This is a genomic window from Roseburia sp. CLA-AA-H209, assembly GCF_020687575.1.
In the GTDB taxonomy this organism is placed as follows: Bacteria; Bacillota; Clostridia; order Lachnospirales; family Lachnospiraceae; genus Roseburia_C; species Roseburia_C amylophila.
Genome location: NZ_JAJEQU010000008.1, coordinates 1 through 57,671, shown reverse-complemented (window position 1 = coordinate 57,671; position 57,671 = coordinate 1). Strand labels below are relative to the sequence as shown.

The 57,671-nt window shown below is 40.4% G+C and carries 44 protein-coding genes and 5 tRNA genes (1 of these 49 running past the window's edge); 5 read left to right on the top strand and 44 right to left on the bottom strand.

What is annotated here, in order from left to right:
- The 26 genes from LKD41_RS09160 to LKD41_RS09035 all read right to left on the bottom strand — a co-directional run.
- Positions 1–271: the 5' end (the start) of a hypothetical protein gene (locus LKD41_RS09160; protein ID WP_227700997.1), read on the bottom strand. It extends 1,940 nt beyond the left edge of the window; the window shows 271 of its 2,211 coding nt (coding positions 1–271); its start codon is at positions 269–271; its stop codon lies off the left edge, out of view.
- Positions 272–292: 21 nt separating this feature from the next.
- Complete coding sequence (locus tag LKD41_RS09155) at positions 293–2,377, bottom strand: efflux RND transporter permease subunit (protein ID WP_227700996.1); 2,085 nt, start codon at positions 2,375–2,377, stop codon at positions 293–295.
- A gap of 155 nt (positions 2,378–2,532) precedes the next feature.
- A complete protein-coding gene (locus LKD41_RS09150) occupies positions 2,533–3,099 on the bottom strand; it encodes a TetR/AcrR family transcriptional regulator C-terminal domain-containing protein (protein ID WP_227700995.1) in 567 nt (188 codons plus the stop codon).
- Positions 3,100–3,131: 32 nt separating this feature from the next.
- Complete coding sequence (locus LKD41_RS09145; RefSeq protein ID WP_227700994.1) at positions 3,132–4,184, bottom strand: HD-GYP domain-containing protein; 1,053 nt, start codon at positions 4,182–4,184, stop codon at positions 3,132–3,134.
- Positions 4,185–4,258: 74 nt separating this feature from the next.
- Positions 4,259–4,489: a hypothetical protein gene (locus tag LKD41_RS09140; RefSeq protein ID WP_022242978.1), complete on the bottom strand. Its 231-nt coding sequence runs from the start codon at positions 4,487–4,489 to the stop codon at positions 4,259–4,261.
- A gap of 31 nt (positions 4,490–4,520) precedes the next feature.
- Positions 4,521–5,117 carry an HdeD family acid-resistance protein gene (locus LKD41_RS09135; protein WP_227700993.1) on the bottom strand — a complete coding sequence of 199 codons (597 nt, stop codon included), beginning with the start codon at positions 5,115–5,117 and terminating at the stop codon, positions 4,521–4,523.
- Between the two features lie 46 nt (positions 5,118–5,163).
- Positions 5,164–5,643 (bottom strand): Cys-tRNA(Pro) deacylase, encoded by a 480-nt coding sequence (gene ybaK / locus LKD41_RS09130; protein WP_022242976.1) that lies wholly within the window; start codon positions 5,641–5,643, stop codon positions 5,164–5,166.
- Positions 5,644–5,713: 70 nt separating this feature from the next.
- Positions 5,714–6,874, bottom strand: coding sequence for an ATP-binding protein (locus LKD41_RS09125; protein ID WP_022242975.1), 1,161 nt, complete (start codon positions 6,872–6,874; stop codon positions 5,714–5,716).
- 38 nt (positions 6,875–6,912) lie between these two features.
- Positions 6,913–8,238 (bottom strand): MATE family efflux transporter, encoded by a 1,326-nt coding sequence (locus LKD41_RS09120; protein ID WP_227700992.1) that lies wholly within the window; start codon positions 8,236–8,238, stop codon positions 6,913–6,915.
- 439 nt (positions 8,239–8,677) lie between these two features.
- Positions 8,678–9,874, bottom strand: coding sequence for a cation:proton antiporter (locus tag LKD41_RS09115; protein WP_227700991.1), 1,197 nt, complete (start codon positions 9,872–9,874; stop codon positions 8,678–8,680).
- A gap of 415 nt (positions 9,875–10,289) precedes the next feature.
- Positions 10,290–11,066, bottom strand: a complete 777-nt coding sequence (gene murI, locus LKD41_RS09110; protein WP_227700990.1) for a glutamate racemase — start codon at positions 11,064–11,066, stop codon at positions 10,290–10,292.
- Between the two features lie 414 nt (positions 11,067–11,480).
- Positions 11,481–12,302 (bottom strand): rhamnulose-1-phosphate aldolase, encoded by an 822-nt coding sequence (gene rhaD / locus LKD41_RS09105; RefSeq protein ID WP_022242970.1) that lies wholly within the window; start codon positions 12,300–12,302, stop codon positions 11,481–11,483.
- 68 nt (positions 12,303–12,370) lie between these two features.
- The gene (locus LKD41_RS09100; protein WP_227700989.1) at positions 12,371–13,621 is read right to left on the bottom strand and encodes an L-rhamnose isomerase; all 1,251 of its coding nucleotides are present in this window, start codon (positions 13,619–13,621) and stop codon (positions 12,371–12,373) included.
- A gap of 18 nt (positions 13,622–13,639) precedes the next feature.
- Complete coding sequence (gene rhaB, locus LKD41_RS09095) at positions 13,640–15,043, bottom strand: rhamnulokinase (RefSeq protein ID WP_227700988.1); 1,404 nt, start codon at positions 15,041–15,043, stop codon at positions 13,640–13,642.
- A gap of 102 nt (positions 15,044–15,145) precedes the next feature.
- The gene (locus LKD41_RS09090; RefSeq protein WP_117841630.1) at positions 15,146–16,129 is read right to left on the bottom strand and encodes an AraC family transcriptional regulator; all 984 of its coding nucleotides are present in this window, start codon (positions 16,127–16,129) and stop codon (positions 15,146–15,148) included.
- A complete protein-coding gene (locus LKD41_RS09085) occupies positions 16,071–17,774 on the bottom strand; it encodes a class C sortase (RefSeq protein ID WP_227700987.1) in 1,704 nt (567 codons plus the stop codon). Before LKD41_RS09085 ends, LKD41_RS09090 begins: the two co-directional genes overlap by 59 nt.
- A 20-nt stretch (positions 17,775–17,794) precedes the next feature.
- A complete protein-coding gene (locus tag LKD41_RS09080) occupies positions 17,795–19,453 on the bottom strand; it encodes an isopeptide-forming domain-containing fimbrial protein (RefSeq protein WP_022242965.1) in 1,659 nt (552 codons plus the stop codon).
- 149 nt (positions 19,454–19,602) lie between these two features.
- Positions 19,603–22,422 carry a prealbumin-like fold domain-containing protein gene (locus LKD41_RS09075; protein WP_022242964.1) on the bottom strand — a complete coding sequence of 940 codons (2,820 nt, stop codon included), beginning with the start codon at positions 22,420–22,422 and terminating at the stop codon, positions 19,603–19,605.
- 35 nt (positions 22,423–22,457) lie between these two features.
- The gene (locus LKD41_RS09070; protein WP_022242963.1) at positions 22,458–24,197 is read right to left on the bottom strand and encodes a methyl-accepting chemotaxis protein; all 1,740 of its coding nucleotides are present in this window, start codon (positions 24,195–24,197) and stop codon (positions 22,458–22,460) included.
- A 13-nt stretch (positions 24,198–24,210) separates the two neighbouring features.
- Positions 24,211–26,751 (bottom strand): alpha-L-rhamnosidase, encoded by a 2,541-nt coding sequence (locus tag LKD41_RS09065; protein ID WP_022242962.1) that lies wholly within the window; start codon positions 26,749–26,751, stop codon positions 24,211–24,213.
- A gap of 33 nt (positions 26,752–26,784) precedes the next feature.
- Positions 26,785–28,467, bottom strand: a complete 1,683-nt coding sequence (locus LKD41_RS09060; protein ID WP_022242961.1) for a glycoside hydrolase family 3 protein — start codon at positions 28,465–28,467, stop codon at positions 26,785–26,787.
- A 54-nt stretch (positions 28,468–28,521) separates the two neighbouring features.
- The gene (gene pgmB, locus LKD41_RS09055; RefSeq protein WP_022242960.1) at positions 28,522–29,157 is read right to left on the bottom strand and encodes a beta-phosphoglucomutase; all 636 of its coding nucleotides are present in this window, start codon (positions 29,155–29,157) and stop codon (positions 28,522–28,524) included.
- Entirely contained in the window at positions 29,158–30,165 is a 1,008-nt protein-coding gene (locus LKD41_RS09050; protein WP_022242959.1) for an ABC transporter permease, read from the bottom strand.
- Between the two features lie 78 nt (positions 30,166–30,243).
- Positions 30,244–31,497: a sugar ABC transporter substrate-binding protein gene (locus LKD41_RS09045; protein ID WP_227700986.1), complete on the bottom strand. Its 1,254-nt coding sequence runs from the start codon at positions 31,495–31,497 to the stop codon at positions 30,244–30,246.
- Between the two features lie 65 nt (positions 31,498–31,562).
- Entirely contained in the window at positions 31,563–32,522 is a 960-nt protein-coding gene (locus LKD41_RS09040) for an ABC transporter permease (RefSeq protein ID WP_022242957.1), read from the bottom strand.
- 12 nt (positions 32,523–32,534) lie between these two features.
- Positions 32,535–34,052: a sugar ABC transporter ATP-binding protein gene (locus LKD41_RS09035; protein WP_022242956.1), complete on the bottom strand. Its 1,518-nt coding sequence runs from the start codon at positions 34,050–34,052 to the stop codon at positions 32,535–32,537.
- A gap of 193 nt (positions 34,053–34,245) precedes the next feature.
- Here LKD41_RS09035 and LKD41_RS09030 point away from each other — a divergent pair, with 193 nt between their 5' ends.
- Together LKD41_RS09030 and LKD41_RS09025 are read left to right on the top strand one after the other, a co-directional pair.
- Positions 34,246–35,295 (top strand): AraC family transcriptional regulator, encoded by a 1,050-nt coding sequence (locus tag LKD41_RS09030; protein ID WP_022242955.1) that lies wholly within the window; start codon positions 34,246–34,248, stop codon positions 35,293–35,295.
- Positions 35,296–35,362: 67 nt separating this feature from the next.
- The gene (locus LKD41_RS09025) at positions 35,363–35,647 is read left to right on the top strand and encodes a hypothetical protein (RefSeq protein WP_022242954.1); all 285 of its coding nucleotides are present in this window, start codon (positions 35,363–35,365) and stop codon (positions 35,645–35,647) included.
- A gap of 3 nt (positions 35,648–35,650) precedes the next feature.
- Here LKD41_RS09025 and LKD41_RS09020 read toward each other — a convergent pair whose 3' ends face one another.
- Both LKD41_RS09020 and LKD41_RS09015 read right to left on the bottom strand, forming a co-directional pair.
- Positions 35,651–35,833 carry a DUF6472 family protein gene (locus LKD41_RS09020; protein ID WP_022242953.1) on the bottom strand — a complete coding sequence of 61 codons (183 nt, stop codon included), beginning with the start codon at positions 35,831–35,833 and terminating at the stop codon, positions 35,651–35,653.
- Between the two features lie 13 nt (positions 35,834–35,846).
- On the bottom strand, positions 35,847–36,350 hold the full coding sequence (locus LKD41_RS09015; RefSeq protein WP_022242952.1) for a hypothetical protein: 504 nt from the start codon (positions 36,348–36,350) through the stop codon (positions 35,847–35,849).
- A 715-nt stretch (positions 36,351–37,065) separates the two neighbouring features.
- Between LKD41_RS09015 and LKD41_RS09010 the strand changes: the two genes are divergently transcribed.
- Positions 37,066–39,066, top strand: a complete 2,001-nt coding sequence (locus tag LKD41_RS09010; protein WP_227700985.1) for an amylo-alpha-1,6-glucosidase — start codon at positions 37,066–37,068, stop codon at positions 39,064–39,066.
- Positions 39,067–39,172: 106 nt separating this feature from the next.
- On the opposite strand, the gene LKD41_RS09005 is transcribed toward LKD41_RS09010, so the two are convergent.
- Positions 39,173–40,960, bottom strand: coding sequence for an aminopeptidase P family protein (locus tag LKD41_RS09005; protein WP_334302633.1), 1,788 nt, complete (start codon positions 40,958–40,960; stop codon positions 39,173–39,175).
- An 80-nt stretch (positions 40,961–41,040) separates the two neighbouring features.
- Here LKD41_RS09005 and LKD41_RS09000 point away from each other — a divergent pair, with 80 nt between their 5' ends.
- A complete protein-coding gene (locus tag LKD41_RS09000) occupies positions 41,041–41,574 on the top strand; it encodes a restriction endonuclease (protein WP_227700984.1) in 534 nt (177 codons plus the stop codon).
- A gap of 44 nt (positions 41,575–41,618) precedes the next feature.
- Here the strand turns inward: LKD41_RS09000 and LKD41_RS08995 are convergent, their stop codons facing one another.
- The 9 genes from LKD41_RS08995 to malQ all read right to left on the bottom strand — a co-directional run bounded on the left by LKD41_RS08995 (position 41,619) and on the right by malQ (position 51,008).
- On the bottom strand, positions 41,619–42,851 hold the full coding sequence (locus tag LKD41_RS08995) for a DUF4317 domain-containing protein (RefSeq protein ID WP_227700983.1): 1,233 nt from the start codon (positions 42,849–42,851) through the stop codon (positions 41,619–41,621).
- Between the two features lie 228 nt (positions 42,852–43,079).
- Positions 43,080–43,152: transfer RNA gene (locus tag LKD41_RS08990), tRNA-Gly, on the bottom strand.
- Between the two features lie 21 nt (positions 43,153–43,173).
- Positions 43,174–43,244: transfer RNA gene (locus LKD41_RS08985), tRNA-Gly, on the bottom strand.
- Positions 43,245–43,264: 20 nt separating this feature from the next.
- Positions 43,265–43,337, bottom strand: a tRNA-Phe gene (locus LKD41_RS08980).
- Positions 43,338–43,478: 141 nt separating this feature from the next.
- On the bottom strand, positions 43,479–45,191 hold the full coding sequence (locus tag LKD41_RS08975; protein WP_227700982.1) for an alpha-amylase family glycosyl hydrolase: 1,713 nt from the start codon (positions 45,189–45,191) through the stop codon (positions 43,479–43,481).
- A 603-nt stretch (positions 45,192–45,794) separates the two neighbouring features.
- Entirely contained in the window at positions 45,795–46,673 is an 879-nt protein-coding gene (locus LKD41_RS08970) for a sugar ABC transporter permease (protein ID WP_227700981.1), read from the bottom strand.
- Complete coding sequence (locus tag LKD41_RS08965; RefSeq protein WP_022242230.1) at positions 46,673–48,055, bottom strand: carbohydrate ABC transporter permease; 1,383 nt, start codon at positions 48,053–48,055, stop codon at positions 46,673–46,675. Before LKD41_RS08965 ends, LKD41_RS08970 begins: the two co-directional genes overlap by 1 nt.
- 130 nt (positions 48,056–48,185) lie before the next feature.
- Entirely contained in the window at positions 48,186–49,481 is a 1,296-nt protein-coding gene (locus LKD41_RS08960; RefSeq protein ID WP_227700980.1) for an extracellular solute-binding protein, read from the bottom strand.
- A 75-nt stretch (positions 49,482–49,556) separates the two neighbouring features.
- Positions 49,557–51,008, bottom strand: a complete 1,452-nt coding sequence (gene malQ, locus LKD41_RS08955; protein WP_022242232.1) for a 4-alpha-glucanotransferase — start codon at positions 51,006–51,008, stop codon at positions 49,557–49,559.
- A 337-nt stretch (positions 51,009–51,345) separates the two neighbouring features.
- On the opposite strand from malQ, the gene LKD41_RS08950 reads away from it, so the two are divergent.
- The gene (locus LKD41_RS08950; RefSeq protein WP_022242233.1) at positions 51,346–52,365 is read left to right on the top strand and encodes a LacI family DNA-binding transcriptional regulator; all 1,020 of its coding nucleotides are present in this window, start codon (positions 51,346–51,348) and stop codon (positions 52,363–52,365) included.
- Positions 52,366–52,409: 44 nt separating this feature from the next.
- Here LKD41_RS08950 and LKD41_RS08945 read toward each other — a convergent pair.
- From LKD41_RS08945 to LKD41_RS08920, 6 genes are all read right to left on the bottom strand, one after another.
- Positions 52,410–52,493 (bottom strand) — tRNA-Leu (locus tag LKD41_RS08945).
- 55 nt (positions 52,494–52,548) lie between these two features.
- Positions 52,549–52,630, bottom strand: a tRNA-Tyr gene (locus LKD41_RS08940).
- Positions 52,631–52,735: 105 nt separating this feature from the next.
- Entirely contained in the window at positions 52,736–54,847 is a 2,112-nt protein-coding gene (locus tag LKD41_RS08935; RefSeq protein ID WP_227701044.1) for a glycoside hydrolase family 13 protein, read from the bottom strand.
- Between the two features lie 140 nt (positions 54,848–54,987).
- Positions 54,988–55,317 carry an LptM family lipoprotein gene (locus tag LKD41_RS08930; protein ID WP_022242235.1) on the bottom strand — a complete coding sequence of 110 codons (330 nt, stop codon included), beginning with the start codon at positions 55,315–55,317 and terminating at the stop codon, positions 54,988–54,990.
- A gap of 85 nt (positions 55,318–55,402) precedes the next feature.
- Positions 55,403–56,713, bottom strand: a complete 1,311-nt coding sequence (locus LKD41_RS08925) for a sensor histidine kinase (protein ID WP_227700978.1) — start codon at positions 56,711–56,713, stop codon at positions 55,403–55,405.
- A complete protein-coding gene (locus LKD41_RS08920) occupies positions 56,710–57,444 on the bottom strand; it encodes a LytR/AlgR family response regulator transcription factor (RefSeq protein WP_227700977.1) in 735 nt (244 codons plus the stop codon). Before LKD41_RS08920 ends, LKD41_RS08925 begins: the two co-directional genes overlap by 4 nt.
- Positions 57,445–57,671: the final 227 nt, after the last annotated feature.

Sequence of the window (57,671 nt, the reverse complement as noted above, 5' to 3'; positions counted from 1 at the left end):
CTTCTGTTTCCTTATCGGAATTCAGAAGATTTCCCAGCTGGTCTTTTAATTCAGACTTGGTTTCTTCTGCGTCTGCATCTTCTGTGTCTGTTTCCTCTGTAGAAGTTTCTTTTTCCGTAGCCTCTTCTGATACACTTTCGGTAGATGGCTTTGCTGCATTTACCTGCCATACGCCATAACTGGTTCCAAGCATTGCCACCATCAGCACGCCTGCGATTACACGAATCGCATATTTATTTTTGAATTTATTCTTTAATTCTGAAAATTTCATTGTTATGTCCTCCTTCTTAATCTATACCGTTTTGTTCTTGTTGCGGAAACCAGCACTGGTTACGCAGATTACTTTATCAAATATCATAAACAATGAAGGTAGTACAAAGATTACAACCAACATACTAATCAGTGCACCTCTTGCCATCAATGTACATAAGGAACTAATCATATCGATATCAGAATAAAGTCCTACACCAAAGGTTGCTGCGAAGAAACTCAATGCGGATACGATAATGGACTGGATGGAGCTCTGCAGGGCACTTGTAATTGCTTCCTTCTTCTCGGCTCCCTTATATCTTGCTTTCTTATATTTATTGGTCATCAGGATTGCATAGTCAACCGTTGCACCCAGCTGAATGGTTCCGATTACAATGGATGCGATAAACGGAAGCTGTGTACCGGTGTATGCCGGAATACCCATGTTGATAAAGATTGCAAAGTAAATTGCAGCTACCAGGATAATCGGCAGTGATATAGATTTAAATACAACTGCGATGATTACGAAAATTGCTCCGATAGATACTGCACTTACGACTTTGAAGTCATGGTCTGTTGTGGTAATCAGATCCTGCGTACATGGTGCTTCACCAATTAACATGCCATTTTCATCATAGTTCTTAATAATACCGCTGATGGCATCACACTGTGCATTTACTTCATCTGATGCTACTTTATACTCAGAAGTAATCAGCAGCAGTTCATAATTTTCATTTTCCAGCTCGCCACGGATAGAATCCGGGATGACATCTCTTGGAATTGCCGGTCCGACGATTGCATCCAGACCAAGTGTTGCCTTTACACCATCCACATCATCGATTTCATCAATCATCTTCGATATGGTCTTTGGCTCTAAGCTGCTGTCTACTAAAACAATGTGGGTAGCACCCATATCAAAATTTTCTTCCAGCTTGTTATTTGCTGCAATACTTTCCAGTGAATCCGGCAATGTACCGGCCAGATCATAATATACGTTCGTATTGTTATAACCCCAGATTGCAGGTCCTAAGATTACCAGGAATAAAATAATGAATATGTAATAATGGCTGGTAATCCAGTTTGCAATATTTCCAAGGTCCGGCAGAATAACACGGTGTTTGGTTTTCTCAATTGCCTTGTCAAACACCAGAATCAGGGATGGAAGGATGGTTACGCAGGCGATTACACCGAAGATAACACCCTTAGCCATTACCACACCAAGGTCAAGTCCCAAGGTAAAGCTCATGAAGCATAATGCAATAAATCCGGCTACTGTAGTAATGGAACTTCCGACTACAGAAGTAATGGTATTTGAAATTGCATGTGCCATGGCACGATTCTTATCTCCCGGAAACCGTTCCTGATTCTCCTGATAACTGTGCCACAGAAAAATGGAGTAGTCCATGGTAACACCAAGCTGTAAGACTGCCGCCAACGCCTGCGTTACATAGGAAATTTCCCCTTTTATTACGTTACTTCCCAAATTATATACAATTGCCATACCGATACTTAATAAGAAGAACAGTGGAATAATTGCGGAATCCATGGTCAGAGAAAGTACCAGAACAGATAACAGTACTGCAATCAATACATAAAACGGAACCTCTTTGTTGGTCAGATCCTTAATGTCTGTTACAACTGCTGACATACCACTTAAGTAACACTGTTTTGTTGTAATTCCCCGAATCTCTTCAATGGCATCCATTGTCTCATCTGCTGACATGGAAGTATCAAACAAAATCGCCATCAGCGTACTGTCCGATTCGTCATTGTTGAATATGTCATAAATCTCATCCGGCAACACATCCATTGGTACGGATAAGTCTGCCAGTGAATCATACCAGATAACAGATTTAACATGGTCTACATCTGCAATCTGTTCCCGAAGGGTGGAGATATCTTTATCTTCCATACCTTCAATGACACATAGGGAAAATGCTCCAGTACCGAACTCATCTACCAGAATATCCTGTCCTTTCATGGACTCTAATTCATCTGGCAGATAGGAAAGGATATCATAGTTAACCCTTGTGTTAAAGTAACCAAATGCTGCTGGAATCAGTAAAGCAAAACTGATAATGAGTATCAGGACTCTGTGCTTTACGACGCCCTTTCCAAATTTAATCATCTCTTTACCATCTCTTTCTTTTTCATGTTTTTCTAGGTAAGAGTATAAAAAAAAAGACTGCATTCGAACATATGCAATCTTTTTTGGCTGTATCAATCCAATATACAAATTGTAGAATCTGTAACAGTTGCTATACATATCTGCCAATTTGTATATTAATTATCGCCTATAATATCTGCGATAGAATTGCGAATCATATAATTATAAATATCCGACATCTCTTTTGCAGGCATAGACATTCCACTTTTTATCCAGGTAATTACCAGAAAACATAAGGACTGGGCATGATACCGGGCAATCCGCTCTTTTGTAAGCCATGGCGATGGAATCTTCTTATCCAGATCCTTCTCTTCCAATACTTCTATCAGTGTTCCCGTAATGCATTCCTTTACAATATCTTCAAAAGAGTTCTGTCCCTCTAAGCGGCTTGCTTTGGTATAGAAATCTTTTTCTTTTTCAATACCCGCAAATATAATAATCAACGCCTGATTAATCATTCCATTCTGAATCAACGGCTTTACCGGTTCTAATAATTCAGTCCGGATAATCCACTCTAACAGTTCATACTTATCCTGAAAATGATTGTAAAAGGTCGGGCGGATAACTCCCGCTTTATCGGTTATCTCTTTGATTGTAATCTTTTCTATAGGTTGCTTGATTGTCAGCTCTTTTAGGCTCTCCGCAAGCAGTGTATCGATTGCATTCCTTCCCTGATTTGTCATAACTTCCTCTCATCTTCTTATCAAACAGCCGTCTAAACGACCAGTCGCACTATGGTGATACTTCTTGCTTCCTTATTATTCTTAAGGTCTATGATTTCTCCTGTATCACAGACTTTTACAATCGGGCGAAGCACAAATCCCTGATAATTATGCTTTACTACTGCCATTCTGCCATCAGAAAATTCCACTTCACAGCCCGCCGGATAGACAGCCACCCAGCGTAAAAATACTTCCACCAGCTTCGGATCAAACTCCGAACCGTTCATTGCCATTATATATTCAATGACATCTGCCGGCGGCATCGGATCACGGTATGGTCGTTTTGAAATCATGGCATCATACACATCTGCCAGCTTGATAATTCTTCCATAAATACTGATTTCATCACCGGATTTTCGCATCGGATAACCTTCGCCATTATAGCATTCATGATGTTCTAATACACCAAGATATACTTCCGGTGCGAAATCAAAATTATCCCTCAGGAACTCATATCCTAACTTCGGATGCTGTAATACGATTCTTCTTTCTTCCTCGGTCAGTGTACGACGTGCATTTAATATATCTATCTCTAAAAATTTCTTTCCGATATCATGAAGTAATGCAGCCGTAGTAAGAATGCGGAGTTCATACTCATCCATTCCATAATGTGCTCCGATTACTGCGGATAAAATTCCCACATTTACAGAATGAAAATAAGTATAATCATCATAATTCTTAAGACTCATCATGTTATACATTACTTCTTCATTTTCCAGAAGACTGTCCACCACCTGCATGACAGCTTCCCGAATCTGCCATTCCTGTTCGCTGACATCTTCCTCTTCCATACGGTCAATAAACAGATGATGTACTATTTCCAGGATCTTTGAGTGAATAGACGGCTTAATTACTTCGGCAATCTCTATTTCTTCAGAAAACTTATCATCAATATAAAGACCCGGATAACCCATCTTATCCAGATTCTCTATCTGCTCCTGATTTAAAATCTGATGTCTGCCTAAAAGCATGACTCCCTGACCGTCTAATATGTCCTGAGCCAGTACCATTCCGGCCTCCACCTTTTTTATTGGTAGATAACGCATCTAAATTGCTCCTCTTTGTCTTTTGTTACCCCACACGCCTATTCTATAACATTTTATCTGCGATTACAACTTTTTTACTCATCAAATTCTACCGTCACAAAAAAGCCCTTCGGTGTTTCCTTTACATCCACTACCGTCCCTTCGGTAGACTTCAGGCGTTCCCGGAAGGTATAATTTGCTGACATTGCAAATGCATTTCCAAGTGTATAGTAATAGGAAGTCGGCAGCTTACTCTCTGTCACCGGTAACACATCTCCTACTTCCAGTAACCCGGTTCTCTCCATTTTAAACTCCATCTGCCGCATTGATAATACGCCTCCTGATTATGCTTCTAAATTATTCATTTTCTTCTGAATCTTCTTCTACTACTTCTACATCAATGGCTTCTGCCGCCTGTTTTGCCGCTTTGACAGCACCTGCCACACGATATACTACAAACAAATCACTCAGTCCGTCATAAATCAGTGCAATTCCTACGATTACCATAGCAATCTGTACCATCTCGATGGCTTTCCAGATTAATAATATTCCGAATGCAAAATTAAGAATTGTAATCAAAAGCAGGATTCCCCATGCTGTGTCACCATTCTGCTTTGCTTCGATGGTCATCCGTAAGTCTTCCAGACCATGCATCAGCAATACGACTCCGATTACTACCGGGAATATCTTTGCAAAGTTCAATGGCTGTACCAGAATCCATACCCCCAAAATAACCAGTGCAATTCCGGTTGCCAGTCCCAGCCTGCTTTCCAGTTTATTTCTCATATAAGAAATAACATGTCCGATTCCCATCACGCATAAAATAGCTGCTAAAATATAGCAAAGTACCTTTGTTACCTGCGTAGGCCATATCATAAGAATAACTCCCAGTGCCACACAAAGAATAGCGGATAATATAACATCTGCTTTGATTCTCTTTAATGTTTCCTTCATAATAAATACACTCCTTCCACTTGTTTTTTTATTTAATTTCTTTCCTTTATTTTGCAGTAATATCTGCATAGGCTGCTCCGGTTACTGCTGCTAAGTCTGCCGGAGATAACGCCATGGATGTGCCGATTCTTCCGCCACTGATATAGATTTTATCAAACTGTTCCATACTTTTATCTAAAATGGTCGGAAACTGTTTCTTCATTCCAAGGGGACTGCAGCCACCTCTTACATAACCGGTAATCTTTGTAATATCTTTTACATGAATCATTTCTACGGATTTCTCACCGGCCGCCCTTGCTGCCGCCTTTAGATCCACCTCTTCTGCAATCTGTACCACAAAGACATAATATGCCTTGCTTTTTCCCTGCATGACCAGTGTCTTATAAGTCTGTTCCACCGGTGCTCCGGTCAGTTCTGCCGTATGCAGTCCGTCAATAAATTCATCACATTCGTAATTTAAGATTTCATATGCCACTTTATGCCGGTCTAAAATCCGCATGGCATTGGTCTTTACTTCTTTCCCCATGGTTTTATGCTCCTTTTGGGTTCTTTACTTTTTTTGAAAGTCTCTGTTTTAACCTGAGCTGATTTGCATGTTACTCATCCGCTCCATTCACATAGGTTTCTAAAAAAGAATGTTTTACCCCATCTTTCTTATAAGCAATAATGGTACTTAAATTTACATTTTCCACACTACGGAAGATATTATTTTCCACATATGGATTTACTTCCTTTAATCTGGCAATCAGCTGTTTGATTTCCATCCGCTTTGACACGGTACGTCCATCCGGGTCACAGGTGGTACAGGTATCGGTAAAATGGCAGGCACACTGGATAAAATGCAAATCATTATAATCTCTCCAGTGCTTGATATCATCCTCCCGGATTAAATACATCGGTCGAATCAGTTCCATTCCTTCAAAATTCGTGCTGTGTAGCTTCGGCATCATGGTCTGTACCTGTGCACCATAGAGCATTCCCATTAAAATAGTCTCAATGACATCATCATAATGATGTCCCAGCGCAATCTTGTTACAGCCTAATTCCTTTGCCTTGCTATATAAATAACCGCGGCGCATTCTTGCACACAGATAGCACGGAGAATTCTCAATCTCATATACCGCATCAAAAATCTGTGTTTCAAATACCGTAATCGGAATCTGCATCAGTTCTGCATTCCGTTCAATCACTTTACGGTTCATCTCACTGTATCCCGGATCCATCACTAAGAATACCAGTTCAAACTGGAATTTATTATGCCGCTGCAATTCCTGAAAGAGTTTTGCCATCAGCATGGAGTCCTTACCACCGGAAATACATACTGCCACTTTGTCTCCCGGTTGCAACAGCTCATATTCATTGATTGCTTTCGCAAATTTACTAAAGATTGCTTTATGAAATTTCTTGCGGATGCTCTTCTCGATTTCCTGACAGCGTTCCTCTTTCTCTGATGTTTTCTTCTGGAAACTATCCATCAGATATGCGCCATAACCGCCCTCTAAGCTGACTGCATCAAAACCTTCTTCCCTTAGTCTTTCCGCTACTCCGATACTGTTGATTCCTTTGGCACAAAATAGTATCAGACGCTTGGCCGCCGATAGTTCCTCTTTTCTCAAAAAAATCTCCTGCTCCGGCAGATTGACTGCTCCCTTGATACTTCCATAGCGGAAGGCATCCTCATTTCTGATATCGATTAACTGGTATTCCCCAGCCTTATATTCTTTTAATTGTGCCAGATTAATCTCAGTATCTGCCATGCTTCCGCTCCTTACTTTCAATTTTCTCTTATTTTATACTAGGCGTTTTCTTTTATCAATATCTTCTGTTTCCATTTTCCGCTCCGCCACCGTAAAATCATTCCCACTGCCCGGACACATTCATCCATTGCCATACCGATATATGCTCCACAAACCAGCAATCCTAGATGAATTCCGAAGAAATAAGATCCCCCCACCGCACACAGGTACATGAATATCGCAGCAATCACTGTAGTAAATACCGCATCACCGCTGGTCTTTAAAGCATTTCCGTATACCAGATTAGTCACCCGTCCAATTTCAAGGACAATATCAATTGCCAGAAGCTTTCCAACCAGAGATACCATCTGTGGATCATCCGTAAACATCCGTATCAGCCAATGGGACGATAAAGCAAAAATGCTCTCCAGTATCGTCGCAACAATTACACCCACAACTGCTGCTTTTCTGGTTCCTTTATCACAGGCTTCATAATCCTGTGCACCTATCCGCCAGCCGACCATAATTGCATTTGCCTGGGCTAACGCTGCACCTACGCAGTAAGAAAAATTTGTAATCTGTATGGCATAGGAACGGGCTGTTACGTTCATTCCATTGGCATCCATCTGATTTAAGAAACGGATAATCAAAGTCATTGCCACATTATATAGTGCTGTTTCCATGGCAGAAGGCAGTCCGATCTTGACAATCTGTCCGAATACCACACGGTTCTTAAGCCTCTCCTCCTTCTCCTTCGCATGAATATAATAATGTCCGAAGCAGATTACCAGGCCAAGATTCAATACCCTTGAAATTACTGTTGCTGCAGCAACTCCTGCTACTCCATAGTGGAACCCAAAAAGGAATACTGCATTTAAGATAAAATTTAAAATGTTGGCAGATACCGTTGCCACAAGAGGCTGTCTGGTATATCCAAACGCTCTTAAGTAGCTGGAGAAAATCGGAATCAGTGCGTTTAAAATGCATCCGCCTCCCACAATCCTAAGATATGTTTTTGCATACTCCATCAGAGAATCTGCCACACCAACCGCTGATAATATCATTCCTGACTGGAAGAACAAAAATACCGCAAGAATTGCTCCTACAATAGCGTTAAATAACATGCCAAGCTGTCTTGCCTGATATGCAATCCCCTCTTTTCCGGCACCGATATACTGCGTCATAACCGCAATCATTCCGGCTGAAATAACAGAAAACATAATGATAAAAATACCTATATAGGTATTGGCTGTTCCAACAGCACCGACTGCTGCATCTCCCACAGATGAAAGCATCAGTGTATCCACCATGCCGGAAAGCATATAACATAATGTTTCCAGGCAGATTGGTACAAACAATTGTCCAAGGGTTTTCTTTTGTTCCACGTTTTGTCCTCTTTCTTTTCTTTCGATAGTTCTTTACATTTTATAATTTATCTTTTTGAATGGCGTCTGTGTAGTCTGCCAAGACGGGATGCGGTATCAGGGTGTAAGTAGTATCTGGAATTTGTTTTTTCGTTGTCTCTGTTCCGGCAACCGGTGCAAAGTCACATCCCTGTTCCTATGCACCTCGCTGGTACATCCCTGTACCAGCGTTGCCAGATAAAGAACAAATTCCAGATACTACTAACAGCCCCGATAAGCATCCCTGCTTTGGCAGACTACACAAACGTTTATCTAAATAGCAAATACTAAATAGCAAGCTGCAAATAATAATAAAATCAATAGCTATGCGCAATTACAAGAAAATCCTGCGGACGCAAATGTAACAAACTTACATTTATTTTTGGTCTGCAGGATTTTATTTTACTGCGCTATCTGACTTTTATGCTGCCGGCTGTTCAGACTGTTTATCATGCATTACCAGCTTCAGCAGAATCGGGGTAATCAATGTTGTCACGATTACTACCAGTACGATTGGTGCGAAGAATCTATCATCTAACATGCCGCACTGATATCCCTTCTGGGCAACAATTAACGCAACCTCACCACGGGAAATCATTCCGACACCAATCTGTAATGCTTCTTTATTTGTATAGCGGCAGAACTTTGCGCCCAGTCCGCATCCAATCACCTTGGTCAGTAAAGCAATCACTAAAAGGATAATGGTAAATCCTACCATAGAACCTGTCATTCCGTCTAAGGATGTCTTAATACCGATACTTGCGAAGAATACCGGTGAGAAGAATAAGTAAGACGGGAAGTTGATTCTGTCTTTTACATATTCACCGTTCTTCATGCTGCAAAGCATCAGTCCTGCGAAATATGCACCTGTAATATCTGCAATGCCGAAGAATTTTTCTGATATATAGGATAATAAGAAGCAGAATGCCAGTGCAAATACAGTAACACGTCTTTTCTGACCTTCGCTTTCAATTAATGGTTTGCATTTTGATACCAGGAAGAATAAGATTCCGATTACAATAAAGTAAAGAACGATCTTAACCATAACAGTAACCGGATTTACGCTGGTATCCTTTAAGCTCGTTACAATGGTAAGTACAATAATTCCAAGAATATCGTCAATAACAGCTGCGCCAAGAATGGTTGTTCCGACTCTTCCCTTTAAACGTCCCAGTTCACGCAATGTTTCTACTGTAATACTCACAGATGTTGCTGTCAGCACAACTCCGATAAAGACAGATTTCAATACCTCCTGATAATCTGTAAAATCTGTATGGAAATATAATGCATACCCTAAAAATCCACCAATCAGAGGAACAATAACTCCGATTAAAGCAACGATAAAGGATGCCAATGCATTTGCCTTGATTTCTTTCAGATCAGTCTCCAGTCCTGCGGAGAACATCAGGAAAATAACTCCGATTTCAGCTGTGATTTCAAGGTATACTCCGTTGGTTCCATCCAGTGTGATAAGTTTTAATACAGATGGTCCTAAAACAATACCGGCTGCCAGTGCTCCTACTACTGCCGGCATATGCACTTTTCGTGAGAAAAGTCCTAATACTTTTGTTGAAATTAAAATAATTGCTAAAAAAAGCAGAAATTCATAAGATTCCATAATATGACCTCTTTCCTTCCTTCTCTTGTTTTTTCTTTTTACATTCTCCTAAACCCGGAACTATGTTAACTCTTTTTGCTGGTAATAGCAATACATTTTTTCTTTTTTTGTTACTTAATATTTATATATTTTCCAGGATTTTTTGTTACTTTTTCACAATTAAAAATCAGCCACTCTTTTTAGCATGAAAAAACAGCCCTTCCGGACTGTTTTTTCGAGGAGTTTAGTTATGAAAATGTTTCATCTATTAAAAGGAAATTATTGCCACTTTTTCAAACGAAAGGAAATCTGTTTTTTATTTTTGTGTCCCTTCATTTGATAAATTCATTATATCCATGAAATGTGTCTAAAGTGTGTCAGCTTTCGAAAAGGATTCTAAAAAATTCTAAAAAAATATTCCCATTTAATTTATATTTTATTTAGAATTAAGTAATATTTCGCACAAACGCAGCTTTTCTAGTGTTGCCGCACTGTTTTCAAATATTACCCTGCCTTTTCTGTCTCCGGTATACAATAATTCCTTTTCCATAAGCCGCCGTCTGGTCTCCCGTGCCACACCGGCTCCTCCATCAAAAAATTCCACCGTATTTCCAATCACTTCTGCTATTGCATCCTTTACAAAAGGATAATGGGTGCATCCCAAAACGATTGCATCCACCCTTCCCTCACAATATGGTTTCAACAGCCTGTATAAAAATGCCTTTAATCCGGCACTGTTTAATTCTCCACGCTCAACAAATTCCACAATTCCGGGACATGCCAGTGGGTAAATCTCTGCATTTTTTTCATACCGTGCCATAAGCCGTTGAAATTTTTCTTCCCGGATTGTCATTGGCGTTGCCATAACAAGTACCCGTGGATGCTCCATAAACTGTACTGCAGGCTTTAATGCAGGTTCAATTCCAACCACCGGTACATCCGGATATTCTTTTCTCAAAATCGAGACATCTGCACTGGTTGCTGTATTACAGGCAATCACTACTGCTTTTGCTCCTTCTGATAACAGGTGTCTCACATGACATTCCGTCAGTTTCCGCACCTCTTCTAAGCTCTTTCCACCATACGGTGCATTTTTAGAATCTCCAAAAAATATATAATTTTCATTTGGCATCAGGCGTACCAGTTCACGTAATACACTTATTCCACCTACACCTGAATCAAATACTGCAATTGGTCTTTCGGTCTGTTTCATGATAGCCCCCTGTTTTCGCATACAAATAGGTTCTCTTCTTTCGTAAAAAACTGCTGAAAACAGATTTTCCGTTTTCAGCAGCAATTCTTAGTTTTCCCTCGGGCATCTACGCACTCTCTTAATATTGCAGTCCTTTTAAAAAGCAGAACGCCTGCCGGCTCTCCTTCTTAGCCGTGTCTTCTTCCCGCGGACACCTAGACACATGCTTTACATTGCAATCCTGAATCTGTCCCGAACTGCAGTCCACAAGCCCTTTCAGGTAACAGAATTTGTTTTCCATTTTTCCCCTATCTACTCCTCATCACCCCAACATTATGTTTCTAATGTCATCTTTATTCTATCATCTTGGGATGGAATGTGCAAGCCATAACAGACCTGTGTTTTGAATACTTTTCCAGCAAAAACGATTACTTTCTATTTTTCATATAAAAATTTTTCCGGCAGTGTTACTTTAAAATCTTTTGCCAGCTGCCGGAATTCATCTGGCTGGATTGTCTGATGTTTCTGACTCTGCATAGATAACATCTTCACCAGTATCTCTGCTGATTTTTCAGCTGTATGCATAAGTCCAAATGTCAAATCAAAATCCTCTCCTGCCGCAAATGTACCATGATGTGCCCAGATTGCTAGATCATATTTTTCCATCAATTTGCTGGTAGCAACAGCTATTTCTCTGCCACCTGGCACCATCCACGGAACAACACCAATTCCATCCGGGAATACAACCGGACATTCTGTTGCCATTTCCCAAAGTTCTCTTGTAAATACTTTATCTTCCAGCGGCAGAACAAAGGTCAGGGCAATAATATTGGTGGTATGTGCATGATATGCAACTCGGTAATTTGGATTTTTCTTCTTTTTTACTTCCAGATTCATCAAATGACTCGGTAATTCAGAAGTTGGTCTTCCTCCATTTACCAGTCCCCAGACAATACGGTAATTCTCTCCTTTTTCGTCCAGTTCTATCATACAGATAGAATCTTCCGGTTTCAAAATCACATTGCGAAAATACTTACCACTTCCAGTTACCAGAAAATATTCTCCTGCAAGATATGGCACCGATGTTCCGATTGGCTGCCATTCTTTACTATTAAAATTTTCTTTTACCATTTCTACTTCTTCCGGTTTTACACGATAAGATAAATTACCGCCATTTCTTTCATGCCATCCCTGTTCCCATCCATCATTTGCCATACGGATAAATCCCTGTACGAATTCTGCATCTAAAAACTTCATTCTCTCTTTTCCTCTTATTATATCTTTCTGATATTTTTCTTTCTTAACTATTATTGTTTGTATATTCTCTAGTTACGGTTTACCAATACTTCTTTTTCATATTTTTCAATTGCATCATAGAAATGTGCATCATCTGTAACACCTTCCCGTCTGCAATATTCTTCCCAGACTTCTCCAATCGGAAGCATCTTTACTGCCTCCTGCATTACCATTAATTTACCCAGCTGATTGGTATCCTGTAATTCTTTCAATTGTTCATTCGGTGTACATAAAGCCATAAGCAGAGCCTTCTGCCAGCTTCGGAATCCTGTTGCAAGTGCAGAAACACGATTGATACTTGCATCAAAATAATCCAATGCCATATACACCCGGTCCAGTGCCTGATTTCTTACAATCTCTTTTGCCATTTCCTTTGTTTCATCGTCCAGCAAAAGAACATGGTCGGAATCCCAGCGTACTCCTCTTGTAATATGTAATGCAAATTCCGGATAGAAACACAACATTGCAGGAATTTTATCCGAAACATATTCCTGTGGATGATAATGTCCATTATCCATAAGCGGCATACAGCCATCATGCATTGCAGCAAAGCTTAACGTAAATTCTGCAGAACCTACCGTATAAGATTCTACTCCGATACCAAAAACTTTCGATTCCACGCATGGTTTTACGAGATTTTTATCATATGGTTCTGATAATATCTGTTCTATGGAATCCTTATATCTCAGACGTGGTCCCATTCTGTCTGCCGGTACATCCTTAAATCCATCCCCGGTCCATATATTCATAACGCAAGGCATTCCCGTCTCTCTTGCAAAATACTCCGAAATGCGGATGCATGCTTTTCCATGTTCAATCCAGAACTTTCTTGTTTCCTCATCCGGGCTGGATAAGGTTAATCCGTTCTTTACTTTCTCATGAGAAAAGAAGGTCGGGTTAAAATCAATTCCCATATGATGTTTCTTTGCAAATGCCACCCATTTTGCAAAATGCTTCGGCTCTAAAGCATCTCTGTCTGCAAATTCGCCTTCTTCAAAAATAGCATAAGACGCATGAATATTTAATTTTGCTGTACCCGGCATAAGTTTCATTGCTTCTTCCATATCTGCCATAAGCTGTTCTGGTGTCTTCGCTCTTCCCGGATAATTTCCTGTTGTCTGGATTCCACCGGTCAATGCACCATCATTATCAAATCCCATTACATCATCGAGCTGCCAGCAATGGAGGGAAACCGGAACCTTTTTTAACTGCTCCATTGCCTTTTCCGTATCTACTCCCCATGCGGCATATTTTTCTTTTGCCATTTCGTAACTTGTCATACTTTCTAATCTCCTTCTCTATGCTTTATATAATTTAATTTCAAAGGAATGATAAATACACTCCCTCGCTTCTTTCAAATCAGCGAATTCTCCTGCTGTAATCATCTGTACGGAAATATTCCCCAATGCCGTTGCCTCTGTCGGTCCAGCCAGAACTGTTTTTCCGGTATATTTTGCTGTCAGTTTGTTCAGAAAATCTGCATTTGCACCACCTCCAACAATATGGAGTTCCTGATATTTCTGTCCGGTAATTGTTTCTATCTCTTTTGCTGCCATGGCATAACAGTTTGCCAGACTGTTATAAATAACAGCCGCTATTTCTCCGATTGTCTTTGGAACCTGCTGCAGCGTCTCCCAACAAGCACTTCTTACTTCCTCTACCATACTTTCCGGTGCTAAAAATCTTTCATCATTTACATCTACCAGCGAGGTTATTTCTTCTTTCTCTGCCAGTTCACAGATTTCCGCAAAACTCATATCCGGAACAAGTTCTTTTTGAACCGACTGTATCATCCACAATCCCATGATATTTTTTAAGAAACGATAACGATATCCATAACCGCCTTCGTTGGTAAAATTGTAAAGCATACTTTCTTTGCTGCAATCTGCCTGCAGCCGTTCTGTTCCCATCAAAGACCATGTACCAGAACTGATATATAAGGTCTCTTCTTTCCGGGACGGCACTGCTACAACTGCTGATGCTGTATCATGTGTCGGCGGCAGAATCACCTTGCAGTTAAATCCCACCTGTTTTTGAATCTCCTGTTCAAGTTCTCCGACTTCACATCCTGCCATTTTTATCTCTTGAAAGATATTCCGCTTTATTCCAAGCTTTTCAATCAGTTCATCATCCCAGTCTTCCGTTGCCGGATTTACCAGCTGTGTTGTAGTTGCATTCGTATACTCCTGCACTTTCCTGCCTGTTAACAGGAAATTAAAATAATCCGGAACCATCAAAAAAGTTTCTGCACGTTCTAACTGGCCTGGTTCTTTTTTCTTTAATGCCATCAGCTGGTAAATTGTATTAAAAATCTGTTTTTGGATTCCTGTTCTCAAATATAACTGTTCTTCCGTTATTAATTTGTATACCTCTTCATCCATTCCATAGGTCCGCTTATCCCGGTAAGCAACTGTTTCACCAATTCTTCTGTCATTTTCATCTAAAAGCACATAATCCACTGCCCAGGTATCAATTCCCATGCTATATGGAATTTTTCCAAGTTCCGCACACTTTTTCATTCCTGAAAGAATTTCCTGAAACAGTCTTCTGACATTCCACACTTTATAACCTTTCCGATCAATCATTTCATTAGAAAAGCGGTAGATTTCTTCTAAAACTATTTTTCCATCCTCTAAGTGTGCCAGCATGTGTCTGCCACTGGATGCGCCAATGTCCACTGCAAGATAATATTTTGTATTCATTTTCACACTCCTTCTTCCTGTTCGTTAATCTAAATCTAACAAAAATAAGGACAGTTTTTTAGCCTCTCATTAGACCAAAAAACTGTCCTTATTTTCCTTGTTTTAAATTCTTATATGCACGTCTTTCTTATGTAAATCACGATATTTTTTTGGTGTCATTCCATAGCGTTTCTGAAACTGCCGATAGAAATAGCTCTGGTTTTCATAACCAACTTCCAGTGCAATGTCCTCCACCGTAAGTTCAGTCTCTACTAACAGATATACTGCCTTTTGAAACCGTTTTCTCTGCAATAGTTCCTGAAATGTATATCCTGTTTTCTGCTTCATCAATTTACTCAATACTGTCATCGACTGATGGGTATCTTCCGCAATCTTAGTCAGATTTGCATTCTGGCAATCACTGTTAATATATTCCATCACCGCCTGTACAACAGTTTCCTTATAATCAAGGGATGAGTTATGGCTCAAATTTTCCAGATGATTCAACAGATATAAAAATACAAGCCCCATGGTATACTGATTGGCAATATCTTCATTACAATGTGTATGCAGCATGGATTCTATCATATTTTCCATCAGATTCTCCACCTGTAAATCTTCTTTTAAACGAAATAGCAGATAATGGGAAACCGGATTCTTCTGCCGCATTGCACCAATTACAAAATCAGCCAGTACATTTTTCTCATGCAGCATCGTAAGTGGAACTTCAAAAAATTCCGGTAATGCAATAAAATTAATTCCAATATCTTCATACTCAGCCCTTTTTATTGCATGTGACACATGCTGGTTCAGCATCAGCACATCTCCTTTACGCAATACCAGTTCTTTTCCTTCTATATAATGTGTAATACTGCCCTGTACCACATACATCATTTCCACATAATTGTGCCTATGCTCCGGGAAATCCACAAACCGGCTGTGTGGACGTACCGTAATCAGCTTTCCACGCTGCAGTAATCTTTTTCTGTCAATCTCTGTCAGGTTATCTTTCGCATACAGACTTTGTTCCACCGTACTTTGTCCTGATTTATATTTCTTTTCTTCCTCCGATATTATCATCAATTCGTCCAGAAGTTCTTTTCTCATCCCGTTTTCTCCTCAATGAAACTTTTCCTAAAAACAACAATACAGCCAATATGCTTCCAGAAGCTGCCAGTAATACAAAAGTCTGCTGCCATTCCGTCTCATCGCCTGTCTTAATCTCCTCTGTTTCCAGTGGAGTCACAGGTTCCTCCCTTTCTTCCTGCGGTTCCTGAGGTCTTGAAACTGCCTTCCTTGCCAGCTTTAAATCCACTACCGCATCCTTCATCCAGACATACTTTCCATCACCTGTTTTTTCGATATTCTCCATAAAACCAGGCAGTGTAATCAGATACGGATCTGCCTGATAGATTTCATCGGATAAATAAAGCGGTTTCATACAAACTAAATATACTCCGGCTTCCATTCCATCCTTGTTTCCTGTATTATCTGTCAGTTCAATCTCTGCATCCGGTTCTGTCTTTGCACTCTCATCCCATTCGGTAACCCCAAGAGATGCCGCCACATCTTCTGCTTTTTTCTTATATTCACGGGCGGATGATTCCACGGATAACTCCTGTATATTTAACCCGGAATATTTTTCTAAATCACGGTATTCCCCTGTCTCTGTAATATCTGCAATGCGATATAGCCTAAGCTCCAGCTTCTGCTCTTTTAAAGCTGCACGGTATGCATTTGGAATTTCAAAAGTAATAGAACATGGTTCCGATACCGGAATATTCTCCTCTGCCCGTACACTCTCTGGCTGCAGACCAGCAAAACATATCATTATGAATAGTATTTTACAAACTATTTTATTCCTGTGCTTTCTCCCTTTTGTTCCATGGCTGCTTTTTTTCTTTATCATCCAGATGATACTTCTGCATATTACAATGGAGCCTATAGCAGCTATTATTCCAATAAAAATCCATGCCAGATAATTCGTATGAATGCTTTTCTTTGCCTGTCTTTCCTGCTCCTTCTCCTGTTCCTCTACATAAGGCACTCTATGTCCACGCACCAATAAACGCTGCGTATTTACACCATATGGCGTACAGGTAACCAACGTTACATAATCCTTCCCTTCTTCTACATTTAAAATCTCTGTATCTTCCGGCATCACAGTTTCTATCTGATCCACTTCGTATGCCAGAATCTCATCTAATATATATAAGTAGAACTGGTCTCCTTCTTCCAGTAAATCGAGGTCTGTAAACAGGGACATTCCTGGAATTCCCCTATGTGCTGCTATAGATGCATGTGTTGACGTTCCACCGATGGGCAGCGATGAACCCTGGATATGTCCTGCTCCTTTTTGTAATACCTCTTCTCTGGAAGTATGATATACAGGTATAATTTCGCCAATCTTCGGAATAGACAGATAACCCATCATACCATCCCCATTCTGATTCAGGCAGGACATATATTCACTATCCTGCTGTGTTACTTCCTCCTGTTCTGCCTGAATGAAACTATCAGGAATTACAATTGGCTGCAACCGCTCGTTATATGCCGCTGCTTTCTCCCACTCCTCTTCTAAACTGGTATCCTCCGCTTTTTCTGCATTTTCATGCTGATATTCTTCAAACTTTAATTTGCTATTATACTCGTTCCACATATTAGAAAACATTGGATAAAGCAGCAGGGCAAAGCCTGTCAAAAAGCCAACTGCCATGAGAAACATTAATGTTTTACGTACAGATTCTTTCATTCTACTTTGCCCTCTCTTAATTATTTTACCTGTTTTCTTTTTCTCAATGAAACAAACATTGTTCCAAATCCTGCCATTAAGACAACTGCTGCAACAGTCAGTGCAATCATTCCTGCTCCACCTGTCTCCGGTAAGGTAATAAGTGGTGTATTATTAATTCCAAACGTATCTGCATTTGCAGCATTGTCTGTTGTATTTATTGTTCCATTATCCAGCTTTTCATGTGTAAAAGTAATAGAATTTCCAGTTGCGCCATTTACTCTTACCGTATAATTCTTTAATTCTCCTGTCAGTTCATTATAAGTCGGTGTGATTACAATCGTATAAGTAGTCTTATCCAATGCATATCCCAATGGTGCCTTGGACTCTTTTAAAGTATATGTACCTGCATCCAGACCGGTTGCTGTCAGCTGACCATTGTTTTTTGATACAATATAATCATATGTTCCACTTGTCTCGGTAGTATATTCACCATCACTGGTAAAATATAACTGCTTTCCATTTGCATCAAATAACTTGAACTGTGCACCGTCCAGTGCTACTTTATTATCAAGTTCTGTCGTTGTCTTTACACCATATTTGGTAATCTCTGTAGTTTTCTCAGAACCAGTTCCATTTACCAGAGTATCAAATCCAAATGTATAATGATGTGTGATATCCTGCATCGGATCACTCATATCAGTACCGGATGCTACCGTAGAATACTTTAAAGTTGCTTTATTCTCATCTGAATCAAAGTTTACTTTTGCTTTCTCATTTACTTTTGCCTGATAAGTAATTGCAATCGTATTTCCTGCATACTGATAAACATCCTCACCATATAAATCTAATGTAAAACCACTTGTGGAGGTTGTAATATTGGTTGAAGTACATTTCTTATTTGTTACAAATAAATCATTGATGGATGTTCCTTCTAATTTAATAGAACTTACATCCAGAGTCAGTCCATCTGTGAGTGAATCCTTAATATTATAATGTAACTTATCAGATAACCAGGATCCCTGATAATCCGGAATTGTCATCGTAATCTTAAATTCTACTGTGTCTCCAATATTCGCATCCCCATATTTATATGCATTTCCATTTTCAATTACTTCCTTCTTCATGGTTGGATCGCTGGATTTCTTCGCTGCTACATGAATCACTCCGTTTTCATCTGCAATAGATGCTATTCCAGTACCGCTGTACTGATAATTTACCGCAACCACATTACCACTATAAGAATATTCTTTGACCTGTTTATTTGCAGCGATTACATATAAACCGGGTTTTACATTTGATACACTATAGGAACCATCTACAGCATTATACTGCATGTGTAATACAGTCTTATCTACAACAGCATCTCCTTCTCCATCATGTAAATCCCAGTCATCAGCTCCCATTGTTGAATTCAGATTCATATAAAAATAAACCAGATCATCTGTATCCACTTTGCCATCTTTTACTCTCGACTCAACATTTCCCTCCGGATTGTATTTCCAGTAATGATTTCCATTTGCATCTACTGCATCAATTGCAACTGCATATGCATAAACATTACATCCTTCCTCGATTCCGGTTACCTGAATCGTAGTGACAGAATCTGCCGCCCTAACCGTTTTCGCCGGCAGAATTATACTAAGTACCAGCATTACTGCCATCATCATTGCCTTCCATCTTCTTACTCTCTGTTTCATATTCTCTCTCCTTTACTTGTTCAGACAATTATCAAAGCGGTGCTCAAAGCCGCCTTGCAATCGTCCAGTTTATATCAACACTGTCAATCATTCTTACATTTTTAGGGAATTTAAAAAAAACTAAGTTATACTACTGATTGGGGAAGAACCTATACTTTTTGCTGGCGTTGGGAAATCACCAGCATTAGTACGGCAAAAAAACTCATGAAAAGTGTACCGATAACCGCAAGCGGATAGAGCCCTCCACTTTTTGTTTCTGGCATACGATATACTGCTTTATCTATAATTGAAAGTGTTAATACCTTATTTACCGCATCATATGATGCCTCTCCATAACCTGCCCCACCCTGCGTTACTTCTATTTGTGAAGCATCCTCATTTATACTTAAGATAATATCTTCCATTATTTCATATCCCACAGGTGCATGTGTTTCCCGCAGAATATAGGTTGTATTACATGCAAGCTGCAGTGGTTCTCCATTTGTATCTGTAAATTCTAATTCTCCGATTTCATGTCCATCTGTTCCATCCGAACTTGTAAGCGATATAATTTCCGTTTCGCCGGATGATTCCACCTGATATAACGTAAATTCTGCACCAGACAAAGCCAATGCATCAATTACTTTTGTTCCATATTTTCTTGCCTGTAAAGTCCATGTCGGTGGTTTTTCCTCATCATAAACAGAAAATACTATGGCATCTTCCTGCCTTGTCACACGCCAGTCCCCATATTCTGTTGTGCCACCTGCATCTGCCCCGGAAAGTGTATTTCCATCTTCCAATAAAACGTCATTGATAAATACCTGATTTTCTTCTTTTATCCTGATATCTATCTCATCTGACATCAGATAAAAGTTTTCCGGTGCTTCTGCTTCTTTTAATTTATAATGGGCTCCTTTTGAACAGGTAAATTCTGAGCCATTTAAATCCAGCAGTTTTACCGTACCATTTGTATCTGTTGTTCCGTTTGCCACCAGTGTAACCGGTTCTTCTGCTGTATATAATTCAAAATGCGCTCCTGAGAGTCTCTGCTGGTATTCTGTGTCACGGTACTTATCCACCTGAATGGTATAATCTATATTTTCTTCTAACAGTTCCGTAGAATTCTTCAAAGTAAACACAATTTCTTTATTCACCAGCATTCCTTTGTCGCCATATGTAGAATTCACTACCTGTTCAGACGTTCCAAGCACTTTGTTATTGGCAACCACTTCTACAACTGATACTGTCTTTCCGGTACTTTCATCCAGCTTATGTTTAATTTCAATAACAGCTAATTCACCTCTTGCCACATACCCATCCGGCGCAGTATCCTCTGTCAAAACATAAGTTCCATCATCTACCATTAACTTTCCCATTTTCTCAGCATCCAGATAAATATAAGTTTCACCGGCCGCCACGCCATCTTCTTCCATACCGGTTGTTCCACTTATTCCGATATCTTCATAACGCACTGTTCCGTCTTCCGCTATATTCTTTTTCTTAAGTGAAAATACAGCCCCATTTAATCTGTCATCCGTTCCAATATCCCGTTTTGATATTTTGATACTATAGTACACAGCATAATCTTCCTCTAATTTATCCCGTTCTGTATAAATCAGATAATTATAATTCTGCATCTGTCTTTTGTCTCCTGGTGAATCAGAAGCCTGAATCAGCATGGTCTGTCCCTTTACATCTTTATAGGTATACTTCCTGCTGTACAAATCTGCCTGATAAGACGGCCAGTTGGACGGATATTCCTTTCCAGCCATTTCATTCTTCGTCGGGTCAAATCCCGCCGAAATCATCAATCCTTTTGTAGAATTAATAAAATAACTGGAATAAGTATAAAATTCTTCCTGTGAGATTGGATTTTGCGAAGTTCCTTCGGTCTGTGTCGCATTTTCAATAACTGTATGTCCGGTACAGACTGCATTACTGTTGGGATATGCTGAATCAATATCTATATATCCATCTCCCACTACAACAAGCCTGTCTGTAACCTTAATAAAATGCTTCGTCGTGCTTGCCCAGTTATTCTGGTGCAGATATACAATTCCTTCTATATCTATAACACCCTCTATTCCAAAATATCCATAATTATATATGGCATTTTTAGTCTTATTTCCATTATAAGCTGCGCAATGTATCACAGCCTTGCTTTCACCGCCCTCTTCTTTCTTCGTTCCACCTTTCATATAGAAATAGCCTGGTCCATCTCCGGAATCATCTACATAAACAGCAGCTCCTTCTGATGCATTACAATTTTCAATTGTACCTCCATACATATAAAAAGACGGTTTCTTCCCGGAGAAAGTGCTTGCCACATATACTGCACCGCCATACTGTGATGCCTGGAAATTACGTATAACTCCACCATACATGTGGAATACCGGTGTTCCCATATTACTTCTGGATAAATTCACGCAGCCACCACTCTGTGGAAGCTTTGTCATATTCTCCCCCTCCAATGTTCCACCATATAAATTTACTGTGCCGCCACTATAGATCCAGATTAACTGACATGATGCGTAAATGACACCTCCACCGGCAGAATCCCGGATATTGAGTACTGCATTATCGCTGCATAACATAAAACTTGCGTTATTCTGCATCGTCATCTTATGGCCATTCAAATCAATATCCAAAACACCATTTAACTGACAAATGCCTGAAGCTGTCACATCCTCTGTCAAAGAAATTGTTCCTCCACCGTTATAACTGCCCAGTGAAATCGTGCCACTTCCATAAGTCTGTGAAAAAAAGGCTATCTTGTTTTCTTCTGTATTATCTACATCTTCTGTGTCCTCTGTTTCTTCTGTACTCTGCTCTAACTCACCTATCTCTGTTTCATAAATTTCTTCACCATTTTCCTGCTCTTTTGCATTCGCATTCTGTACAAAAGACAGCAGAAGTAATAGTGTTACCGCTAATAATGCCTGTACTATATGAAATTTATGTTTCCTTTTTCTCCCACAAAAAAGCATTTTCCCTCTCCATTAAATATCTTCTTTAATAAACACTATATATTAATAAACCTTTCTGTCTCTCCTTTAAGTCCATTTGATACGGTCTGATTTACATATGACTGCTCTTTGATATCTTCTACTGCTTTTGCCAAATCCTCGACACTTCCTGCGAAGACCTGTAACCCTTCCGAGCTTTCATCGATAGACGTTGCTATGGTATCCATGTTTTCTTTCATTTCATCCATTGCCTGATACATATCCTGCACATTATGATTGATTGTTCCGCAAAAATCTCCCATATAGTCTGCATCCTGGCGGTAGCGGGAAGCCATCATTTCAAAACCGTTATAATCCTGCAATATGTTCTGATTTAAGAACTCCATCATTTTTTCCACCTGTTCAATCAGTGTGCTGACTGCTGTGGTCACAGACATATTAATTGTCTGTATCTCACCCATCGTCTCCCGGCTATTATCTGCCAGTTCCCTGATTTCAGATGCTACTACTGCAAATCCTTTTCCCGCTTCTCCTACTCTTGCAGCCTCTATTGCAGCATTCAAAGCCAAAAGATTAGTCTGTTCTGCAATTCCAAGAATCTGTTCTGTCAGATTTCCTATTTCATAGATTTTTTTGCTTCCTTTTAAGCTGTCCGCAATGCTATGTCCTAAACTGCCAATCATATCATTGGTTTCTTTTTTGCTTTCTGCTGTTTTTTTCTCGATATAATCTGCCCGTTCACGCATTTCATCTACGAATTGAACTCCATTTCCGGTTTCCTCTGATATATCTCTGACATTTTCTACTATTTTTCCAACTCGTTCACTAACCTGTCCGGAACGGTCATTAATTTCCATGATTCCTGCAGATAACTCTTCAATTACAGCTGACATATTCATGGTCTCTTCTCCGATATTTCCAGCCTGCCTGTTCATTTTATCTGCAACTTCGTCCATATCGGATGAACCATCTTTTAACTGCTTCATGATATTTTGTAATTTTTCTACAAAAAGATTTACTCCTGTAACCAGTTGTCCTATCTCATCCATCCTTTTTACCGGAATCCGGATGCTTAAATCTCCATTTCCATTCTGGATATCCTCTACCATCTGGTTTAACTGTAAACTTGCTTTTTTGAGTGGCTGAATAATCGCCTTATTCACCAGTATGTATGTAACTAAGCAGATAATCAGAAAACATATGCCGATTGTTACACTGATAAGATAAGTTTTTTGGGTCCGGGCTTTCATATTCTGTGAACTGCGTTTTACATTCTCATCTAACTTTTCCTGAAAATCATTGCATGCCGACTCCCGCGCCTGTATTTTTTCTAATGCACTGCCTCCAATGATGGATTTTGCTTTTGCAATATCTCCATCATCTCTTGCCTGTCTGCATTCTTTCAATTGCTCCATCAGTTCTTTATTTACACTGCTGTAAGTCATAAAACTGTCGGTTAAACTCTGCTCTGAAATATCTTTGGTCAGCTTTTCCATTTCCGTGAGATACTGGGCAATGGCTTCTTCCTCTGTTTCCATATTTCCACTGATATCCCCGGCAATCAGCATGTCTTCATCACTGAGTGCGGTTAAAATATTGGCATATTTCTGACAGGTTTCAATTTTCTTTTCCACTCTTCCATAATATTTCTCCATGGAAATATAGCCATCCGTAACAAGCTGCTCTGCCTGTTCAATTTTTGTTACCTCTCCGATAATTACCGTAATTCCAATTACCATTACCAGAAATAAACCAATTGCCATAAATAGAAATTCTTTTTTTATTGTTTTCTTCATATTTACACCTTCTCTAAGGACGCATGTTTAAAATTTTTTCATATTTTCCGCAGTCTAATATCTCTTCCGTTCCATCCGGCAAAATAAATCTCGCATTTGCATTAAATGGAACTTCTATGTTACAGACTACTTCCTGCTCACTCTTCCAGTTCCATGCACAGACATATTTACCAAATACACTTCTCCAGCTTCCCTCTGCTTTTTTTAATCTTTGATCTGGCATCGGATATATGGTCATCTTTACCGCCTCTCCTATAGACGGATTCAGACCACACATGTATCTGTATATCCATTCTGCAATGCTTCCATATGCATAATGGTTTAAGCTGTTCATACCGGTTCCGCTGATACTTCCATCCTCTTCCAATGAATTCCATCGTTCCCATACCGTTGTTGCACCAAGGTTCACCTCATGCAGCCATCCTGGATAGTCCTCGTTTAAAAGCAGGTCATAAGCAAGCTGATTTTGTCCATTCTCTGACAAAGCCATGCACAGAATTGGTGTTCCAACAAAACCTGTATTTAAATGTCCATTATTTTTCTTAAGTAACTCTGCCAGTTTTGCCGTTATAACTTCTCTTTCTCCCTCTGGATAAAGTTTTAAATAAAGCAAAAGTGCACAAGCGGTTTGTGTGTATTCCAAGCAAAACTTTTTATCTGGAAAGTAATAATTTAAAATTGCATTCCGAATCTCTTTTTCTCTCTCTGCATATACTTTACTTTCCTCTAATCCTAGACTTTCTGCCGCTTCTTTCACCATTTTGGTTGACCAATAATGGTAAACGGATGCGATAAAGCCACTGTCTGTCTTTCCAATCGGATTATTGATATTTCCATTGTCTAATGCCAGCCAGTCTCCCAGCTGCCTGTCATTCTGCCACAGATACGGAATCTCATTCTCTTTTGTTCTCTCATATTCGTAATCCACCCAGGCTTTCATAACAGGATACTGCTCCTCTAACATTGCCTTATCTCCATAAAACTGATAGAGTCTCCATGGAATCAGCGTTGCTGCATCTCCCCATACTGCCGCTCCGGAATCCAGATAGAAAGGATTCGTATGTTCTTCTTTTTTTACCTTTGGTCTTGGAACAAAGAACGGAATAGCTCCATTACATTTTTCCTGCTCAGCCTGCATATTTTTCATATAGTGATGAAAGAAACTTCCGCTATCCATATGAAAACATGCTGTGGATGCAAAAATTCCCGCATCACCTGTCCAGCCCATTCGTTCATCACGCTGCGGACAATCCGTTGGAATATCCAGAAAATTACATTTCTGGGAACGCAGTGTATTTTCTAATAAATGATTTACCTTATCATGATCTGTTGCCACCCAGCCGGTTCTCTCAATATCAGACATAATACGATAAGCAATAAATTTATATTCTTTTTCCGGATTCAGACCTTTTATCTTCACATAGCGAAATCCATAATAGGTAAAATGAGGACGTATGGTTTCTCCTTTTCCCTTCGATACATATGTAAATTCTGCTTTGGCAGTACGGAGATTATCCCTGTAAAATCTGCCCTTTTGCAGAACTTCTCCATACTGCATCATAACTTTCTGACCTGTTTCAAATGCACCAGTTATTTCTACCCAACCGGTGACTGTTTCCCCAAAATCCAGCAAAAGTGCTTCATCTTCCTGTTTTACTGATACCGGTTGAAATTCTTCTACTTTATGAATTCTTGGATTAAATCGTTCCACAAGTGGTCTTGTTTCTTCTATTTCCTCCACGGAAAGCATTTTGTGTTCTAATGTCTCATCAATATGTTCTCCATCATAGATTCCATTTTCACATATGCTGCTTTCTTCTGCCTTCCAGCTGCTGTCTGTTACAATACATTCTTCCTGTCCATTGGCATATCGTATATGTAATTCTCCAATGCACTTCTTCTGATTACCATATAGATTTCTGTAATCACCATCAAATCCAAATCTTCCTTTATACCAGCCTTCGCCTAACAGAACCGCAATTTTATTCTTTCCCTGAGATAACAATTCTGTAACATCCAGTGTCTGATATTCTAAAAAGCTGTCATAGCAATGATAACCCGGCATAAGAAATTCTCTGCCCGCCTTCTTTTCATTGACATATGCTTCATATAATCCCAGACCACATACATGCCATCTGACAGACTCCGGTTTCTCTTTTAATTCAAACTCTTTATATAAAAGAGGCATTCTCTTTTCATTTTCTTCTGTTCCAATCCATTTTGCGGTCCAGCTTTCCTGCAGTTTTCCCGTTTCAAACCATGCCGGATTACTTTTTGAGCAGTCTCCCTTGTCATCTTTAACTTCTACCTGCCAGTAATATCTGGTTCTTGGTTTTAAGTCGAAGGAAACCAGCATCTGGTTCTCATGATAATTCTCCTGTACTCCGGAATCATATACCAGCTTTTCCATATTGCTGCTCTCTGATACTATAATTCTTGTTTCCACGGCCCATTTTCCACAGACAGCCTTTACTTCCCAGGACAAATGGATTTTTGCCAAATTAAAACCTAATGGATTTTTTTTATGATTTACTCTTAATCTGCTGATATACATATAACCGGTTCTCCCTTATGTCTCGTTATTCTTTTAGTAGGAAAGTTCGATTCGTCCACAGAATGGATCTACCGGACTTACTCCTTTAAATCTGCTTTCTCCGGCAATCTTTGCTATTACTGCCTCTAATACATAATCATTATTGGAGTAACAGTTAATATACGTTTTTATCATTGGCACATCCAGTAAATGATATGGATTGGCTACACTGATAAAAATTACCGGTACTTCTTCTGCAAACCACGGAACATTATTTCCCTGTCCCCAGAAGGTATACCAGTTTAACCGGTTGGTGGTCTGATTGCTGGCATTTTCCACATTTCCGATGTAAATTACCATGTCATACTTATCTTTAAAAGCTGTTACATTATCGACACCCTTTTCGAAATCTTCCTTCTCATAGAGGAATACCTGGAAATTTCTCTTTTCCAGTTCTTCTTTTACTTTTCCGACTACTCTTTCATTGGACGGAAAATGTCCTAAAATTTCCAGCAAAATACGCGGTGTCTTCTTCGCACTGATTGGAAGATTCTCTGCAATATCTTTCACCAGTGTAACAGACTGGTCTGCCAGCTCTTTTGCCCACTGTATATGCTCCGTGGTGCGTAAGTTTTTTAATGCTTCCTTTCCAGGAACCAGCTGTCTTTTTATCTTCTTTTCATGTAATCTTAAAGAAGCCTTTAATGCCAGTATGCGTCTGTTTGCATCCAGTAATCTTTCACGGGATAACAGACCATTCTTATAACCATCTAGCATAAACTGATAATCTTCTTTTAAATCTTTATTGAATAAAATCATGTCACAGCCATTTTCTATTGCCATTGGTACCGTTTCACTTCGTTTACCGGCTGCCGTAAATCCGACCATCGGTGTTGCATCTGTAATGACAAGTCCGTTAAATCCTAATTTGTCCCGAAGCAAATTCACCAAAAGCTCTCTGGAAAGAGAAGCCGGAACAATCTTGCCCTTTAACTGTGGATTAAAATGTTCCTGATACGCTGGCATTGCAATATGCCCTGCCATAACAGTTTTGGCACCATCGTCAATCAACCGCTGATAAATACTTCCATAGGATTTATCCCATTCTTCCATGCTAAGACTATTTACCGATGTCAAAAGATGCTGGTCTCTTTCATCCACACCATCTCCCGGGAAATGCTTAATTGAGACTGCCATATTGCATTCATCTGCTGCACGAAGATACTCCCTTGCATAGGCATAAACCTTCTCCGGATCATCGCCATATGTTCTGACATTGGTAATTGGATTATGATAATTTCTATCTATGTCAACTACCGGTGCAAAAGCCCAGTTAATTCCTAATGCACTTCCTTCTGAGCAGGCAATCTTTCCCAGACGATATGCATATACCGGATCATTTGCAGCTGCACATGCCATCTGTTTTCCATATGCAGTTCCATTGGTAGCCGCTCCATCTCCTCCCGCTTCTAAATTTGATGGAATCAGAAGCGGAATCTTTGTGTGCTCCTGCGCATAGGTAAATGTACTTTGCATCTCTTCTGCCACACCATCCCGGAAAAATAATCCGCCGATATGGAAATGTAATAACATATTCAGATACTCCGGATCCGTTGAATATCCAATCGGGCAGAACAACTGTCCTATCATTTCTTCCAGGCTCATATTTTCCAGCGTATTTTCTACCCAGGCAATGTCTACATCATCTAAATAAAATGGTTTTTCTTTATAATTCATCTCTTTTTCCTTTCATTTAAGGCACAAAAAGAGCAGCCACGGCTGCTCCTTTTCTTAATTAATATTTCTCAGTTCAGCAAAACCGCTCAATGGATATGTTGTCATTTCACATTCGGATGCTTCACCCAATCCTGCACTATCAAAGCCTCCATCTGTAGCTGCTTTTATCCCTGCCACCGCATCTTCTACAACAAGACACTCCTGTGGTTCTAACTGCAGGTATTCTGCTGCTTTCAAAAATACCTCCGGATCAGGTTTTGATTTTGTAATATTCGTTCCATCACTGATGGCATCGAAATAATTTTCTAATCCTAAATGTTTTAATATTCTCTTTGCATTTTTACTGGATGAACCAATTGCCAGTAAAACTCCCTGTTTCCTTAAATCATCTAAGGTTGTTTTTACTTCTTTTGGCAAATCAGCCGGTGTCATGTCTTCCAGCAATTCCACATACATCTTATTTTTCTGCTCTGCGAAATCTTCTTTCTCTTCTTTGGAATATTTCTTTGTACTTTTCTCTAAAATAATCTCAAGGCTTTCCATCCGGCTTACGCCTCTTAACCGGTTGTTTATGGTTTCATCAAAATATATTCCCAGTTTATCTGCCAGTCTCTTCCATGCCAGATAATGATACTTATCGGTAAAGCAGATTACTCCGTCCAAATCAAAAATGATTCCTTTATATTTCATCTAATTATCCTCTTGTCTTTTTTTCTTCAACTGTTTCTTCAGCATTACAAGCTCAATTACCTTATTCTCGTTATTCAGATAAATCAGGAACAATACCAGGATAACTGCAGTAACAATCTGCTGAATGGATGCATCTACATTTAATCTTGCATACATCAATGATATGAATGCTGTTGTTACTGCTCCTAACAGATAACCAATTTTTTCATTGCAGAACCGTCCGATAAATCCACCGATAAACATCGGTAAGAAAGCTGTAAACATTACTCCAATTGAGCCAAAGTTTAAAGACATCTGAATATTTCCTGTATTTGAAGCACTAATAAATCCAACTACACCCATGAAGCCGCCTGCAATGGTATAACAGATTACTGCATTGGATACTTCATGAATTCCTGTATTAACAGAAACCTTCTGTCCGGATAATAGTGACTTATATTCATAACCAAATTGTGTATAATCAAAAATCGCAATAAATAAAACGAGTCCAATTACAATTACAAGTACATAATTCAAAACACCTGGAAAACTTGTTAATTCTTTATTTGCTACAAATGACACGCCATAACCATCGGTAAGTGCGAATGCCATTCCTTCGTAAAACAGTGTTACTCCCAGTGACACAATAATCGGTGGTAATTTTACAATTACATAAATTGCTCCGGATATCAGTCCAAGCAATGCTCCGGATACAATAGAAATCACGAGCATATATGGTGTTGAAAGTCCATGGGATGAACAAATTGATGCACTGATTACTGATGACAATAACGAAATTGCTCCGATTGAGAAATCAAATCTTCCGGAATTCAGATTCAATGAAAGAGCAAATGTCGTTAACATTACTGTTGCTGTTGCCCGGAAAAACAAAATCCAGTTTCCTTCTGATTCAAAAAATACAACACCATTCCTCTGACATAAGAGTATCATTACGAGCAGTGTCACTACCGGAATACACAAAGTTCCAATTATCTTTTTTAAAATACTATTTCTTCCTTTACTTTTCATGTTATTTTCCCTCATGTCTTTTCTAAATTCTGCTCCGGAGAATTCCGGAGCAGAACAAAAATTTTATTAATATGTTACTTATTTTGCTTCTTTCTGGATATCTTTAAATCCATAAGCACTTACAAATTTTTCAAATGATGCATAATCTGCTGTAAGAAGTCCATCTAACATACCTTTTGTATATGCAGGGCTGTCTACAGAGCTGTCTACTGCATAGTACTCAGAGAACTCTTCTGGTGAAGTTGCAACCCAGTAACCCTGGCTGAGAGCTAAAGCATTTCCATCTTCTGTACGGATCGGGCTTCCAAGTACTGCACGATAAGTTGCAATAAAGATAGGTCCGATACTTGCTGAGAACTTACCTGCAAGGTAATCAAGCATTCCACCATCCATTGCAGTACCATAGCTTTCTGCATAAGCATCTACGCTGGCAATCTTAACATCTGTGCCTTCAATTGCTGTTCCAAAGAAGTCAGAACCATTTCCAACAGCTAAGATAACCTCTAGGTCAGGAGTCTGTGCCATCTGAGCACATTTTCCAAACCATGCATCATCCATGTCATATCCGCCTACATAACCAACGATATTTACATCACCAATTGCTCCGGTTTCAATCTGTCCATCTGCATAAATCTGTCCAATAATTCCAGCTTCATCTGTAGCACCTTTGTAATTAGCATCTGCTCCACCTGCATCTACCATAGCTGCAATCATACCTGCTGCACGATAAATATGCATATCTGTATAATATGGAATTGCTCCACCGAAGATAGCAAAGTTTTTCTTACCCTGCTCCAGATAGTAATTTGCCATATCATAACCAGTCTGATATTCTACTTCAAGAGATGGTCCGATTGCACCTACATAATGCTCATATCCCTTATAAGTCTCATATTCTTCATCTGTTAAAGTTCCTGTTGCAACTGCATAATACACACCTGCTGCTTCACACTGTTCAATCTGTGCTGCACGGTCAAAGGATGAGAATGAAATAATTGCTTTACAATTATTTGTAATAAAAGTATCAATTGCTGATGTTTCCCCTGCTGCATCCTTTAATTCATCAGAATAAATAAGCTCAACATTGTACTGTTTCTGAATATACTCTGTATAGTATGTCCGGAATGCCAATGCCTCTGCACTTGTTGCATCTGATACAAGAATACCCATTTTAACGGTTTCACTCATATCAAGTTCTGGTGTCTCTTCTTTGCTGCCTGACTGTTCTGTACTTACCACTTCAGAACTGTCATTCTTCTTGTCGCTTCCGCATCCGGTAAAGCATCCTACTACCATGACCGTTGCCAGCAACATTGCTAGAATTTTTTTCATGTTCTTTCCTCCTGTACATTACATGTTTATGTATAAAGTGACTATCACTTAATACCATATGGATATTATCTTGGTAACATCTTTCCTCTCTGGTCACTGGTTGCCAGGAATACTACCAATATAAATATTGCTGCTTTTACCATCTGTCCAATTCCGGAATTCAGATTAAACATCACCATAATCTGACTGAGCAATGTCATGGAAAAAGCTCCGATTACTGCTGCATAAATTTTACTTCTTGCGCCACCTGATACCGGCATACCACCAAATACAATCGCTATGATGACATCCATTCCTACACTGGATGCAGTATTTCTCGTTAAAGTCGGAGCATAGACAATGGAAAGACATGCGCCAAGTCCAACTCCTATTCCAGACATGATAAATGCTATAATCGACATTTTCTTTACAGAAATACCGCTTAATTTTGCACAAATTGGATTTCCGCCCTGGAATTTCTGCATTCTTCCTACTTTAGTAAAAGAGAATACCAGTATACATACTAAGAAAAATGCAGCTAATACGAATATTTTAAACTGTGTTGTATTCAGCCTACTGACCGCCATCATTGGCACTCTTATTTCAGAACCTGTTCCATTCATCTTAATCAGAACCAGTACCAGTGCATTCAATACACTTAGCATTGCAATCGTTGTTACGAAAACAGGGAGGTTAAAAATAGATGCCAGTACTGAGTTAAATAGTCCTATAAAGACCGCCACTCCAAGGCAAGCTGCAAACATTATTACCAGGCTCTCTGTTTTGTTATAAACAATCCCACCTACCAGTGCGCTTACTGCTACAGATGCTCCAAGACTGATATCAAAGGAACCAAGGGTATAAATAAAGATTGCACCTGTTGCTACTACTGCAACCACAACTGACTGGTTGATAATACTTTTCATTCCATATGCAACATTTATATTTTTAGATGTTCCAATGATAAAGAAAGCAACCAGCAATGCCACAAGACCAAATAAAGGGGCAAGGAGCATAACATTTTTTCTTAAATTCTTTGTTTTCATTTCATCCGCCTCCTATATCATGTACTGAATCGCATCTGCTTCTGAAAGCGATTCACTTCTTGGAAATTCATGCATAATCTTTCCATCCTTCATAATCATCAGACGGTCTGACATACCGATCAGTTCTGTTAATTCCTCTGAAATGATAACAATTGATTTTCCTTCTTTTTTCATCTGGTACATCAATTGATACATCGCCTGCTTCACACCAATATCAACGCCTCGCGTCGGGCAGTCCAGAATCAATACATCACTGCCTCGTCCAATCCATTTTCCAAATACAACCTTCTGTTTATTTCCACCGGATAATGCCGAAACATACTGATTTATTCCTGCACATTTAATACTTAATGTTTCCACCTGTTTCTGAACATATTTCTTTTCATTCCACGGGAAAATCAGGAATCCACCAGTTGTAAACTGGTCCAGTCCGCCAACAGCAATATTATCTTTGATGCTGGCATTCAGGCATAGCGACTCAGTGTCTCTGTCTTTTGCCACATATCCAACCATATGCTTCATTGCATCGGCTTCGTTTTTCAATTTCTTTCCTTTAATTCTTATTTCACCAGACTCCGGTTTTTTATTTCCAAACATGACTTTTCCAAGTGTATGCATTCCACAGTGCGAAAGTCCTCCGATTCCAAGAATTTCTCCTTTATGCAATTGCAGATTAAAATCAATCAGTTTGCCAGTCAGATTTACATCTTTCATTTCTAAGACAACTTCATCTTCGCAGCTTCCATCATAATCACTTCGATAATAGTCGCCTTCCAGCTGCCTTCCAATCATACTTGATTTTATTTTGTCTTCATCAAATTCGCTCTTATCAAAAGTAACTATAATATTTCCATCACGAAGAACCGTCAATGCATCGCATTTTTCCATAATCTCTTCCAAATCATGGGAGATGAAAACCACCGCTTTGTTTTCTTTTTTCATCTGTTCCATAATATTGTAGATAATCTCTCTTCCCTTCTGTGACAATGCAGTTGTAGTCTCATCTACTACCAGCACTTCCGGATGCTTATTCATAATTCTTGCTATCTCAATCAGCTTACGTTCCTGTAAATCAAGGCTTGCTGTCATCTGTTCTGCACGAATATGGCTGGCACCGATTGCATCTAAGGCTTCCTGTGCTTTCTGATTTAACAGCTTCCTTTTAACCGGTCCCCATTTATGCTTTTCGCCAAAACTCTTAAAGAACTTTGTCTCGCCAAGGAATATATTCTCTGCTACTGTAATTCCCGGCACTGTTCCAGTTTCCTGGACAATCATTCCAATTCCATGTTCCAACGAATACAGCATTGATTCCGGCTTCCATTCTTTGTCATGATATGTCATCGTACCGCTGTCTGCGTTCTGCATTCCTGCAATAATAGATGTAACTGTTGATTTACCAGAACCATTCTCTCCAATAAGTCCGAGAACTCTGCCTGAACAAACCTCTATTGAAACATCCTTTAATGCAACGGTAGAGCCAAATCTTTTATTCATATGTTCTACTTTTACTAAGATTTCCTGCTTCATCCATATGCCCCTTCTCTGTAATCATTGTTTTTGTGAAAATCACTTTTCTTTTGTTGTTAAATCTATTATAATCTATTCAAGTGGTTTTCCAATTGTTTGTAACAACCAATTCTATTTACTTTTTTTGATAGATATATCATTTTCTTTATGTTGTTATTGACTATTTTTGATATTTAAATTGGAGGATTCCATTATGGATTATGAAGCGTTAAGAACAGTAGTATATAAATTGAATGAAGATGAGCAGTTTTACAAAAAATATTATTATGCCAAACAGCAGGAGTATTCCCTGCAGGAATTCTTAAGTACTATCAATATAGATGATGTACTGCGCCGGCATCTGCTGGTTCCGGAAATCAAAGAAACCATTCCTCCACGCTTTGAAGATAATTTCTTTTTTGATGCAGGAAACCACGTTTCTATTACTGTAACCAGACATAACCGTTACTCTCCGGCACTTACTCACGACCACACTTTCTTTGAACTCTTATATGTCTATGACGGAAGCTGTTCCCAGAAAATCAGTGACAGTCAGCTCACACTGCGCACCGGAGACCTTTGTATTATTCCACCCGGCATCAAACATTCCGTCAGTGTCTTCGATGACAACAGCGTTATCTTAAATATTTTGATTCGAAAAAGCACTTTACATAATATCTTTTTCAATTTTTTAAATTCACCAAACATCCTGTCCGCTTTCTTTTTAAATAATATCTATTCCGAAAACGGCAACGATTATATTGTATTTCACACCGGCAATGATAATGAAATACGTTCTGGCTTTCTCTGGATGTACTGGGAATCTCTGAACCGCTCCCTTTACTGGGATCAGATGATTTCCTACACACTGATGATAACTTTTGGTCTTTTAATCCGGAATTATGAAAAAAGTTCCGAGCTTCCTACTTTCAACCGTAAATCTGATGTGCAGCGTTTTGCCCTGCTTCAATTCATCCAGGAAAATTATGCAACGGTTACATTAGAGCAGGTTGCCGAAAAATTTCACTATACACCTGAACATGTTTCAAGACTTTTTAAAAGCACTACCGGGAAAACCTTTACCCAACTGTTACAGCAGGTCCGGATTGAAAAAGCCCAGATACTCCTTTCTGATACCAACCTTACGGTTGCAGACATTGCTTCCCAGGTTGGTTATGATACAACGGAACATTTTATAAGATTATTTAAGAAAAATCTGAAAATCACACCAACCGAATATAGAAAAAAAGGGATTATCATCTAATCCCTTTTCCTTGCCAGACAACCTTTTTCATGCTATTTTTAATAAAGAATCGAAAGCAGGTGCAATTATGATACAACGTAAAGATTTATTTTCCATCCCTTTTTATAACAAAACACAGTATACCGGCAGCAATCTTGGCATGCGCTACCGCATAGAGAAGCATGTAGAAGATGACTCCACCACTCTGCTTGCCACCTGGTGGCCAGGTCCATATTGCTTTACCGCTACGCCGGATGAACAAAAAAAGACCAACACCTTCGAATATTCCGACGAAGGCATTGGTCAGGCTTGTGACTGGCTCAATCAGGTCTATACAGAAAACGCAGACCTCTTTAAAACTGTTCCTATTTAAAATTTACATCTGATGACGTACAATCTTGTACTCATCATATAACTGATAATACGGGCAGGAATTCGTGTTGCCGGTAAGAAATCTTACCATATCATCTTCATCCAGATCCATATCACAGACATAATATTCGTAATCTTCATCATATACAAAATTTACACAGGTATCACAACTTCCCTGTTCTGCCATAAAATCACTTCTCCTATCTGATGACTTTCTTTGCATTCCGGTTGCAGATCATGTCCAGCATATTTTCATCCGGTTCAAAGATAATGTCTCCAAGTCCGCTTCCGTTCTTATAAATCACTTCATAGGTCTTCGCTCCCGGCTGCTTTGAAGAACAATCCTTTACACTCAACTGGTTGTTGTTATGATAATTATACAATTCATGTGCAGTTGACGGTGCAATCAGCACAACTTCTTCCATCTCAATCTTTGCAATATTTTTTCTCTTTCTCTTTGCCTTGATACGTGCAAAGCTAAGTCTTCCTTCAATATAGGTATATTCCCATTCAATCTGTGATGCAATTTTAAGAAGATACCAGAAAACTGCAAAGATAATTGCAGGAACCAGTAAAATTCCCGGATACACAATAATGGAAACCAGTACACAGAAAATTGCCAACGCAATACAAAGATACCTTAAGATTACATTTACAACAGACACCTTCTTATCTACCAGAACTGTGTTTTCAAAAATACTCATACTTCAAACCTCTCAATTTTTCTTTTTGCACCTGCTTCTCATGCAGATTCTTTTTCATTATATCTCTTTTTCCATGATTAATCCAGTAGATTATATTTATTTAATAATTATGTTTTTTCCGTGTTTTCCAGTAGATTTTTTCGAATTATTTCGTTACAATAGAGGCAAACAGTCCGGGGGCGGGGGAAGCATACGAAATCAAACTATTGTATAGGATATCCCGGCTTTCTATTATTTTTTAATACAGAATGCTGCAGAACTAAGCTGCTTTGTTTTCTTTTGCTATTGAGCCTGTCTTTCCAATGTTTCACAGCATAGCGGCATGGTTCGCTGATATGCGGATGCATGAGAAAGGCTGTTAGGGGCACTTGGAATTTCATCCTGCAACCGGCAATGCTGGCACAGGACGTGCCAGCAAGGTGCAATCTGAACATGGATGTGAATTTGCACCGGTTGCCGGATGAAACAATATCTTTTCTGAAATTCATAGTGCCCCTTGCAGGTTTTCTGCCGCATCCGCATACAACGGACAGTGACGCTATGCAGTGAAAGCAGCGGAAAGACAGCCTGCAATCAGAAAACAAAACAGCTAAGAACTGCAACGCATTCTGCATCAACAAAAAATAATAGAAATCCGGAATACGCTTACAATATGTTAGACGATTCGTTTTTCTCCCCCGCCACCCGGACGGATTACACGATAAAGGAGATTTCTATGAAAGCATATCATTTAAATAAAGATGCCCTCACCCCAATGTCGGTGGGTGTACAGAAGGAATGGGTTCTGACCAATGGAATCGGCGGCTATGCCGGCAGTTCTGTAACCGGTGCACATGCAAGAAAGCACCATGGCTATCTGATTGCCAGCCTGCACCCACCAGTAGAACGTTTCGTCATTCTCTCAAAAATCAACGAATGTCTGATTCGTTCTTCCGGGAAAAAGGATTTTACCGTAGAACAATATCTTGCCGGTGATGGCAGCACTGCTTACCGTGAAGGTATTGAATACCTTAATTCCTTTACTTATGACGGGCTGGTACATTTTACCACCAAAGCTCCGGAATTTACCATGACAAAGACTCTCGCCTTTGAACACGGCAAGAATACTATTGCAGTTTCCTATGATATCCAGAATGATGGAGAGGCTGCTACACTGGTGCTGACTCCGCTCTTTAATTACCGGGTACACCATGATGCTTCTACAGTAGACACTTTAAAATTCGATACTACTTATGAGCAGCCGGAAATCAGACTGGTTCCGCAGCAGAATAAAGATGTCACCATCCGTCTTTTTACCGATGACGGAACCGTTGTTCCATGTGAAGAAAAATATACCACCGGAATGCAGTTACAAAAAGAACTGGATGTAGAATCCGATGCTTTAGATGATAACTACACGCCATACCAGATTGAATTTCCGCTGGACACCGGATGCCGTAAGAAAATATCTATCGTCTGCACCATTGAAGATGCTTATGAAAAGGATGCTTTTGCCACTGCTGCCGCAGAAATGGCACGTTTTGATGCATTAGAGAAAAAAGCTGGCTACCATGATGAACTGGCAGAGACTCTGACCATTGCCGCCGACCATTTTCTTGCATACCGGCAGTCTACCGGACTGATGACTGTTCTTGCCGGACTTCCTTGGTTTACCGACTGGGGCCGGGATACCATGATTGCCCTCACCGGCTTAACTCTGGCTACCGGACGCTATCAGGATGCCAGAGACATCCTGACCACATTTGCCCGCTATGTCCACCACGGCATGGTGCCAAATATGTTCCCGGACGAAGGAACCGATCCATTGTATAATACAGCAGATGCTTCCATGTGGTATTTCTATGCAGTTGGAAAATATCTCGATTACACCGGTACTCCGGAAGATTATGCTTTTGTGCAGGAAACCATTTATCCGAAATTAAAAGAAATTATTGCAGCTTATGAGCACGGAACAGATTTCTCCATCTATATGGAAGAAGATGGACTTATCCATGCCGGAAGCGGTCTCGACCAGGTAACCTGGATGGATGTCCGTGTGGGCGACTGGGTTGCTACACCACGGCACGGCAAGCCGGTAGAAATCAATGCGCTCTGGTATCATGCACTCTGCCTGATGGAAGAATGGGCAACGCGCTTTGGGGAAGACGGTTCCCACTATGCTGCTCTTGCAGCTCATGCAAAGGAATCTTTTGCGAAAGAATTCTGGAACGAAAAAGATGGATGTCTCTATGATGTGGTAGACGGGCTGGAAGGTGATGCATCCCTTCGTCCAAATCAGATTTATGCTGTTTCCCTGCCGCACCGGATGTTAGATGCTGACAAGGAAAAGAAGATTGTAGATAAGGTTTACGAGAAACTATATGCCAAAACCGGTCTTCGTTCCTTAAGCCCGGATGATAAGGAATACCATCCGACCTATGAAGGCTGTCTTGATAAACGTGACCACGCTTATCATCAGGGTACTTCCTGGGGCTTCCTCTTAGGCGGTTTCCTGACTGCTTATGTGCATGTCTATGGAACTTCCAAAGAAGTTATCACACAGGTAGATGCCATGTTAGATGCCACCAGAGAGCAGTTCTACCACGGCTGTATCGGTTCTATTGCAGAAATCTTTGATGGTGATGAACCGCACACCTCCCGCGGCTGCTATGCCCAGGCATGGAGTGTCGGAGAAATTCTCCGGGCATATACGGAGGATATTCTGCCATATAAATAAATCATTTTTATACCAACAGAACCTGCCACCGGCAGTTTCTTACGGATGAAAAAAGAGGCTTGATAAACCAAACCTCTTTTTTCATCCCCATGCAATACCCATATCTCTACGCCGGAATCTGCTCCTTCAACCATGTTTTTTCTTCTTCGGAAAGGAAGTCTGCAATGGTATCATAGACATACTGCTGATACTTCCGAAGCAGTGCCTTTTCCCGGCTGTCTAATTCTTCCCAGTCAATAGCCTCCAGATCAAATGGCGCAACAGTCAATGTTTCAAATTCCATGAACTGTCCATATTCCGTTTTCTCCGCTTTCTTACAAAGCAGCAGGTTCTCAAGGCGGATGCCGTATTTTCCTTCCAGATACAGTCCCGGTTCATCCGAAGTAATCATACCTTCTTCCATGACAGTTCCGGTGCCATACCGTTCCCGGTAACGGAATGCATTCGGTCCTTCATGTACATTTAACAAATAGCCAACGCCATGGCCTGTTCCGTGGTTATAATCAAGCCCCATGTGCCACAACGGTTCCCTTGCCAGATAGTCAAGATTGACTCCCGTACAGCCATATTTAAATTTTGCATCCGAAAGATTCAGATTTCCTCGTAATACGGCAGTATAATGCTTCTTCTCCTCTGAGCTTAATGCTCCAAGGGCAATGGTTCTTGTCACATCCGTTGTGCCATCCAGATACTGTCCGCCGGTATCCAGCAGCAGAAAGCTTTTGTTATCCAGTGGAATATTGCTCTTCCCATCCGGCTCATAATGCACAATGGCTCCATGAGCACCGTATGCAGCAATCGGTGCAAAGCTCTGTCCCAGATAACCTTCTCCCTGCCTCCGGAATTCTTCTAATTTATCACATACCGCAAGCTCCGTTATATGCCGCTTATCTTCCACATGCTTTAACCAGTAGATAAGTTTTGTTAAAGCAATGCCATCCTTCTTATGTGCCAGCCGCTCATGCTCCATTTCGGTGGCATTTTTCACTGCCTTCATAAGCTCAATCGGGCTGTTCTTCTTTACCTTATGTGCCTCTTTTGGAATGGCATCATACAATGCATAATTTGTCATACTCTCGTCTATAAGAATGCTTTTGTCTGCCGGAATTTCCTTTATATCCGCATAAATCTGTTCATATTTGTAAATAAAGATTTTTTCAGCGGAAAGTCTTTCCTTTAAGTCAGCCGGCACACTCTTTTCATTTACATACCAGCGAATTTCATCCGGTGCAATCAGTACATAAGATAATGCCACCGGATTATATGCAATATCATTTCCCCGGATATTAAAAAGCCATGCGATTTCATCCAGAGACGGAATCAGAAAATAATCCGCCTTGCAATCCACCATTGCTTTTCGTACCCCTGCCACCTTATCCTTCCGGCTCTCACCTGCATATTCCACGCCAAGCTCCCAGATTGGATCACAGGATAATGCAGGACGATTCACCCAGATTTCGCCTACGACATCCCGGTCTGGAGCAAATGTAATCTTTTTCTCCCGCAATTTTTCTTTTAAACTCTTTGCCATGCTGGTACTTACGGTTCTTCCATCAAACCCCAATACGGTGCCGGCTTCCATTTTTTCTGCCAGAAAAGTACCAATATCCACTACTCCCGGCTGTCCGCTCCGGAATAACATAATGCCGGTGCCGGCAAGCTGTTCTTCTGCCTGGATAAAATATCTTCCGTCTGTCCAAAGTCCTGCCATATCTCCAGTAATTACCAGTGTTCCTGCCGAACCGTTAAATCCGGAAATATATTCTCGGCATTTAAAATATTCTCCTACATATTCTGATGCATGGAAATCATCGGAAACTATGAGATATGCCGCCATGCCGTATTCTTTCATCTTCTGTCTTAATTCCATCAATTTTTCTTTCAAATCTATCACCTCTATGTTATGCTATAATGAATGCAAGCGGGTCAATTACAGTATAGCATTCGTTATTATGAACGGAAAGGAATTCTTTTATGTTTCGCCTGATTGGAAAAATACTTTTCTTTTTTATAAGATTTATCATACATCTTCCGTTCGCCGTATTCCATGGACTGCGGCGGTTCTTTTTTGGTGTCAATTTTGACAAAATGAATGGCTACGAATTTGAAGAATATGCTGCCGGATATTTAAAACGCAACGGATATTCAAAGGTTACTGTCACCAAAGCTTCCAGAGATTTTGGTGTGGATTTAATCGCAAAAAAACACCGGACTACCTATGCAGTCCAGTGCAAATTATATCAGGGAAAGGTGGGTAACAGTGCCGTACAGGAAGCTGTTGCCGGTAAATCCTACTACAATTGCGATGAAGCAATGGTCATTACCAACAGCGTTTTCTATCCCGGTGCCATTGCCCTTGCCAGAGCCAATGATGTCATTCTCATCGACGGCATCCAGCTAAAACGTCGCAGCTTCCGCTGGAGCAGATTCTTCCAGCTTCTCCTATTTCTTCTACTGTGTGGATTGCTGATTTTTTGCATCATATCTCCGGAATCTGCACTAATCTGATATTCAAAAGAAGTATTTCATCTTAATGATTTTATATACAATTATTATACCTTTGTATTTACTCCGTTTACGTTGGCATGCTCATCTTCTGCCATCGGAATTACCAGACATTTCTGTCCGTTGATTACTTCGGATTTAATCTGGGAAACCTTTTCCGGTTTTACACGAAGCACAACATCATAGGTCTTAACTACTTCGTCAGCTTCTTCCTCTATCTGTTTCTCTTTTAACTGTTGCTGCAGCACTTCAACCTGGGCTACCAGCTCCTTTTCCTTCTGAATCTGCTCATTGGCAGCCAGTGCTTTGCTGTCTACTACATTTTCTGCCAGCGGTGCTTCTTCTGCAAATTCCTCTGCGCAGGTCTTTCCAATCTTTTCTGCCTTTTCCGGTGCAACGCCGCTTTCTTCCATAACATTGGTCAAAAGCTCCGGTGTCAGAATTACCGGGTCTTCTTCCAGTTCTGCTTTCTCTTCTACCAGATCATTTAAGTTCTGCTGAATCTCCATCAGCACTTCACCGCTCTTTTCCACATCATCGCCATATGCCTGTTTGACGATAGAATGGAAGGTCATCTTCTGCTCCGTTGCGGTGCGTCTTGCGCCACAGCCTAATCCCAACTCCATAAATTCCGCATGCGGTGCCTTGGTATCCTTAGTATAGAACATCAGGGAATGAATATCTGTACTGCGGTCGGTAAATGCCGGGAATAAGAAACCGCTGTCCGGTACGCTTACCACCCAGTCACGGATTCTTGGTCCGATACGGTTTTCATCTTCTCTGTAACCCAGTCCCGGTTTGGATAACTGTACCGGACAGATTGCACACAGAAGGTATTCAAACACTTCTTCTGATTCATCCAGTGCATTATTATCCGTGGTCTTGGTCATGACATCATAAGCATCATGGAACAGCAAAATCAGATAGTTGCCTGCATAGTCATAGCTTTCAATGACCATATCATAAAAACGTTCCAGTAACTCAGGATTTTTTAATTTACTTTCCCTTAAACCTAAAAGAAACTGTTGTCTTCCTCCTGCTGCTTCTTCATCCAGTGGAAAATTCAATTCCAAAAGATTATTTCCAATGGTTCCTGATAAGGTTTTCCTGGCAATCTCTAAATATTTATAAAATTCTTCATCTTCCAGATTTAAAAATGTCTCACTTAAATCAACGACCTTATTCTTACCGGCATCTACATAACAGCCACATAATCTTGTAAAGGTACAATTTTCTTTTGTAAAACGTCTCTTTAACTCTGCCACACCTTTTTTATCCATACTATGAATCTACTCCTTTACTACCTTTCTTTTATTTCTTATGTTCCCAAATCAGACTTTTATAGAACAAAGAATGTGCCTTGGCACATTCCCGCGCCTGCGGCGGTCGCTTGCGACATCTACCTTATACGCCGCAGTGTGCATCCTCGCGGAGCGTTTTTGACTTTACAGGAAAGCAATTTCCTGTAAAGTCAAAAAAAGCAAGATAAATTTCTTGCTTTTTGAAAGAGCGATAGACGGGGCTCGAACCCGCGGTCTCGACCTTGGCAAGGTCGCGCGTTACCAACTACGCCACTATCGCATATGCAATTGTATTCTGCAAAGCGGGTGATGGGAATCGAACCCACGTATCCAGCTTGGAAGGCTGGTGTTCTACCATTGAACTACACCCGCAGTTCATTGCCTTTCGGCAATGCCCAGTTCCGGAATCGAACCAGAGACACGAGGATTTTCAGTCCTCTGCTCTACCAACTGAGCTAACTGGGCTTGTGCTGTAAAGCACTCACAGCACTGATTATTTTATCGGAAAAAGCAGGGGTTGTCAAGACAATTTTTCCTGCTTTTTTCATTTTTTCATTTTTATTCCGGTGGCACGATAACTCTGTTCCGTTTTTATGTATTTCGGCTTTATTCTACGGTAATAAGTGCCATGGAATAAGATGGCAGTGTCAGTTCATTATTATCCAGCGTAATTGTATCTTCTCCGGTCAGAAGCATTCCACCGATAGTACCTTCTCCGCCTAAATCTACACCTGAAATGTCAACCTTCTGAGTTTCCTGAGAAAGGTTAAATACCAGTAATGTGGTTTTACCATCATATGTCTTGGTAATTGCTGCTATATTCTTATCAGAAAGATTCTCTACATTTGCAGCGATACCACGGGCGATTTCCGGATAACGGTTTCTCAGGCGGATTGCCTGTTTGAAATAATTATAAATGGAATCCGGGTCATCCTGCTGGTCTTCCAAGCTTCCATTTGTCATCTTAATGCTTTCCATTCCATCCGGCCCTTTACACATACCCTCTGCAGATGCATCTGAGGACCACTGCATTGGTGCACGCTTATTTTCATCTTTTCCAGAGCCTTTCATACCAATTTCTTCCCCATAATAAAGAAATACATTGCCGCTCATCATAAGATTCATGGCTCCGGCAGTTTTAATCTGTGCAGCCTTATACTCGCCACTATAGTATCCGGCACCTCTTGCCATATCATGATTTGTATAAAACGGTGCATCAATATAATTTTCATTATACTGGCTTAAAAGCTCATCCATTTTGCCGCAGACATTGGCATATCCTTTTGCTCCGGACTCTGAGCTTCCTTTTACTGCATTGGCAATAATCCCATCGCCATCTCCAAAATCAAAATTGAATACACTATCAATTCCACTTTCCAGATATTTTGCATATGTCTCACGATCCGTCCAGACCTCTGCCACGATATAGGAATTCTCATCTTTTGCCTTTACCATATCATTAAACCATTTTAAGACTTCCACATTTTCTGTGGTATTATCTGAAAAATATTCTTTGGCACCATCCATACGGAAACCATCTATCCCAAGATCCATCCAGAATGATGTAATCTCATCAAATTCAGCTCTCACCGCTTCACAGTCAAGGTTCAAATCCGGCATTTCACTCCAGAATTTTCCTTCATAATACCAATTGCTGCTGCCAGCTTTATAATACACACTGCTTAACTGATCTGTTGTAAAGTTATAATAATCTACATACGGACAAACGCTGCTATCCGGCTGCTGTCCATCACTTAATCCCTCCAGATATTCCACTGCCTGTGTAAACCATGGGTGCTTGGACGATGTATGGTTAATCGGGAAATCAATAATCACACGAATTCCGCGCTTGTGGCATGCTTCGATTAACTGTTTGAAATCATCTATAGTTCCATACTGCTCATCAATATTTTCATAATCGGAAATGTCATATTTATGATAGGTCGGTGATGGCATGATCGGCATCAGCCAGATTCCATTACAGCCAAGATCTGTATCTGTACTGTCATCTCCATCATTGAGATAATCCAGTTTATCAATTAATCCCTGGATATCTCCGATTCCATCTCCATCACTGTCATAAAAGCTATATAAAAACACTTCATAATAGGTGCGGTATTTATCATCAATGATATTCAGTTCTCCTGCATTTGCCTTTGCCATAGCAGAGTCTTCCACACTTGCGGTCTTTTCAGTTTCTGTCGCCGCAGCAGTCTCTGTTCCCGCAGCATTGTTATCCTGTCTGCCGCCACAGCCGGCACTTATAGTTCCAAGGGTAAGGCACAATGCAAGAAGTAACGCCTGTAGTCTTTTTTTCATATGATTCTCCTTTTCTTCTCTTTCTTATTTCGTTGAAATGAAGGGGTGATGTAAATGCGATGCTTTTGTTCTGCATTTGAAATAACAGGTATTTTCATTCAGACAGAATGTGTCTCAATTCTTGGCAGTACGTTTTTCTGATTTTCAGATGTCTTGCCATTGCTTTGACTGGATGCAGTGGTTGTCCGGCTGATACGGATACCTCATGCAACCGGTAAGGGGCGCTAAGAATTTCAATCTACATTACATCTATTCCGGCAACCGGTGCAAAGTCACATCCGTGTTCCAGTTGCGCCTCGTTGGCACGTCCTGTGCCAACGTTGCCGGTTGCCAGATGAAATTCCAAGCGCCCCTAACCAGTCACAAAATGGTATCCGTATTCAGCCGGACAACCACTTGCATTCTGTCAAACATTGGAAAGACAGATGATAATAAGAAAAGAAAAATGTACTGTTTAGAATTGGAGCATTCTGCCTGGAAAATAACGTTATTTCAAATGCAGAACAATGAAGTATTGAATCCCACACCCTTCATTATCAACTGATATAACAAAGAGAGGCAAAAGCCTGCCTCTCTTTTAAACATTTTAAACGGCTGAAATATTTAGCCTTTTACTGCTCCACTCATTCCCTCTACATAGAATTTCTGTGTAAACATAAAGAGGATAGCAATAGGAATAGATATTACTACAGCACCTGCTGCAAAACATGTATACCAGCTGTTGATATACTCTTTCTCTAACATCTTCCATAAACCGATAGATACGGTAAACTGGTCTGCATTTGCACCACAGATAACCTTTGCAAATACGAAGTCAATCCATGGTCCCATGAAGGAAGTCAGGATGGTGTATACAATAATTGGTTTACTAAGTGGAATGGTAATCTTAGTAAATACCTGCCATCTGCTCGCTCCATCAATGATTGCTGCCTCGTCCAAGGATTTTGGAATGGTATCAAAGAATCCCTTTGCTACATAGAATCCAACACCACTACCTGCGGAGAATACAATAATCAGCGCAATACGAATCATGGAGCCTTCGGATAATCCCAGTGCCTTTAAGATAAAGTATACCGCAATCATGGACATGAAGGATGGGAACAGACCTAAAATCATTGCAATATTCATAAACGGTTTTCTCATTTTAAAACGCATTCTTGACATACAGTATGAAACTGAAAGTACAAAGATGGTTGAAATGATACAGGTAAAGATTGCAATAATCAATGTATTCATGAACATTTTCGGGAAGTTCAGAATACTGGTATCTGTAAATAGCTTAACATAATTGTTTAAAGTATAAGTCTTCGGGAAGAAGGTCTCAACATAAGAACCTTTCTCCGCACGGAAGCTTGTAAGTACTACCCAGAATACCGGAAGTACCCAGATAAATGCTAATATTGCAAGAAATATATGAATCAAAACATTTACAAGTGTTTTACGTACTTTTGCGCCTGATGTGGCTGTTTTCTGCTTACTCATTACATGAATCCCTCCTCATCTTTGTAGGATGTGGTATTTCGATAAGTAACCAGGGCAACAATAGCCAATACCACGAATGTCATAATACCAATAACGGCACCCAGGTTAAAATATTTCTTATCAACAGTCAGCTTATACAACCAGGTAACCAAAAGGTCTGTCTTTCCTGCGGTTGCATCCACCGGAGTAGGATTTCCTCCGGACAGAAGGTATATAACGTTGAAGTTGTTGATGTTTCCTGTAAACTGTGTAATTAAGTACGGTGTCATTACAAATAACATATATGGCAGAGTAATTTTGAAGAAAGTCTGGACAGCATTAGCACCATCAATCTTTGCTGCTTCGTATAACTCAGCCGGGATATTCTGTAAGATACCGGTTACCTGGAGAATCGTATATGGAATACCTACCCACAGGTTGATTACAATAACTGTAACCCTTGCCCACATTGCCTTGGTAAAGAACGGCAATGCTGTGTCAATAATACCATATTTCATAAGCAGTGTGTTAACAATACCGGTTGGCTGTAACATACTTCTCATAATCAGAAGGGATACAAACTGTGGTACTGCAATGGATAATACAAAGCAGAATCTCCAGAATCCCTTTGCTCTTGTTTCTTTCCGGTTGATAATGATTGCAAGAATCATACCGAAAATATAGTTTAATGCTGTTGCAAATACAGCCCAAATCAGGGTCCATCCTAATACGGAATAGAACTGTTTTCCAATACTGTCTCCAATATTCAATATTTTCTTAAAGGTAGCAAATCCAACCCAGTCGAATAACACTAAGTGTTCTCCAGATGTACTGTAGTTGGTAAATGCCATTGAAATATTGTAAATCAATGGCAAAACAGTAAAGATCAAAATTCCCATCAGTGGGAGTGCTAACAGTAATTTATGTAAATTTTGATCAAACAAACTCTTGAAGTCTTCTTTAAATGTGTTTAAATGCTTACCTGCTTTTGCCAGCAGTTCTGATTTATATGAACTTTTTACTGCTTCCCTCCATACAATGATAAATATGAAGGTAATATATAATGTTGCAACTCCATAAAGTAAGATAAGCTGTGAATTATCACCAGCCTGATATTCATAAATACTCTTTGCATCATTCCATACCTTTTCCCGCTCTCTCCATCCAAGTGATGGCAGCATGGAAACTGCATAGAATCCATAAGAAATCATGTAATAAAGATACGCAACCTCGATTGCCAAAAACATAAGACCTTTTACAATCTGTTTATGCGCAATATTGCCCAAGCCCATGATCAACATGGAGAGCTTAGTAATTGCATTTCCCTTAACTAACGCACCAGTAACAGTATATGGTGTCTGGAACTCTTTTGCTTTTTTCTTTTTTGTAGCAGCCTTCTTCACGCTATGGGCCTCCTATACTCTCTATAGTAAGACATCCAGGGTACCGTTGCCGGTATCCTGGAGTCCCCGGTTCTTTTCCAAACCGCTGTTTTAGGAATTCTTATAATGAACTTCCAATTACATCTTCTGCTTATTCAGCAACGTCTGTATTCATAGTTGTGTTCATTTCTTCTGTCTTCTCAGCAGCGTTGTCTTTTGTTACTTCGCCAGACTGGATATTTTTACCCATATTCTCTGCTGGTGACCAGTAGTTACTCATTTCTTTACATAATGGCTGCATGATAAATGTATCTGTCATAACATTTGTAACTGCTGTTGCGATTGGATCGTCAGCTAAAGAGATGTTGATGTTTGAAGGAAGGAGGTTTCTCATTTCATAATGAGCTGTCTGAGCCTTCTCACCTGCTAAGTAAGCTGCAAGAGACATAGCTACCTGCTGGTTCTCAGCATTAGGATTAACACCGATTGCTTTAGATCCGATGAAGGATTTCATCTGACCTTCTTTTCCGTCGATTGTAACGGTAGGAAGAGCTGCAACACCCATGTTGTCGCCAAGTTTTTCTTTAACTGCTTCAGCATCCCATGTTCCGGAGAATAATGCTGCTACACTGTCGCCTAATCCTGCAAGACCAGATCCATCAGCATCTACTAAGAAGTTAGGATTAGCTGCTAAGTCTACTAAGTACTCTGTAACTGCTGCTGCTTTGTCTCCACCGAAGTCGATACCAGCATCTGTATCAGTTCCATCACCGAATAATGTACATCCGTTAGCTACATAGAATGCCTCGATATACCAGGAATCAGTTAATTTGAAAGAAACTTTCTTTCCAGCTTCTCCAGCTTTCTCTAACATTGTGTCAAAGTTCTTTACATCATCCTCTGAGAATACGCTCTTATCGTAGTACATAAACCATGTATTAGGAGTAAATGGGAATGCTACTACTGAATCGTTGTATGTAACAGATGCAAGGATAGAATCAGAGTTTGTAGATGTTACATATCCAAGATAATCTCCACCAAGCTCTGATAATGCGCCTGCAGATACCAGATCCGGGATGTTATCGTTAGCAAGCATGTAAACGTCTGCTGCTGCTTCAACGTCTTTTGTTACGTTGTCTTTTGCTTCACCCTCTGGACATACGCCATAGTTGAAGTTAATTTTCCAGTTTGGATGCTCAGCTGCAAATGCTTCACACTGATCCTGAAGCCAGTTTGTATCCTGATCTTCCTGTGGGCTCCATACTGTTAAGTCACCCTCCCAAGCTTCATCTTCTGCTGCAGCTTCTTTTTCTGTTGCTGCTGCTACTTCAGTATCTTTCTTGTCTGTGTTCTTGTCTGTGTTCTTGTCTGCGTCTTTGCTACCGCATCCTACCATGGATACTGCCATAGCTGTTACAAGAAATAATGATAATGCTTTCTTTTTCATTTTCTTCCTCCTTAAAAATGTGATTTCGATTAAGCATTTATATAAAACGGTAATCCGTTCTATATCATATAGAAATTATCTGCGGTATACTGCCGCAATGGTGCGGATCCATGCTCTTCGTTCTTCACTCAGAGTATCTTTTCCCACCCGCCATTTCCAGTTCTGTCCGACTGTGGATGGCTGATTCATTCTGGCTTCATTGCCAAGCTGTAAAATATCCTGCATCGGAATAATTACCACATCCGCTATGCTTGAATAAGCCAGACGGATTAAGGCGTCCGGAATTTCTTCCTTCGAGCCGATATTCAAATATTCATAGAGGTAAGCCAGTTCATATTCTGTCTTATCCCGGAAATAACCAACAACAGTATCATTATCATGTGTTCCGGTATATACCACTATGTTATTTTCTTCAAAGTTATGTGGAAGATTTTCATTTCCTGTATTTCCATCAAATGCAAACATCAGGATTTTACTTCCAGGCCATCCAATTCTTGCAAGAAGCTTTCTGCTCCCGGCGATGGCACTTCCGGCATTGTCTGCTATAATTCTGCAGTCACCGGCACTTTCTTCCATCACATCTGTCAATTTCTTTCCAGGACCCTTGTTCCATTTCCCATTGCAGCAATCCTTTTCCTGAAACGGAATCGTATAGTACCTCACAACTCCAAGGAAGTGGTCAATCCGGATTACATCATATAATGCTGCGTTTTTCTCAATCCGGTGCCTCCACCAGTCAAACTGATGCTCTTCCATATAGGAGTAGTCATATACGGGATTGCCCCATTTCTGACCTTCTTCCGAAAAATTATCCGGCGGGCTGCCTGCTACATGCTGCTGGCTTCCGTCTTCTTCTAATAAGAAGAGCTTCCGGTCTGCCCACACATCGGCACTGTCCATAGCCATATACAGCGGTATGTCCCCAATAATCTGTATTCCTCTTGTATTTGCGTACTGTTTTAAGAATTTCCACTGTTCATAAAATTTATACTGGCAGAACTTCCAAAACAGGATCTCTTCTTTTAATAATTCTGTGTATTCCTGTAATGCCTCCGGTGTACGGTTTCTGATTCCCGGTTCCCATGCCATCCATTCCCGGTTATTTTCTTTTCCTTTGACTGCCATAAACAATGCATAATCAGCCAGCCAGCAATCATTGTCTTCTTCAAACTTCCGGAAAGAAGGCTTTGCGGTATCAAACCGTTCAAATGCTTTCTTTAATATCTGAAAGCGGTTTTCAAAAAGATTGGCATAATCAACATCTTTCTCATCTGCACCCCAGTTATAGCTTCGAATCTCGCTTTCCATAAGCAGACCGTCGCGAACCAGGTCATCTAAATCTATCAAATACGGATTTCCTGCAAATGCTGATATTGACTGATACGGACTGTCTCCAAAACTGGTTGGACCAATTGGAAGTATCTGCCAGTATCTTTGTTTCAGGTCTACAAGTAAGTCTACGAAATTGAAAGCTGCATCACCCAGAGTTCCGATTCCATAATCAGACGGAAGACTTGTTATTGCCATCAGAATTCCTGCTCCTCTGGTTAGTCTCTTTGCCTCCAATGTTTTTCCCCCACATCGGTTTTTATTTTTTGCTTTTCGTTAATTTTCGTATCTGAGGTTATTTTACGTCTTTTTAACATTTTTGTCAAACAAAACGGTCCTTTTAACATTATTTTTGCCGTTTTTGACGGAATTCACATTGTTTTTTTGGTTATATTGCTATTCAAAACCCTGTTTTTTTTCGAAAAATAATATTTTGCAGTACTTGCACCTGTCATGCAAATTCTATATAATACAGAATATAAAAAGTTTTTGATATAATTTTGCTTAAAATATACCAGATTTATGGAGGCTTGTTATGGTCACAATTAAAGATATTGCCAACCGGCTCGGCATTTCCGTCAGCACTGTTTCCAAAGGATTAAACGGCGCCAGTGATATCAGCGAAGATTTACGGCAGATGGTTCTTGATACCGCTGTAGAAATGGGATATCAGTCCAAGAAGATGAAAAAGGATGAAAACAAGAAGCTTTGCCTTTTTATAGAAAATATGGAATATGAAACAGCCAACCAGTTCGGATACGAAATCATCCTAGGTTTCCGCCAGGCTGCTTTCCGGAATGGCTGGTCCGTCAGTGTAGTTCCGGTTACTCCCGCTTTCCAGATGACCGAAAAATATGATACTTATATGTTAAAGAACGGTTATTCCGGTGGGTTCCTGGTAGGCTTTGCTCTCCATGATGACTGGATGCGGCAGCTTGCCTTCACCTCCATTCCGACGGTTCTTTTCGATAATTATATTAAGAAGAATCCACATGTGTGCTATGTGGGAACAGATAACTTTGAAGGAATTGAATCTGCAATCGACCATCTCTATCAGCTTGGGCACAAAAAGATTGCTTTCCTCAACGGTTCTCTCTATTCCATGGTCAGTGAGAAACGTTATCAGGCATATTTAGATGCCATGAAATCCCACAATCTTCCAGTAGAGGAAGATATGGTTGCACATGGCTACTATGTTGCAGACAGTGCAAAATATCATGTACCGAATTTTCTTGCTGCCGGAGCAACAGCAATTCTCTGCGGTAATGACCTGATTGCTTCCGGAGTCATTACAGAATGCCGGCTTCGAGGTTTTTCTGTTCCGGATGATATCAGTGTGGTTGGTTTTGACGACCTGCCGATTTCTTCTTTCTTAGAGCCGCCACTGACTACAGTCCGTCAGGAAAGAACCGAGCTCGGCAAATGTGGATATGCTGCTCTGAGCAACCTTATTAATCATGTCTCCGTCAGCATGACTTTACTGCGTCCGCAGCTTATTACAAGAGCATCTACTGCTCCATGTGCAGAGCGTGAAGAAGAGGCAGAAGAAGAATAGGACTATTTATAAAAAAAGGAAGCGGTTACCGCTTCCTTTTTTAATGCCCGCGACCGGAATCGAACCGGTACTGTGTCACCACAACAGGATTTTAAGTCCTGCGCGTCTGCCAGTTCCGCCACGCGGGCAAGTATCTTTTTATAGTTACATAAAAAAATTCTCATTGCATAACCACAACGAGAATGGGCAGAGGTGGATTCGAACCACCGAAGCAATTTGCAGCAGATTTACAGTCTGTCCCCTTTGGCCACTCGGGAATCTGCCCATTTATCAGTCCTTAATTGTCCTGACGAATATAGATTATAGCATAACGCCCTGCTGTGTGCAAGGCGTTTTTATGCATTTTTTGCATTTTTTATTTTGCCATTTTTTATTCTTCCGGATTCTTTCTCTTCAGAATGACAGCTGCATGCTTTGGCAATGTAATATCCAGTCTTCCATTGACGATGTCATAGCTGACAGAAGAAATGGAGTATCCATTTTCACTGGTAAAAAGTATCTGTTCTAAAGTTCCATACTTCGGAAGCCCCACTGCCCATACAGACAAATCAATGTGCCGGATATTTTCATCATTATTTACAATAATGACAAACTGCCGTTCCCGGTTAAATCTTCCATAGCAGAGAAGATTATCCTCGCCATTTAAAAATTTCACACTTCCGGTACGAAGTGCCGGGTTTTCTTTATGAATTCTGATGATATCACGATGGAAACGAATCAGCTCTTTATCTTCCCTGCCCCACGGATAAGTTCTGCGGTTATCCGGATCTGTAAATCCACATAGTCCGGCTTCATCACCGTAATAAACGGTAGGTGCTCCCGGCCAGGTCATCTGAATAACAACCGCCTCCCGGAGAACTGCTGTATTTACGCCCTCTTCTGCCGCTTTTGTTCCAAGTTGTTCCGCTCTGCCCACCTTATGATTGGTTCTGGTTAAGAATCTGGAATGATCATGGTTGGAAAGTTCATTCATGGAGCACTGCAGCGATGGTGTCAAAAAGCTTGCCATATAATGCTTCATAGCGCCTTTAAAGTTCTCAAACTTTCCAATATTTTCCGGTTTAAAATCATCACTGTGTTTCTCCATTCCGGTAAGAAACCATGTCACCGGTTCCATAAAGGCATCATAGTTCATAACCGTATCCCACTGGTCTCCACCCAGCCAGTCTCTCGGGTCGCCGTAATGTTCTGCCAAAATCACCGCCTGCGGGTTGGCTTTCTTTACGGCATCACGGAATTCTCTCCAGAACTGATGGTTATATTCCGGACTGTGTCCCAGATCTGCCGCAACATCCAGTCTCCAGCCATCGGCATTATAAGGTGGAGAAACCCATTTTGCAGCCACATGCAGAATATAATCGTGTAATGTATCTGAATCTTCGTAATTAAGCTTCGGCAATGTATCATGTCCCCACCAGCCATCGTAACTTCCGTTATCCGGCCATGCATTCTGATCATGGAACTGGAAAAAGTCATTGTACGGACTGTCCTTGCTGATATAGGCTCCCGGTTCATAGCCTGCTTCACTACGGTAGATTTTTTCACGATCCAGCCATTTATTAAAGGAACCGCAATGATTAAATACTCCATCTAGGATGACACGGATGCCCCTCTGGTGCGCTTCCTTTACCAGCGTTGCAAAAAGTTCATTGCTTGCCTCCAAATTCCGTTTATCCGTCACGCGGGTGATATAGCGGCTGGCATGCTGGTTATTGCGGTCACCCGGTTGTAAAAGTTCTCCCTCATCCACCACTATTTTGCCGTAATGCGGGTCAATATAATCGTAATCCTGAATATCATACTTATGATTGGACGGAGAAACGAACAATGGATTGAAGTATATCACCTCTATTCCAAGTTCTGCGAGATAATCCATTTTCTTTCTCACGCCCTCTAAATCTCCGCCATAAAATTCTGCTACCGAAAAATTCTCCGGGCATTTCTCCCAGTTATCTACCTTCTGACTGGTAGTACGGATATAGAAATATTCATCCGTCAACGGGTCATTGGAAGTATCTCCGTTGTAAAAACGGTCTGTTAAAATCTGATACATAACCGCCCCCTTTGCCCAGTCCGGCGTGGAAAAGCCCGGTACAATTTCAAAATTATACTGCGGTCTTGGTGTCTGATTCACGCCATAGCGGTCAAAGATACAGTGAAGCATTCCCGTCTCAATTTCAAAGTAATAGGAGAAATGCTCCTCTGTCATACGAATTTCTATGGAATAATAATCAAAGAGCCCCTCTGACTCGGTCTTTTCCATAAAATATTTTTTCTGTTCTGTGCAAAGCCAGACTGCATCTACATTATCTCTTGCTGTACGAAAACGAATGGTCACCAGCTCTCCGGCTTTGGGCTCTGCCGGACTACGATAATCTTCTGTTCCATCAGAAAAGAGTGCGCGTTTTCTAAGAATCGGGCGCATCTGCATAATATACTGCTGAATTCTGTTCAATTCATAAATCGATTGCTGTTTCTTCATCATCTTACAACAAGCCTCTCGTTTCTAAATAATTATTTTTATTACTATAATATACGAAAGTTCCAAAGATTACAACCAGAAAAGGACGGATACATTTTCCGTATCCGTCCCCTCTTAAAGAAGTAACTCTATGAAATCTATTATATACCTAACTCCGCCTTTACGTCTGATACCCATTCTTCTACGGTACCATACCATTCAATCATTTCATTTAATTTGTCTTCTTCAATTTCAGTGTCTCCCTCTAACAGCTCTTTGTGCTGCTGTAAGACATCTGCCATTTCAATCATGGTATCAATCACATCCTGGTCGTATGCATCCGGATTCGCATTGATGGCATTCGCTACTTCATTGAATGATGTGCTTGCTTTATTGAATGCATCAATTGCAGCCTGTTTATCCGTTCCCCCGCAGGCAGCCAGTGAAATGCACATGGTTAATACCACTAAACATGAAATTATTTTCTTCATTTTTATCTTCCTCCTGTCTTTTGTGCGTCATCCTCGACTTAGATATATTTTACCATTCTTTCTTATCCAGCAGGAGATTCACGTCTCAAACGGCAGTAAAATGTACTGAATCGACATTCTTTTCCGACAGATTCAGACGGAGTACAAAATACTCTTTTTCCAATGAAAATGTATATACCCCTCCATAGCGTTCCACAATGGCACAGATACTCCGGGTTCCGATACCATGTCCTTTTTTCTTTGAAACCGGGACTCCGTTTTCGAAGATTGGTGCTCCGGCACAGGAGTTTTTTATCTGTAAAAATACCTGCTGCTGTTTTTCATAAATCTGTACTTCTATTCTGGCTTCTTTTCCCTCTTTTTGTACTTCCCTGCAGGCATGGATGGCATTTTCCAGGGCATTAGACAATAGCACACACAAGTCAGTATCACTTATCACCGCCTTCGCTTTCATGCCGCCTTCCACTTTCATTACAATTCCTTCCGCTTCTGCCCTTCCTGCAAAGGATGACAAAATCAGATTCGCAGCTTCGTTTTCACAATACTGTATCACCTTCTGCTGTTCCAGCTCATTACAGATATCAGATATATAATCCTCTGCCTTCTGTATCTGATGGTTCTCCAAACAGGCATATAGATATTGTAAATGATGACGCAGGTCATGGCGGTAACGGCTGGCCAGATTCTGTGACTCCCGTAACGCCGTTATTTCACGCATGGACTGTGCCACCTGCATATCAAGGCTTTTTTGAATCTCCCTCATCCGGTTTTCTTCCTGTCCTTTTGTAAAGTTATACAACAGGAACACAAGATACGCTCCACAACAGATAAATGGCATAAATTCCACGACAACCGGAGCTCCACTGGACAAAAGATCTGTATACACTCTTGTCAGATAATCAAATACATAATACAGCACCGGTATCACACCAAACTGACACTGCATTTTTCTGGAATAACAGGAAATATAACGGACTGCCGGCGTCATAAAGTGCAGCAGGCCAAACAGTAGTGGCAGGGTAATCAATAATTCCACCGCATCCAGCATCAATGCTCCTCCGCCCAAAATTTCCACTGTAAGAAGTGCCAGCCAGCGTCGTAACTGGCAGCACAGGTAGGCTGCCATCACAGAGAAAAACGGCCATAACAATTTACCGGTCAGTCCACATAACAGTAAAATCAACGGAACATGTACCAGCAGCGGATAAATCTGCCTCAAAAAGCCATCCTCCCATACATAGTAAATAATCCCCTGTGCAATTGGAATCAGTGCGATGCATATCCAGAATATAATCCGGTTTTTCCGCCGGTCCAGTGCATCACAGAAGGACGCCGCCAGCACACTTCCAAAAACACTGACTGCCACATTGTTAAGAAGGGACATCCAAAGGCTCATAACGTCACCTGCCCATCTTCAAATGCATTTTTCAGAAATGCACTCTTTATTTCATTGTATTTCCCTCTTGGAATAGGAATTTCCACAAGGCTTGACATCGTAATGGTACGATAAGAAAGATTCTTTATATATTCCAGATTCACAAGATATGAACGATGTGGACGTATAAAAGTTCCATAAGGCATAAGCTGCCGGCCCAGTTCATCCATGCTGCCGCTGCATTCATATACCGTCCCATCGGTCAGATGTATCAATAATGTCCTGTGGATTACTTCGCAGTATTCCAGCTGTTTTAACGCAATCCGGGCAATTCCCGTCTTACAGCGCAGTACAATACTACTGCCATGCTCTTTTTCCATCTGTTCTAACATAGAATCCAGTAGATGATAGAAGCTGCCCTTTTCAATCGGTTTCAACTGGTAATAATATGCTTTCACCTCATAAGACTGCACCGCAAACTCCACAGAAGAAGTAAGAAAAATAATTTTGATATTATTATCAAACTTCCGAATCTCGGATGCCGTTTGGATTCCATCTACCCCCGGCATTAAAATATCCAAAAACAAAATATCAAAGCGGGTTCCTTTTTCCATTTCATTCAGTAAATCCAGCGGGCTGTGATAGACTTTTGCATCTATTCTGTAATCACGCTCCCTGCGATACTCCTCCAGTAAGCTCTGCAGTTCTTTTAAAACCGTATCGTCATCATCGCAAAATGCTGCCTTTATCATGTTGTATCTCCCATCTATGTGTCAGCTTTATCGAAATATTCTTTTCTTAAAATTCATTATAGGCAGTTTTGGGACCGATGTCCACTGTTTGAGGGATGGGAGTTTTCTATGCGAGATAAGTGAGGGAAAAGCTCCCTCACTTACTCGCGTAACAAAGAATGTGCCTTGGCACATTCTCGCGCCTGCGGCGGTCGCTTGCGACATCTACCTTATACGCCGCAGTGCGC

Bases quoted from the DNA above. Each gene is read 5' to 3' on its own strand.
- LKD41_RS09155 (WP_227700996.1), bottom strand. From the start codon at position 2,377: ATGATTAAATTTGGAAAGGGCGTCGTAAAGCACAGAGTCCTGATACTC.
- LKD41_RS09150 (WP_227700995.1), bottom strand. From the start codon at position 3,099: ATGACAAATCAGGGAAGGAATGCAATCGATACACTGCTTGCGGAGAGC.
- LKD41_RS09145 (WP_227700994.1), bottom strand. From the start codon at position 4,184: ATGCGTTATCTACCAATAAAAAAGGTGGAGGCCGGAATGGTACTGGCT.
- LKD41_RS09140 (WP_022242978.1), bottom strand. From the start codon at position 4,489: ATGCGGCAGATGGAGTTTAAAATGGAGAGAACCGGGTTACTGGAAGTA.
- LKD41_RS09135 (WP_227700993.1), bottom strand. From the start codon at position 5,117: ATGAAGGAAACATTAAAGAGAATCAAAGCAGATGTTATATTATCCGCT.
- ybaK (WP_022242976.1), bottom strand. From the start codon at position 5,643: ATGGGGAAAGAAGTAAAGACCAATGCCATGCGGATTTTAGACCGGCAT.
- LKD41_RS09125 (WP_022242975.1), bottom strand. From the start codon at position 6,874: ATGGCAGATACTGAGATTAATCTGGCACAATTAAAAGAATATAAGGCT.
- LKD41_RS09115 (WP_227700991.1), bottom strand. From the start codon at position 9,874: ATGGAATCTTATGAATTTCTGCTTTTTTTAGCAATTATTTTAATTTCA.
- murI (WP_227700990.1), bottom strand. From the start codon at position 11,066: ATGAAACAGACCGAAAGACCAATTGCAGTATTTGATTCAGGTGTAGGT.
- rhaD (WP_022242970.1), bottom strand. From the start codon at position 12,302: ATGAAGTTTTTAGATGCAGAATTCGTACAGGGATTTATCCGTATGGCA.
- LKD41_RS09100 (WP_227700989.1), bottom strand. From the start codon at position 13,621: ATGACAAGTTACGAAATGGCAAAAGAAAAATATGCCGCATGGGGAGTA.
- rhaB (WP_227700988.1), bottom strand. From the start codon at position 15,043: ATGAATACAAAATATTATCTTGCAGTGGACATTGGCGCATCCAGTGGC.
- LKD41_RS09090 (WP_117841630.1), bottom strand. From the start codon at position 16,129: ATGAGAAAAGAACTTCTGGACGAATTGATGATAATATCGGAGGAAGAA.
- LKD41_RS09085 (WP_227700987.1), bottom strand. From the start codon at position 17,774: ATGAAAGAATCTGTACGTAAAACATTAATGTTTCTCATGGCAGTTGGC.
- LKD41_RS09080 (WP_022242965.1), bottom strand. From the start codon at position 19,453: ATGAAACAGAGAGTAAGAAGATGGAAGGCAATGATGATGGCAGTAATG.
- LKD41_RS09075 (WP_022242964.1), bottom strand. From the start codon at position 22,422: ATGCTTTTTTGTGGGAGAAAAAGGAAACATAAATTTCATATAGTACAG.
- LKD41_RS09070 (WP_022242963.1), bottom strand. From the start codon at position 24,197: ATGAAGAAAACAATAAAAAAAGAATTTCTATTTATGGCAATTGGTTTA.
- LKD41_RS09065 (WP_022242962.1), bottom strand. From the start codon at position 26,751: ATGTATATCAGCAGATTAAGAGTAAATCATAAAAAAAATCCATTAGGT.
- LKD41_RS09060 (WP_022242961.1), bottom strand. From the start codon at position 28,467: ATGAATTATAAAGAAAAACCATTTTATTTAGATGATGTAGACATTGCC.
- pgmB (WP_022242960.1), bottom strand. From the start codon at position 29,157: ATGAAATATAAAGGAATCATTTTTGATTTGGACGGAGTAATCTGCTTT.
- LKD41_RS09050 (WP_022242959.1), bottom strand. From the start codon at position 30,165: ATGAAAAGTAAAGGAAGAAATAGTATTTTAAAAAAGATAATTGGAACT.
- LKD41_RS09045 (WP_227700986.1), bottom strand. From the start codon at position 31,497: ATGAAAAAAATTCTAGCAATGTTGCTGGCAACGGTCATGGTAGTAGGA.
- LKD41_RS09040 (WP_022242957.1), bottom strand. From the start codon at position 32,522: ATGAAAACAAAGAATTTAAGAAAAAATGTTATGCTCCTTGCCCCTTTA.
- LKD41_RS09035 (WP_022242956.1), bottom strand. From the start codon at position 34,052: ATGAAGCAGGAAATCTTAGTAAAAGTAGAACATATGAATAAAAGATTT.
- LKD41_RS09030 (WP_022242955.1), top strand. From the start codon at position 34,246: ATGGATTATGAAGCGTTAAGAACAGTAGTATATAAATTGAATGAAGAT.
- LKD41_RS09025 (WP_022242954.1), top strand. From the start codon at position 35,363: ATGATACAACGTAAAGATTTATTTTCCATCCCTTTTTATAACAAAACA.
- LKD41_RS09020 (WP_022242953.1), bottom strand. From the start codon at position 35,833: ATGGCAGAACAGGGAAGTTGTGATACCTGTGTAAATTTTGTATATGAT.
- LKD41_RS09015 (WP_022242952.1), bottom strand. From the start codon at position 36,350: ATGAGTATTTTTGAAAACACAGTTCTGGTAGATAAGAAGGTGTCTGTT.
- LKD41_RS09010 (WP_227700985.1), top strand. From the start codon at position 37,066: ATGAAAGCATATCATTTAAATAAAGATGCCCTCACCCCAATGTCGGTG.
- LKD41_RS09000 (WP_227700984.1), top strand. From the start codon at position 41,041: ATGTTTCGCCTGATTGGAAAAATACTTTTCTTTTTTATAAGATTTATC.
- LKD41_RS08995 (WP_227700983.1), bottom strand. From the start codon at position 42,851: ATGGATAAAAAAGGTGTGGCAGAGTTAAAGAGACGTTTTACAAAAGAA.
- LKD41_RS08975 (WP_227700982.1), bottom strand. From the start codon at position 45,191: ATGAAAAAAAGACTACAGGCGTTACTTCTTGCATTGTGCCTTACCCTT.
- LKD41_RS08970 (WP_227700981.1), bottom strand. From the start codon at position 46,673: ATGAGTAAGCAGAAAACAGCCACATCAGGCGCAAAAGTACGTAAAACA.
- LKD41_RS08960 (WP_227700980.1), bottom strand. From the start codon at position 49,481: ATGAAAAAGAAAGCATTATCATTATTTCTTGTAACAGCTATGGCAGTA.
- malQ (WP_022242232.1), bottom strand. From the start codon at position 51,008: ATGGCAATAACAAGTCTTCCGTCTGATTATGGAATCGGAACTCTGGGT.
- LKD41_RS08950 (WP_022242233.1), top strand. From the start codon at position 51,346: ATGGTCACAATTAAAGATATTGCCAACCGGCTCGGCATTTCCGTCAGC.
- LKD41_RS08935 (WP_227701044.1), bottom strand. From the start codon at position 54,847: ATGAAGAAACAGCAATCGATTTATGAATTGAACAGAATTCAGCAGTAT.
- LKD41_RS08930 (WP_022242235.1), bottom strand. From the start codon at position 55,317: ATGAAGAAAATAATTTCATGTTTAGTGGTATTAACCATGTGCATTTCA.
- LKD41_RS08925 (WP_227700978.1), bottom strand. From the start codon at position 56,713: ATGAGCCTTTGGATGTCCCTTCTTAACAATGTGGCAGTCAGTGTTTTT.
- LKD41_RS08920 (WP_227700977.1), bottom strand. From the start codon at position 57,444: ATGATAAAGGCAGCATTTTGCGATGATGACGATACGGTTTTAAAAGAA.